Origin of the sequence: Paenibacillus allorhizosphaerae (genome assembly GCF_042659105.1) — a bacterium.
In the GTDB taxonomy this organism is placed as follows: Bacteria; Bacillota; Bacilli; order Paenibacillales; family NBRC-103111; genus Paenibacillus_G; species Paenibacillus_G allorhizosphaerae.
The window spans coordinates 57,672-115,342 of the sequence record NZ_JBHSRV010000009.1 but is presented as its reverse complement, the minus strand read 5'-3'; the positions used below and the strand labels follow the sequence as shown (position 1 = coordinate 115,342).

Annotated in this window: 46 protein-coding genes, 2 pseudogenes and 3 riboswitches (2 of these 51 cut by a window edge); of the genes and pseudogenes, 31 read left to right on the top strand and 17 right to left on the bottom strand. The window is 53.1% G+C overall.

The features are described from left to right. Positions 1-507, top strand: the final stretch of a protein-coding gene (locus ACFQI7_RS26815; protein WP_218100723.1) for an ABC transporter substrate-binding protein. 798 nt of this gene lie to the left of the window's left edge; the window shows 507 of its 1,305 coding nt (coding positions 799-1,305); its start codon lies off the left edge, out of view; it ends in the stop codon at positions 505-507. Positions 508-601: 94 nt separating this feature from the next. On the opposite strand, the gene ACFQI7_RS26810 is transcribed toward ACFQI7_RS26815, so the two are convergent. After that, positions 602-1,582 carry a phosphotransferase gene (locus ACFQI7_RS26810; RefSeq protein ID WP_218100724.1) on the bottom strand — a complete coding sequence of 327 codons (981 nt, stop codon included), beginning with the start codon at positions 1,580-1,582 and terminating at the stop codon, positions 602-604. 310 nt (positions 1,583-1,892) lie between these two features. Between ACFQI7_RS26810 and ACFQI7_RS26805 the strand changes: the two genes are divergently transcribed. Beyond that, on the top strand, positions 1,893-4,856 hold the full coding sequence (locus tag ACFQI7_RS26805) for a fibronectin type III domain-containing protein (RefSeq protein ID WP_218100725.1): 2,964 nt from the start codon (positions 1,893-1,895) through the stop codon (positions 4,854-4,856). A gap of 250 nt (positions 4,857-5,106) precedes the next feature. Here the strand turns inward: ACFQI7_RS26805 and ACFQI7_RS26800 are convergent, their stop codons facing one another. After that, a complete protein-coding gene (locus tag ACFQI7_RS26800; RefSeq protein ID WP_218100726.1) occupies positions 5,107-6,450 on the bottom strand; it encodes an FAD-dependent oxidoreductase in 1,344 nt (447 codons plus the stop codon). A 121-nt stretch (positions 6,451-6,571) separates the two neighbouring features. Between ACFQI7_RS26800 and ACFQI7_RS26795 the strand changes: the two genes are divergently transcribed. From ACFQI7_RS26795 to ACFQI7_RS26775, 5 genes are all read left to right on the top strand, one after another. Next, the gene (locus ACFQI7_RS26795; RefSeq protein ID WP_218100727.1) at positions 6,572-7,603 is read left to right on the top strand and encodes a LacI family DNA-binding transcriptional regulator; all 1,032 of its coding nucleotides are present in this window, start codon (positions 6,572-6,574) and stop codon (positions 7,601-7,603) included. A 200-nt stretch (positions 7,604-7,803) separates the two neighbouring features. Then, positions 7,804-9,960 carry a hypothetical protein gene (locus ACFQI7_RS26790; RefSeq protein ID WP_218100728.1) on the top strand — a complete coding sequence of 719 codons (2,157 nt, stop codon included), beginning with the start codon at positions 7,804-7,806 and terminating at the stop codon, positions 9,958-9,960. Positions 9,961-10,283: 323 nt separating this feature from the next. Further along, a complete protein-coding gene (locus tag ACFQI7_RS26785; RefSeq protein WP_218100729.1) occupies positions 10,284-11,441 on the top strand; it encodes an alginate lyase family protein in 1,158 nt (385 codons plus the stop codon). Positions 11,442-11,813: 372 nt separating this feature from the next. Beyond that, complete coding sequence (locus ACFQI7_RS26780; RefSeq protein WP_218100730.1) at positions 11,814-13,127, top strand: ABC transporter substrate-binding protein; 1,314 nt, start codon at positions 11,814-11,816, stop codon at positions 13,125-13,127. Positions 13,128-13,228: 101 nt separating this feature from the next. Next, complete coding sequence (locus tag ACFQI7_RS26775) at positions 13,229-14,065, top strand: AraC family transcriptional regulator (protein WP_218100731.1); 837 nt, start codon at positions 13,229-13,231, stop codon at positions 14,063-14,065. 111 nt (positions 14,066-14,176) lie between these two features. Here the strand turns inward: ACFQI7_RS26775 and ACFQI7_RS26770 are convergent, their stop codons facing one another. Next, positions 14,177-14,632 carry a hypothetical protein gene (locus ACFQI7_RS26770; protein WP_218100732.1) on the bottom strand — a complete coding sequence of 152 codons (456 nt, stop codon included), beginning with the start codon at positions 14,630-14,632 and terminating at the stop codon, positions 14,177-14,179. 103 nt (positions 14,633-14,735) lie between these two features. After that, positions 14,736-14,932, bottom strand: a riboswitch (cyclic di-AMP (ydaO/yuaA leader). Positions 14,933-15,272: 340 nt separating this feature from the next. Next, positions 15,273-15,471, top strand: a riboswitch (cyclic di-AMP (ydaO/yuaA leader). Between the two features lie 176 nt (positions 15,472-15,647). Further along, positions 15,648-15,910: riboswitch (cyclic di-AMP (ydaO/yuaA leader) on the top strand. A 124-nt stretch (positions 15,911-16,034) separates the two neighbouring features. Between ACFQI7_RS26770 and ACFQI7_RS26765 the strand changes: the two genes are divergently transcribed. The 6 genes from ACFQI7_RS26765 to ACFQI7_RS26740 all read left to right on the top strand — a co-directional run bounded on the left by ACFQI7_RS26765 (position 16,035) and on the right by ACFQI7_RS26740 (position 23,473). Beyond that, a complete protein-coding gene (locus ACFQI7_RS26765) occupies positions 16,035-16,445 on the top strand; it encodes a hypothetical protein (RefSeq protein ID WP_218100733.1) in 411 nt (136 codons plus the stop codon). A 139-nt stretch (positions 16,446-16,584) separates the two neighbouring features. Then, entirely contained in the window at positions 16,585-16,662 is a 78-nt protein-coding gene (locus tag ACFQI7_RS26760) for a potassium-transporting ATPase subunit F (RefSeq protein ID WP_218100820.1), read from the top strand. A gap of 14 nt (positions 16,663-16,676) precedes the next feature. Beyond that, entirely contained in the window at positions 16,677-18,356 is a 1,680-nt protein-coding gene (gene kdpA / locus ACFQI7_RS26755; RefSeq protein WP_329958255.1) for a potassium-transporting ATPase subunit KdpA, read from the top strand. A 16-nt stretch (positions 18,357-18,372) separates the two neighbouring features. Beyond that, positions 18,373-20,403 (top strand): potassium-transporting ATPase subunit KdpB, encoded by a 2,031-nt coding sequence (gene kdpB, locus ACFQI7_RS26750; RefSeq protein ID WP_218100734.1) that lies wholly within the window; start codon positions 18,373-18,375, stop codon positions 20,401-20,403. A gap of 35 nt (positions 20,404-20,438) precedes the next feature. After that, entirely contained in the window at positions 20,439-21,038 is a 600-nt protein-coding gene (kdpC, locus tag ACFQI7_RS26745) for a potassium-transporting ATPase subunit KdpC (protein WP_218100735.1), read from the top strand. 86 nt (positions 21,039-21,124) lie between these two features. Then, positions 21,125-23,473 (top strand): universal stress protein, encoded by a 2,349-nt coding sequence (locus ACFQI7_RS26740; protein WP_218100736.1) that lies wholly within the window; start codon positions 21,125-21,127, stop codon positions 23,471-23,473. A gap of 20 nt (positions 23,474-23,493) precedes the next feature. Here ACFQI7_RS26740 and corA read toward each other — a convergent pair whose 3' ends face one another. After that, a complete protein-coding gene (corA, locus tag ACFQI7_RS26735; protein WP_218100737.1) occupies positions 23,494-24,444 on the bottom strand; it encodes a magnesium/cobalt transporter CorA in 951 nt (316 codons plus the stop codon). 835 nt (positions 24,445-25,279) lie between these two features. Here corA and ACFQI7_RS26730 point away from each other — a divergent pair. From ACFQI7_RS26730 to ACFQI7_RS26705, 6 genes are all read left to right on the top strand, one after another. Then, entirely contained in the window at positions 25,280-25,450 is a 171-nt protein-coding gene (locus ACFQI7_RS26730) for a hypothetical protein (protein WP_218100738.1), read from the top strand. Between the two features lie 189 nt (positions 25,451-25,639). Then, complete coding sequence (locus tag ACFQI7_RS26725; RefSeq protein WP_218100739.1) at positions 25,640-27,922, top strand: helix-turn-helix domain-containing protein; 2,283 nt, start codon at positions 25,640-25,642, stop codon at positions 27,920-27,922. Positions 27,923-28,063: 141 nt separating this feature from the next. Continuing rightward, complete coding sequence (locus ACFQI7_RS26720) at positions 28,064-29,605, top strand: extracellular solute-binding protein (RefSeq protein ID WP_218100740.1); 1,542 nt, start codon at positions 28,064-28,066, stop codon at positions 29,603-29,605. 33 nt (positions 29,606-29,638) lie between these two features. Then, a complete protein-coding gene (locus tag ACFQI7_RS26715) occupies positions 29,639-30,952 on the top strand; it encodes an ABC transporter substrate-binding protein (protein ID WP_218100741.1) in 1,314 nt (437 codons plus the stop codon). A 58-nt stretch (positions 30,953-31,010) separates the two neighbouring features. Then, entirely contained in the window at positions 31,011-32,372 is a 1,362-nt protein-coding gene (locus tag ACFQI7_RS26710) for a sulfatase-like hydrolase/transferase (protein ID WP_218100742.1), read from the top strand. Between the two features lie 152 nt (positions 32,373-32,524). Continuing rightward, positions 32,525-33,895: an MATE family efflux transporter gene (locus ACFQI7_RS26705; protein WP_218100743.1), complete on the top strand. Its 1,371-nt coding sequence runs from the start codon at positions 32,525-32,527 to the stop codon at positions 33,893-33,895. Positions 33,896-33,909: 14 nt separating this feature from the next. Here ACFQI7_RS26705 and ACFQI7_RS26700 read toward each other — a convergent pair whose 3' ends face one another. After that, positions 33,910-34,737 (bottom strand): MBL fold metallo-hydrolase, encoded by an 828-nt coding sequence (locus ACFQI7_RS26700; RefSeq protein ID WP_218100744.1) that lies wholly within the window; start codon positions 34,735-34,737, stop codon positions 33,910-33,912. Between the two features lie 142 nt (positions 34,738-34,879). On the opposite strand from ACFQI7_RS26700, the gene ACFQI7_RS26695 reads away from it, so the two are divergent. The 5 genes from ACFQI7_RS26695 to yunB all read left to right on the top strand — a co-directional run bounded on the left by ACFQI7_RS26695 (position 34,880) and on the right by yunB (position 39,419). Beyond that, positions 34,880-36,022, top strand: a complete 1,143-nt coding sequence (locus tag ACFQI7_RS26695; protein WP_218100745.1) for a glycerate kinase — start codon at positions 34,880-34,882, stop codon at positions 36,020-36,022. A gap of 65 nt (positions 36,023-36,087) precedes the next feature. Next, the gene (locus ACFQI7_RS26690; RefSeq protein ID WP_218100746.1) at positions 36,088-36,852 is read left to right on the top strand and encodes a hypothetical protein; all 765 of its coding nucleotides are present in this window, start codon (positions 36,088-36,090) and stop codon (positions 36,850-36,852) included. 15 nt (positions 36,853-36,867) lie between these two features. Further along, on the top strand, positions 36,868-37,332 hold the full coding sequence (locus ACFQI7_RS26685) for a hypothetical protein (RefSeq protein WP_218100747.1): 465 nt from the start codon (positions 36,868-36,870) through the stop codon (positions 37,330-37,332). Between the two features lie 85 nt (positions 37,333-37,417). After that, positions 37,418-38,434 carry a Gfo/Idh/MocA family protein gene (locus ACFQI7_RS26680; RefSeq protein ID WP_218100748.1) on the top strand — a complete coding sequence of 339 codons (1,017 nt, stop codon included), beginning with the start codon at positions 37,418-37,420 and terminating at the stop codon, positions 38,432-38,434. Positions 38,435-38,675: 241 nt separating this feature from the next. Next, positions 38,676-39,419 (top strand): sporulation protein YunB, encoded by a 744-nt coding sequence (gene yunB, locus ACFQI7_RS26675; protein WP_218100749.1) that lies wholly within the window; start codon positions 38,676-38,678, stop codon positions 39,417-39,419. A 130-nt stretch (positions 39,420-39,549) separates the two neighbouring features. Here the strand turns inward: yunB and ACFQI7_RS26670 are convergent, their stop codons facing one another. Next, positions 39,550-40,626 carry a M23 family metallopeptidase gene (locus ACFQI7_RS26670; RefSeq protein WP_230415253.1) on the bottom strand — a complete coding sequence of 359 codons (1,077 nt, stop codon included), beginning with the start codon at positions 40,624-40,626 and terminating at the stop codon, positions 39,550-39,552. Positions 40,627-40,744: 118 nt separating this feature from the next. Here ACFQI7_RS26670 and larC (ACFQI7_RS26665) point away from each other — a divergent pair, with 118 nt between their 5' ends. Next, a complete protein-coding gene (gene larC / locus ACFQI7_RS26665) occupies positions 40,745-41,227 on the top strand; it encodes a nickel insertion protein (RefSeq protein WP_218100750.1) in 483 nt (160 codons plus the stop codon). 54 nt (positions 41,228-41,281) lie between these two features. Here larC (ACFQI7_RS26665) and larC (ACFQI7_RS26660) read toward each other — a convergent pair whose 3' ends face one another. Together larC (ACFQI7_RS26660) and larB are read right to left on the bottom strand one after the other, a co-directional pair. After that, the gene (gene larC / locus ACFQI7_RS26660; protein WP_218100751.1) at positions 41,282-42,439 is read right to left on the bottom strand and encodes a nickel pincer cofactor biosynthesis protein LarC; all 1,158 of its coding nucleotides are present in this window, start codon (positions 42,437-42,439) and stop codon (positions 41,282-41,284) included. A 34-nt stretch (positions 42,440-42,473) separates the two neighbouring features. Continuing rightward, the gene (gene larB / locus ACFQI7_RS26655) at positions 42,474-43,319 is read right to left on the bottom strand and encodes a nickel pincer cofactor biosynthesis protein LarB (RefSeq protein WP_218100752.1); all 846 of its coding nucleotides are present in this window, start codon (positions 43,317-43,319) and stop codon (positions 42,474-42,476) included. Positions 43,320-43,557: 238 nt separating this feature from the next. On the opposite strand from larB, the pseudogene lipA reads away from it, so the two are divergent. Next, positions 43,558-44,436, top strand: a pseudogene (gene lipA / locus ACFQI7_RS26650) (lipoyl synthase); the annotation flags it as partial. A gap of 19 nt (positions 44,437-44,455) precedes the next feature. After that, entirely contained in the window at positions 44,456-45,073 is a 618-nt protein-coding gene (locus tag ACFQI7_RS26645) for a YutD family protein (protein ID WP_230415256.1), read from the top strand. 129 nt (positions 45,074-45,202) lie between these two features. On the opposite strand, the gene ACFQI7_RS26640 is transcribed toward ACFQI7_RS26645, so the two are convergent. The 3 genes from ACFQI7_RS26640 to ylbJ all read right to left on the bottom strand — a co-directional run bounded on the left by ACFQI7_RS26640 (position 45,203) and on the right by ylbJ (position 50,057). Further along, a complete protein-coding gene (locus ACFQI7_RS26640; protein WP_218100755.1) occupies positions 45,203-46,021 on the bottom strand; it encodes an NAD kinase in 819 nt (272 codons plus the stop codon). Between the two features lie 153 nt (positions 46,022-46,174). Then, positions 46,175-48,727, bottom strand: a complete 2,553-nt coding sequence (gene glgP / locus ACFQI7_RS26635) for an alpha-glucan family phosphorylase (protein WP_218100756.1) — start codon at positions 48,725-48,727, stop codon at positions 46,175-46,177. Positions 48,728-48,818: 91 nt separating this feature from the next. Next, positions 48,819-50,057, bottom strand: a complete 1,239-nt coding sequence (gene ylbJ / locus ACFQI7_RS26630; RefSeq protein WP_218100757.1) for a sporulation integral membrane protein YlbJ — start codon at positions 50,055-50,057, stop codon at positions 48,819-48,821. Positions 50,058-50,588: 531 nt separating this feature from the next. On the opposite strand from ylbJ, the gene ACFQI7_RS26625 reads away from it, so the two are divergent. Both ACFQI7_RS26625 and ACFQI7_RS26620 read left to right on the top strand, forming a co-directional pair. Then, positions 50,589-50,978, top strand: a complete 390-nt coding sequence (locus tag ACFQI7_RS26625) for a globin domain-containing protein (RefSeq protein WP_218100758.1) — start codon at positions 50,589-50,591, stop codon at positions 50,976-50,978. Between the two features lie 25 nt (positions 50,979-51,003). Continuing rightward, the gene (locus ACFQI7_RS26620) at positions 51,004-51,711 is read left to right on the top strand and encodes a DUF2225 domain-containing protein (RefSeq protein ID WP_218100759.1); all 708 of its coding nucleotides are present in this window, start codon (positions 51,004-51,006) and stop codon (positions 51,709-51,711) included. A gap of 282 nt (positions 51,712-51,993) precedes the next feature. On the opposite strand, the gene ACFQI7_RS26615 is transcribed toward ACFQI7_RS26620, so the two are convergent. From ACFQI7_RS26615 to ACFQI7_RS26590, 6 genes and pseudogenes are all read right to left on the bottom strand, one after another. Continuing rightward, entirely contained in the window at positions 51,994-52,236 is a 243-nt protein-coding gene (locus ACFQI7_RS26615) for a hypothetical protein (RefSeq protein WP_230415258.1), read from the bottom strand. Continuing rightward, positions 52,237-52,293 (bottom strand): annotated as a pseudogene (locus tag ACFQI7_RS26610) (hypothetical protein); the annotation flags it as partial. Positions 52,294-52,316: 23 nt separating this feature from the next. Next, a complete protein-coding gene (locus ACFQI7_RS26605; RefSeq protein ID WP_218100761.1) occupies positions 52,317-53,171 on the bottom strand; it encodes an RCC1 domain-containing protein in 855 nt (284 codons plus the stop codon). 165 nt (positions 53,172-53,336) lie between these two features. Next, positions 53,337-54,428 (bottom strand): GGDEF domain-containing protein, encoded by a 1,092-nt coding sequence (locus tag ACFQI7_RS26600; protein WP_218100762.1) that lies wholly within the window; start codon positions 54,426-54,428, stop codon positions 53,337-53,339. A gap of 30 nt (positions 54,429-54,458) precedes the next feature. After that, positions 54,459-54,698 (bottom strand): hypothetical protein, encoded by a 240-nt coding sequence (locus ACFQI7_RS26595; protein ID WP_218100763.1) that lies wholly within the window; start codon positions 54,696-54,698, stop codon positions 54,459-54,461. A 5-nt stretch (positions 54,699-54,703) separates the two neighbouring features. Then, complete coding sequence (locus ACFQI7_RS26590; protein WP_218100764.1) at positions 54,704-54,904, bottom strand: YycC family protein; 201 nt, start codon at positions 54,902-54,904, stop codon at positions 54,704-54,706. 160 nt (positions 54,905-55,064) lie between these two features. Between ACFQI7_RS26590 and ACFQI7_RS26585 the strand changes: the two genes are divergently transcribed. Together ACFQI7_RS26585 and ACFQI7_RS26580 are read left to right on the top strand one after the other, a co-directional pair. Further along, entirely contained in the window at positions 55,065-56,855 is a 1,791-nt protein-coding gene (locus ACFQI7_RS26585) for a M3 family oligoendopeptidase (RefSeq protein WP_218100765.1), read from the top strand. 336 nt (positions 56,856-57,191) lie between these two features. Continuing rightward, positions 57,192-57,671, top strand: partial view of an HAD-IIA family hydrolase gene (locus tag ACFQI7_RS26580; RefSeq protein ID WP_218100766.1) — the 5' portion only. The gene runs 294 nt beyond the window's last position; the window shows 480 of its 774 coding nt (coding positions 1-480); its start codon is at positions 57,192-57,194; its stop codon lies off the right edge, out of view.

Sequence of the window (57,671 nt, the reverse complement as noted above, 5' to 3'; positions counted from 1 at the left end):
GAAGGAAAGCTGGCGATGGAACCGACCGTCAATATATTGTACGAAGCGAGATTCAAGGATTACCCGGACTTGAAGTGGGATTGGGTGACATATCCGGTGTGGCCGGAAGCGCCCGGAATCGGGATGAGAATTGACGCCCATGTCCTTGCTTTAACGAGCACGAGCAAGCACAAGGACGATGCGTTTCTCGTCATGTCCGCACTCGTGTCCGACGAAGTGCAGATGGATTTTTCCCGCCAGGGGCGGTTCAGTGTTCTGAAGGATCAGAAAATCCGCGATAGCTACGGAGCGGATATCGACTATCTGAAAGGTAAAAACATTCAGGCGCTTTATAAAACGAAGCCGGCCAAATCATTCGTGCCGACGAAATACGATACGATGGCCATGACGGCCATCAACGGGGCGAAGGACGACATCATCAAGAAAGGCAAGGATATTAATACCGCGCTGAGGGATGCGGAGGAAAAGCTGAACAAGCAAATTCAGGAGAAGGAAGTCGGCAACTGACTTATATTGCAAACCGTGGATGTTCCGCTATTCTCAGCATCGCAGCAGGATAAGGCCATTCGAAATTTCCGGATGGCCTTATCGTATCGGGCTTTTATGATATACCGCCAAATCGTTCCTCCAGGTTGTCCCAATGGTCTGCGATCCAGATCATTTCCTCTATAAAACGGCTCATCGGTTTGTTGGCGGCGTAGATGGCATGTACCCATTTGCACTCCTTGTACCACGTCAGCCGGATCGAACGAACGAGCTGCTCCTCCGATAAACGGCAATACCCGCGATATCCGTTCACGTATGCCTCGACGGTTTCCATTCGCATCGACTTTGAAGCCAGCGAGCAGGAGAGCAGCGCCCGGGAAATATCGAAATCGGGGTATACGTATTGCACCCGGTCAAAATCCAAAATATCAGCCAGACGGTCTTTGTGAAACAGCAGGTTGTCAACGTGCATATCCCAGTGAGCCCAGCCGTGGGTCGCGGACTTCAAATCGTCCAGATCCAGCCGATTCAGGATGTTTCTCTGCTTTTCGATTGCCTGCGCGTACGTTTCATGTCCAGCCGCGAGCGTCTCTCCCCGATTTTTGTCCAGCCGCTTAAGCAAGCTCTCTTTGGACGGCAGCTCCCAGTGCAGCGAATCGCGCGGTGGAATATTGCTCTTCATCCATTGATGCATCCGCCCGGTAGCTTCGCCAAGGCTGAACATTTGCTCGGCCGTCGCTTCCCCTGCCGCGATATGATGTCCCTCGCTGACGCCCGAAATCATATATTGCTCGCCGGATGCGGTTGTGTGAATCGTCTCGCCTTCGAAAGCATACACCGGCTGGCATGCAATCCCGTCTCGGTGCATGTGCTCCTGGTATTTGAGCGCTTCACACACGCTGTCTAATCCACGTCTGTACCTGATCTTGCAATACTTTTTGACAAAACGGGGACCTTGATCCGTATTCATGATCCAGCTCACGTTGCCGTAGCCCTTCTCGTTCCGACGGACGGACCCGACTTTCCATTGAAACTTCATACGCAAATCATCGATAATTTCGTCTTGAATGAAGTCGGCTGAAATGGCATTTTCCATGGGAGGGTGCCTCCAAACATATGTTTGGATACATTATATCAAACGGAATTCTATATGGAAAGCGTTCCCTGTATTCCCATTAAGGCTTAGCGGTCAAACATTTTTTTTAAACCAATTTTGTACTGGATGCGTGCAAGGGCGTATAGTACGATCAACTCGAAATTCGCTTCAGCTGTCCCGGCATACGTGCTAAGGCCCAAAACAAAAAGCAAAGCGAGGTGACAAGAGCTAGCGTCCGCAGACGGGCAACCGGAAGCAAACATGGTATCGGCAAATGTGGAAAGTCTATTTTTACATGGGAGGTTCCAGGATGAAAGCGAAGGATGGTGTTCACGGCATACCGCGGCTCGTGAAACTGCTTCCTCTTCTTCTCGTCGGACTTTGCTTCTTTATGCTGCAGACTGGAAAAATAGTCGCGAATGGAGAGAAATTCATGATCGCAGACGAGCTTGAAGATGACTCGAACCTATTTTACAAAACGAATATCAGCTTCACGAACAGCCAGCCGGAAAGGCACGACGGCGATAACTCGAGGTGGTACAAGTCGTCGTCGGGCGAGGCATACTTCATTTATAAGGCGCCTAACGAGATTACCCAGTCGATGACCGGCTTTCGCATGGAAACGTGGTACCAGTACAACAATGCGAGTCAAATCCCGGGCGACATGCAATTTGCAACTTCACCGGACAACGTAACGTACGCGCCTCTCTCCGCATACACCAAGACGATCGATACGAGCATAACGCCGGTTAGCGGCTGGAGACGGTATTTTTGGGAAGTATCCTCGCTTCCTGCGAATACCAAATATATAAAAATTACGTTCGGCGATACTTCGAATCATCCAAGTTCTTGGGCCATTCAAGTCGGCCGGACGACGTTAGAACTGGAGGTCACCGTTTTGCAAACGCTTCAACAGAAAATCATCGAGGCCGAGACGATAAAAAACAACACGGTCGCGGGCAATGAGCCGGGTATGGTGCCGCAGCCTTTTGTGGACGATTTGGCGGCGGCGATCGGCGCGGCGCGTACGACGGCCGACAACGCGAACAGCACGACGAGCGAGCTGGAGACGGCATATATGCATCTGGCGCAGTCGCTGGACGCGCTCGAAGCTGCGCGGATATATGCTTTGAATTGGCCTGCGAATGCAGCCATTACTGCAGCCGATACAGGGCTGAACCATATAGCAGTGACGTGGCCGCATGTCGCGGAATCTGGCCGAACGCAAAACGTCACATACCATGTGTACCAAAATGGAGCCGAAGCTGCGTCGGTCACGTCAAACACGTATACGTTCCACGCCTTGAAGCCGCAAATGCCTTACCAATTCAGCGTCGTAGCCCGGTCGGGCCCGTATGAATCCCGGTTGCTCGGCCCGGTTACGCTGTCCACTGCACAAGTCCCGGCGGTTCCGGCCCACGGCTTCAGCGGGATGGATCCGGACGATTTTGCCGATGAGGACTATATTTCGCCGGAGGTGTGGGTGGACGATCCGCGCGGCATCCCTTATTACTTTTATCACTTTCATACGGTGGCGAACGCCGTGCGCCTCGATCCGCCGAACCGCGGATTTATCGATATCGTCGTACACCGCAGCCCGGAAAAAAACAAACCGTACAATGCGCGCGTGCAGGAAAACCATCTGTGGCTCACCTATTTTTATACGCGCCAAGCTCCGTGGAACATATATTACGGCATGCCTGAGGTGAGAATGCGGCTGGAGGCTGTTCTGGAGCATCTGTTAAGCTTGCAAAACGCCGATGGCGCTTTTTCGGTCGATACGTGGGAGGAACGAAATCTCCCCGGCACTTCGTTCGCGGCGCAATACATGGGGCAAACGATCCGTTTGCTGAACGAAGCCAAGGCGGCCAACCCCGATTTTCCGGCGATCGATGCGGCATTGTATGGCCGATTGGTCGAATCGTACCGTAAAGCGCTGGTCCTTGTGCTGAACGACAACGGCTTCTGGAATCACGGCAAGCAGTACACGAACCAATACACGCTTGTATGGTCCACCGCCGCCGCTTACTTGAAATATTACCCTGACGTGGCCATCGAGCAGAAGATGCGGCAAAGGTTTACCGCCGCCGCAAACGAGTTCATCAGCCCGGCCGGATTTTATTACGAAGCGAACGCGCTGGATATGGCTTACAATCTCGGGGTTCACATGCAAAATATGATTTCGGACTATTATTATTTTAAAGATACGGATCTGGAGCAAGAAATGATCGAGACGGAAAGCAAATTTATCGAATGGCTAAGGTACAACTTGGTGCTGGAGCCGGACGGCTCGCATTTTACGTCCAACTCCGCGCCGACGTCCAGAACGAGCTCGATTCATATCAAGAGAAAAGATATCCCTCTTGCCGAGAAGGTGCCGATGGCCCGGGCATTTGTCAAGACGCAGGAGGAAGTGGCGGCGGAAATCGCACGGGCGAAACAAGACCTTGCCGATGGAACGATGGCGAATATCCCCCCGCTCCAGCTGACGGGAGAAAATTCGTACAATCCGTTCGCGCTTTACAACCGGATTATGTACCGGTATTATCCGACCGAAGCCGAGCGTGCGGCGGCGATAAGCAATCTTCCGTATATCGCCAGCGACCGGTTCAACCACCAGCGCGTTGACAGTACCAGCCGCAGCGGGCTGGAGTTCACATACGTACGGCGGCCGTTTTATTATGCGGCGTTCAATGCGGGAAAGCGAACGGCGAACACGCAGGCGTTCGGTTTGGGGCTCATATGGCACCCCGAGGGCGGGATCATGCTGTCGAGCCAGTCGGAAAGCGCGACGGCAACGGCAACGAGAGGTTTATCCTGGGGGACGAAAAGCACCTCGGCCGTTCGCGTCTATGAAAGCGGCGGCGTAAACCCGACCTACACCGTAGCCGGACAGCCGCTTCAACCGGTGGTGGGACACGGCGATATCGCTCAGGGGGAAGTACAAATGTGGTACAATCTCGGCACGGAGGGCACGAAGACGGTCACCTTTGCCGAGAACGGCTTGTCGGTTGCCGTCAGCCATCCTTCCGAATTTACTGAATATATCCCGCTCGTGATCGGAGCGGAGGATACGGTTACGGTGAATGACGGCGTCGTAACCATCGTCAGAGGCGAGGCGGTGATGGAGATTGCATTCGACGGCGGAGCGGCCGCGGTCACGGCCAATGTGACGCCGAAAAACTTTTATATTTTCGATTACCGGATGCACCTGCTGACGCTGAAAACAAGCGGCGCGTTAAATTACACGATCACGATGTCTACGGTGCAATAATCGGGCTCGCGAAAGTGGACTGGCGCCCAAAAAACACGGGCAAGTTGCATCCGCCGTAGAGCGTAGCGGAACAACTTGCCCTTTGTTTGCCGTGCAGGCGGGTGCTGGATTATAGACGGCGCGTAGCTGCCCTATTGGGGGCAGCTACGCTTGCGTATGAGCCTAACGCCGGGTTCCAACAGCCGGCTCCAACGCGCTCGAATCCCGGACGCGGCGTTTCGGCGTCGCATGGCGGCTGCCCGCTGCCTGTTCACTTCAGCAGCGCGCCGGCTTGCGTCAGCTCGGCCTGCAGCTCGCTTACGTCAATATCCGCCGGCGATACGCCATGCTTGATGGCGATGCCCGCTGCGGTGCCGGCAGCCTGGCCCGTAGCCATGCAGCTTGGCGTAAGCCGGGTTGTGGCCAGCGCCTCGTGCGTCGTCGAGATGCAGCGGCCGCCGGCCAGCAAATTCGTAATCCGTTTCGGCAGCAAGCAGCGATACGGGATGTCGTATGCGCCGTCGCCCTGCACCCAGGCGGCGGTTACGCCTTTCCCCGACGGGTCGTGGATGTCGATCGGGTATCCGCTCCGCGCGATCACGTCGGAGAATCGGCGGCCCTGCACGACATCGTCAACCTGCAGCGCGTACGCGCCGTCGATTCTCCGCGTCTCGCGAATGCCGATCTGCGCCCCGACGGAAGAGATCGAAGCTTTTTCAAAGCCGGGCAGACGGTCGCGCATAAATTTGGCTACCATCATCACTTGTCTCCGTCCGGCATCCTCCGCCTCGGTCAAATGTTCGACGTCCGTGCCGTCGAGCCCTTGTACCCGCGTCGTATTGACGAGCACCTCGTCATCGGCCGGCCCCGTGAAAAACAATACCTGATCCCGGTTGATCGGCAAGTCCGCTTCCTTCCAGTGCTTGTAAAAGCCGAGAACGCCGGACAAGGGCAGCCGTTCCAGCTCGTCGAAAGGTGTCTTTTTATAAAATTCGTCGGGATGGGCGAGCATGTATTGCTTCACCCGCTCCAGGTCCACGCCACGCATGCGGAACTTCATCGTCATCGGCTGCGTCCGCTTGTCGCCGTCCCTTCCTTGCAGACAAGGTGCTCCAGACAAGTATGCCAGGTCCGCATCGCCGGTCGTATCGATGAACAGGCGCCCTTTGACTTCGATTTTGCCGGACTTCGTCGTCAGCCGGACCGATTCGATCGCGTCGCCTTGCAGGCGCGTCTCGTCGACAAAGCTGTGGGCAAGCAGGCGGACGCCGGCCTCCTTCAGCATATCCAGGGCGACGATTTTATACATCTCGGGGTGGTACGGCGTGATCGTATGAACGAACCCGACCGTATCCCGTACGTGACCGGGCGAAGCGTCCGCCTGCATAAGCCGGTCGATGATTTCTTGGGCAATGCCTGCAATAACTTGCTTGCCGTCTGTGGTATGAAAGGTCATCCACGGATATACCAGTGCCGCCGTCGACATGCCGCCGAGAAAACCGTATCGCTCGACGAGCACGGTCTTCGCTCCGCTGCGCCCTGCCGCAATCGCCGCATTAATGCCCGCCGGACCGCCGCCGCATACGACGATGTCCGCTTCAATGATTTTGTTCATGGTCAACTCTCCCGTTTAAACTGATTTTGGTGTAATATCCTCATTATAGCGATCCTGATTTTGTTCCTTTAGTTTAAAATTAGTTTAAAATTGTAGAGAAATTGCTCGAGGAGGGCGCAAAATGCGACGGAGTAGGGTAACGCTCTACGATCTGGCAGAAGAGCTGAAGTTGACGATACAAACCGTTTCGAAGGCGCTGCGCGGTTTGCCGGGCATGTCGGAGCAAACCCGCAGCGAAATCATCAAGCTGGCCAAGCAAAGGGGCTACTTGACGAAAGACCAGAAGCTGGCGTTCCGCTATGAAAAGATCGCGCCGTATCCGGTCACGCAGAGGCGTTTTTTGCTGGTCCAAAACGAATATTCGCTCAATTTCAATCGGCTGCTGCTGGAAGGGCTTCATGAACGGTTCATGGAGTTCGGTCACCAAGTACAGTCGCTTCTGCTGCCGCCCGGACTCAAGCTCGCGGAGTTTGGCGACTGGGCGGAAGCGAGCGGGTTCGATTACGCCGAAGGCTTATTTATAGCGCCGAGAATGGGGTACGATGCCGTGGAGCGCAAATTGCTGGAGCTGCCGATCCCTCGTATTTTGCTGAATTACCCTCCCCCGGAGGCAAAGGTGGATAGTGTCATCTGGGACGTGCACGAAGCGATGCATCAAGCGGTGAGGCATCTGCTCAGGCTCGGGCATACGCGGATTATGTATGTAGGTGATGCGAGCGGACAAAGGGGATTCGCCTTGCGCTGGCAAGCATTCGCGGAAGCGATGGCGGCGGGGGGTGCGTCCGTCGATGCACAGCGGCACTGCACCGTGCGTGACATCGGCGAACGGTGGCTGGACGAGTTCGTACGCTTGTATGACCGCTATAAGCCGACCGCGATCATATGCGGACTGGATGAAGAAACGGAGGCGGTATACGGCAAACTGCGGGAGATAGCCGTCGACATCCCAAATGACTGTTCATTGGTCGCTTTTATGAACGAGTCGTCGGACAACCGGCCTGCTTGCTCGCGCCCGCAGCTGCTGATCCGGGAGACCGGCTACCGGGCGGCCGACCGCATGCTTTGGCGGATCGCCAACCCGCACATGCCTTACGAGCATATTCGGCTAAGAGGCGACTTTGTTCCCGGCGAGACGACGGCGGCAACGCCATGACCGATTATGCATGCCATGATCGGTCATGGCCCGATTCGTCCGCCAGGCTGAAGGAAGCCCGGTATGAAGATCCCACAAACGTCCATATTTATTCATTTCTTGTCTATGTACATGCAGCGGCATAATGGATACATTTGTTTTGAAAGGGCTTTCAACCGTTGGGCGATTTCCCGTCTACTCCAACACGAAGGAGGATTAAGATGCGCAACGCAGCAAAAAGTACCGTTGTGAGAGTAATGCTCGCTTTCCTGATGCTCGGATCGGCGATCGGCCATGGGCCCGCTCCGGTTCATGCGGATGAAGGGAGCGAGCAACTCGTTTACGAAGACCATTTCGATGCGTATGCGAGCCGCAGCGAAATGCCGACCTCGTCCACGCTGCCGGTATGGTGGCAGTTCAGCGCCCCGGCGACTACGAGCGTGACCATCGAGACGCATCCGTCAAGCTCGGGCAACAAGTACCTTCGCATTACCGACTCGGGGACGAGCTCCGCTTATGCGAAAGTGAATTTCCCCAAACTGAAAAGCGGGTTTGCTTATCTCGAATTCGACATGATGACGGAAGCGGACGCGGATCCGAACTACAAGCACGATTATTTCGGCGCGACACTACTCAGCGAGCAGAACGAGAACATTGCCCAGGTTCAAAATAGTACGGCTGCGAACGGCTATGTGTACAAGATGCTTCAGAAAAACGCAGCGGGTCAAAACATTTCCACCAACATGATGCCGGCTAACTCCTACGTGGATGGCAGCTGGTACAAAGTCAAGCTGGAGGTTGATTTCACCCAGAAGAAAGTGAAGGGCTATACGTATGACCCAACCGGCACGACGCTGCTCGGAACGGTCGATTACGAAGGCTTCCAGGTAGCGGAAGCGGGCACTGTCGCTTCGCTCCGTTTTATCTCGATATCCGCCGGGCGGGGGGCCATCGGCATCGATCACGTGAAAGTGACGGCAATTCCCGACGAGCATGACTCGGGTACCCCTTCGGATCAGAACGTGACCGTCGACGTTTATTCCGTTCTGAACAACGTGTACCATTCGCCTCTCGGCGTCGTTTCCAACCATCTGTTCGACTCCGACATTCATCATCCGAACAGGCAAAAGACGCTCGCCGAGTCGCTGCAAGCGCTCGGAGCGGGAACGGTTCGATTCGGTGAAGGCGAGGCGGGGGATCGATACTTATGGACGGGAGCCCCTTATCCGACAACAGCAAACAGCGTGCTTCAGCCGCAGCTTTCGTATTATTACTCTACCGGCCATCCCTTGAGCGGCCCCGAGCAAGCGCTAATCAACCCGGACGGAACATATAAGGAAACGCAGGATTTCAATGAGTTTATGGGTGTTGTGAACGAAACCGGCACGGAGCCGTTCGTCATTGTCGGACTCGACGCGATGAAAGCGACCGATGCGGACTGGTGGAAGACGAAGGAGCAGCTGAAGGAGGCGGCCGTCGAATGGGTGCGGTATGCCAATGTCATAAACGGCTGGAATGTGAAATATTGGGAAATCGGCAACGAACCGTTCTACACGTCGCAATCCGGCTACATTTGGAGCCCTCAGGAGTACGCAGCCGTATTCAACGAATTTGCCGCAGCGATGAAGGCGGTCGACCCTGCCATTCATGTAGGCGTTCCCGTGTACGACTCGTTTGCGTGGAACAGCACGGTCATGCCTGCTGTTTCGGCGAACGCCGATTTCGTCATTGTACATTTGTACGGAAGCGCGAATGTAAGCCCGCTGAATACGATCGTGAACCATATCAATACGTACTTCAAGCCGGAAGACAGAAACCGGATTCGGATCGCGATAACCGAGACGAGCACTTATTCTTCCGGTGCCCAGATGCCGAACAATATGAGCCGCGCCGCGCTGTTCGCCACGAAGATCGGGAAACTTTTACAGTACGACAAAGTCGATTATGTCCATTTCTGGGTTACCCGCAAAGGGCTCAACAACAATCCGCGGGATGAACGATCGGCCATCGACGAAGATGGCAACCTGCTCCCGATGGGACAAGCGATTCAAGTATGGAACAAGTTTTTGCAGGATCAGATTGTGTCGGCGGCCGGGGCCACCGACATTTCCGCCTTCGCCAGCTATTCGCCTACCACAGGGAAGCTATCCGTTTATTTCATCAACTCGAACGCCGATCCGGTGCCGGTTCATCTGAACGTGCAGAACTACCTGGCCGGCGCCGACAACGAAACATGGGTGCTGAAAGGAACGGGAGCGACCGATACGAAACCCGTTCTGGCGCAGACGAATCCGGTCCAGTACGAAGCGGGAGCGGCCAGCTTGACGCTTGACCCTTATTCGGTCACCGTCATTGCTTTGAAGCCTGCGGCGGAGTAAGCCCGCAACGGCTCTCGTGATGCAAAGGAACGCCTTCATAACCACGAGCAAGTGGGATGAAGGCGTCTTTTGCACGTTGTTCCGAAGTTATCTTTATTCAGACCATTTGTCCATAAACCTCCCCTTATTCTCCATTTACCATGCACCAAATTGCAGTACAATTAGGAAAACAAGGGCTTTCATGGAACCCTGGTTGAAGGAGTTTTTTCACAATGTTCATGAGAACATGCGCTAGGCCTGTTTTGATCGCGATAGCCATATGTATGACGACAGGCTGCGGCGGGGAACTGAAACCACCACGCAAACAGGAGGAAACAACGGCAATGACACAAGCGACGGTACCTACGTTAATCCATCTCGACTATAAAGAAATTTCCAGCATTCGCGATAAGGTGAAAGCGAATGATTCGAGCGTGTTTCCGGCTTATTCCGCATTGCTTAACGAGGCAACCTCGTATCTCAAAAAGCCTGCACGCTCTGTAATGGGGAAAGCCCATATCCCTCCGTCCGGGGATAAACACGATTTTTTCGCGATCGGCAAGTATGCTTGGCCCAATCCGGAAACGCCGGGCGGGATGCCTTTCATCCGGCGGGACGGGTACACGAATCCGGAAGCATCCAGCGACAAGTATGACTTGGGTCCGTATTTCAATATGCGCATCCGGGTGAACACGCTCGCGATGGCTTATTTTTATTCCGGCTCGGAAGCGTACGCCGCAAAAGCGGCCGAATTGCTGCGCGTATGGTTTTTGAATCCCGAAACCCGGATGAATCCCAACTTCAACTACGCTTCCTCGCTGCCTGGGGTTAACGATGGGATGGCTATCGGCATTATTGAAGGCGTGCAATTGATCGGGCTGCTGGACTCCGTCAATTTGTTGACGTCATCGACAAGCTGGACCGCCGCCGATAACGAGGCGCTAAAGAGATGGTTTACCGCTTACACCGACTGGCTGCTCGAGAGCCCCGCAGGAAAGGAAGAGTATCGCGCTACCGATAATCACGGCTCTTGGTATGCGGCACAAGTGGCGGCTTTCTCCCTATACGGCGGAAATCTGGAGCGGGCCAGACAAATGATGGACCGCGCCAAATGGCAAGTCGACGTGCAATTCACGCCGGATGGAGGACTTCACCGCGAGCTGAAGCGGAACCGGGCCCTCTTTTATTCCCTTTACGGATTAAGCGCCTTTGTTGCGCTCGCCCGATGCGGCGAAGTGCTTGGCGACGATCTGTGGTGGTATCAGACCAAGGACGGTCGAGGCATTGAACGGGGTTTCAACTTCCTGGCCCCTTACTTGGCGGAAGAGATACCTTGGGCTTGGCAAAACATAGACAAAGAGATCAACGGCTTGGCCGTTCAACTGACTCGAAGAGCGGAGAAGGTGTACGCCTCTCCCAGGCTGGCCGCAGTTTCCAGGCATTTGACGACCTTGCGGCCTCGAACCGATTGGTCATTCTGGTTGATGACCACCCCCAGTTAAGGAAGTGTGGGTTCTATGAAAACAATCGGCAGTCTGATGCACACAGGCTGCCCTTCTTTCGTCCGGCATACCGGCTTCGCGGAAGCGGTATCGCCGGTTTTTTTCGTTTCACCAAGTAAACGGGCCGGGAGCAGACTAGGAGTTTATATGACCTTTCTCAGGGTAACCGCTCGCGCAACGTTTATGCCGTTTTACGATTAACTAATTATCCATATACGTTAACTGGTAATCCATTTACTTCCGTAATAGACAATTTATAATTAGCTGTAGAATAACTAATCGTTAAGGTCTTTGATGCAGCAACCATATTAAGGTGGCAGGAGCAGACACGGAAAACGTTTTGAAAACGCTTATAAAAAAGGGTGGGTACGCATGAACAAAAAACGGATCGTTATTTTCGCCGCAGGTTCATTGATGCTTACGGCATGTGCGAATGGCGGGACGCAAGCCGGCGGTCCAGGAACCGCAGAAGCGGATGTCGCCAAGGTGGCTAACATGTCGGCGGAAGTAAGCTTCTATATGTGGTCGATGTCGCAAAGCGAATTCGATTACATCGCGGAACAAGCGAAAAAGAAATTTCCCAACTATACGTTGAAAGCGGTTCCGAGCACCGGCTCCGGAGGCCCGACAATCGATGCGCTGGTTACAGCGGGCAGCATGCCGGATTTGTTCGTGGGGCGCGGCGTAGCGACTCCCGATTTGCAGAAGAGCGGCCTGTTGTACGATATTAGCGACTTGATGAAAAAGTATAAATTCGATACTTCGCGGTTTGACTCGCTTGCGTTTGAACAAATGAAGCAGGAGACGGCAGGCATTATTGCTGGCATCCCGCTCAGCGGCACGAACGGTGGGCTCCTGCACTATAATAAAGATTTGTTCGACAAGTTCGGCGTTCCTTATCCGAAGGACGGCATGACCTGGGACGACGTGTACGAGATTGCCAAAATTATGACAAGAGCCGAGGGCGGCATTCAGTATCGCGGATTTTCAGACCGCTGGATGGAAACCTTTTTCACGCAAAATCCGTTTGGCGAACCGATGTTGAGCTTGACGGAAGACAAAGCGGCGGTCGACACGGACAAGTGGAGAAAAATTGGGGAGAACTGGAAGCGCTTTTATACGATGCCCGGATTGAAATTCGATTCGACGACGATCAACAAAGACTTGGATTGGAAAGAGTTTATTAAAGGGAATTCCGCCATGACGACATTCGTCTCCAGAAATTTCATGGATTGGAACTTTGCGTGGGACATCGTCAGCATGCCTACGTACAAGGAATTGCCGGGCATCGCGCGGTTGGCCGATTTCCGCAGCGTGTACATCACGAGCAGCAGCAAAAACAAGGATGCCGCCTTCCAGGTGGCTGCATGGCTAGCCTCCGACGAGATGCAGTCCAAGCTAACGGCCGATATGGGATTATATCCGGTGCTGAAAAACGAAGAAATCAAAAACAAGTATATGCTGAACGACCCGCTCTACAAGGGGAAAAATATAAAGGCGGCATCCTACAATAAAGTCGGACCGGGCATGCCCGGCCGCAAGCCGGGATTAACGAACGTGAAGGCCGAGAACATGTTTATGAAAGAACTGCAGAAGGCCGTTGTGGAAAATAAAGATTTGAATACGGTGCTGCGAAGCGCCGAAGAAGTGATCAATAAAGCGATTGCTTCCGAGAAAGCAAAATGATCCGGCATTTTTGCAAGCTGCCGGGGCGGCGCTTCTCTGCCGAGGGGCAAAGTTCTGTGCTATGATGACGTTATATACATCATGCGTCGTGGGAGATGAGAATGGTGCATGAGCCGTTTTTCGAACGATTTTTTCCGAAAATGGTCGAGGTGCTCCTCCGCGGGGAACCCTTCTGGAAACAAAGGAAGTACAGGTTTGAGCTGAAACAGACGAGTTTGTACAACTTTGTTTACGTGTTTGCGGGAAAGGGCACGTATGAATTGAATGGCACCGTATGGGAACTAAATCCGGGCACGGTTCTTCATATGGCTCCGGATGAACACATGATATTGTCAAGTTCGCAAGCGGAACCTCTGACGTATTATAGCGTGCATTTCCTGTATTTCCCGATGGAATGGGAAGGGAACCAAGCCAGACTGGGACAGAAAGGCGCCCCTCTGCCGTTCGAGCGTGTTTTTTCCGTTCATGCGGACGCCGCGGAGCTGGAACGACGGCTCAAACAGTTGCATGAGTTGTGGAATGACAAAAACGCGGGGACCGAATGGACCGTCAGGCTTCTGTTCTTGACGCTGATGAAGTGGCTTAGTGAGGCGCTGACCCACAAGCTGCGGGATGAAGATGAAACGGCCCGGCTTATATCCGATTCCATGAAATACATTCAGGACCATTACCAGCAGTCGCTGGAACGCGATAAATTGGCGCGCATGGCGTCGCTGTCGGCCAGCTACTACTCGATTTTGTTCAAAAGGTACTCGGGTTATACGCCATTTGAATTTATTAACAAAATAAGGCTGGATAAAGCGAAGCAGCTGCTCCGCACCACCAATGAGCCGATTTCGAAAATTGCCAGAGAGGTCGGCTATCAGGATCCGCTTTATTTCACCAGATTATTTGCAAGGGAAGTGGGCATGGCTCCCCGCATGTATCGCAAAGCGTAGCCGCGGCCTTTGACGCCGAGGAATAGCATACCAAAGAAAGCCAAGTTTGGCCCGACAGACCGGCTTGGTTTTTCTTGGTTTCGTCATGATGTTGTCTGCACCGCATTGCATTTAGAAAGAGAAGTACGCCTGCGAACGGTCGATCAACAGGGAACTCCCTAATGATGAAGCGATATCTTTTTGCAGGGTGAAGGGATATCTAAGCTTGAAGGCCAAATCCAGCAGCGCCGATTCGGCGAGATTCGTCCTTGCTTGCCCCCACGCTTTGTCTCTGGTTTGGACGCAGCGAATGGCATCGGCAATGGAAAGACCTTTCAGTTTCGCAAAGACGAATGCCCAGCGGACCAAATCTATGTTTTCCCTCGTGCAGGGTATCACGTATTCTCCCCAACCGCTAACCCCGCCGCTTGATATTTTGAGCAATCCGCAGTTGCATTCGCCGCCGGTCAAAGGGATTTGATTCTGGATCAGGCGGCAGTCGAACCGGAACACCTCCATCGCGCAGATGCGATAGTGTAAAAGCTCATTTTCATTTATTACGGGTGAAGGAACGGTTAAGTTGAACATCGTATCCAATCTCCTTAACTTTAAGGTGGAAAGCGCAAAAAAGCCCGAAGAGCAGAGAAACTCTGCTCCCGGGCTTCTTGCATAGCAATAGAAGGCATGGGTGCGGTTCTCTCTCAATGCGCATACGAGGTTAGCTGTCGGGTTCGGGCTTGAGAGTGCCCTACTCACGTTGCAACCGTTACATCTAGCGAAGCGATGTCGGTTGTCACTATCTGAGATTCACCCCTTGAAGCCTTTGCGTTAGTATAGGCTTCGATTGGGTCCCCCGTTTCCTATAAAGGAACTCTGCGTTTGAATAGGAAAATATGATATTGTTGCAATGAATCATACTCCGAGCCATACGCAAAGTAAAACCCGAATCCGGATGTTATTTTCGGTTTTTTGGCTTCATATGAGGATGGAAACGGATTCATTCAAAGCCTGCATTTAATATCGATATAAATGCTGCTTGATTCTTCGTTTATCGCGGTTTCTCAGAAAAGCGGCGAAAAGCGGAGCATGATATCGAAAATGAAAGATCATATACGGATTGTTCGAGCTCTATCGCCTGCCAGTGCCGGATTTGCAATGCAGCGTTTCTTTACAGCGCGTTGCTTCGAGCGTATGATACGACTCAAGAAACAATCCAAACAAAGTTTCCCATTTTTATTCGCTGAATTTCCTTGATACCAAGGAAAACGGGGGAACCAACAGGTGGTGCAAGAACGGTGTGAGAGCCGGTCGCGCATCGCCAGGGGTGAATCGCGGGGACGGAATGTCATGGAATTCCGTACTCGCGTAGGGCGACTCTCACCGCCCGAATCCGTCAGCTAACCTCGTAAGCGTTAGACGGCAGCCGGCTTGTCTTTCGAATCCGGATCGATTCGACAGAAAAGCGCTGCTTTTGGAGAGAGGATGATGAAGCTTGTGATCGTTTGCCGCGACCACAGGGCTTAATGCCTCTGTGGTTTTTTGCTGCATTTTATTGAAAATTTACCGTTTTATTTGCAGAGACGAATAAATTGAATAGGTCATATGCAACTTTTCGCTGAATCCTTGAATGGAAAAGGAACGGGGGAACCAACGGAGTCGCGCAGCATATCCAAATGTCGGATACGGTCACGGCTTTATGGGGTGAATCTTGCAGTTGACAACCGACATCGTGAATACCGATGTAACGGTTGCAGCATTGTTGACAATTGTCCAGCGACATCTCCGCTGTACAATTGCAACGCAAGTAGGGCGACTCTCACGCCCGAATCCGTCAGCTAACCTCGTAAGCGTATAGAGAGAGGCAACGATTGTCGTGAGCAGGACACGGTATGTTCTTTACTGTGCCTTCAGAAGCCGCGGGAAGAGTTCTTCTCTGATCGCAGGCTTCTTTTTTGTTGCCTTCTCTTTCTTCATTCAAGGAGGAGAACACATGGATAGCCGGCAAAGATTTATTCTGGTATCTGCGCCCAACAAAGCGGGTGAAGCCTTCGTCCGTTTATTAATGACGCATAGACTCCCCTTTGCCGCGATCGCTAATAACAAGCGGGAGCGAGCGCGAATGAAGGAGCTGGGCGTTGAGCGCATTATACTCGTCGACACAACCGAGGAAAGCACCTGGCAGCTGCCCGACTTTCCGATCGGAAAAATATTTTTGTTCGAAAGCAGTTTTACTTTGTGCTGCCGCTACATTCGCATATGCAGTTCTTGGAGCAGCGAACCGACTTATGTAATCACGCATTCGAACCACCCGCGGCTCATTTATAAAGGACTTGGAGCGAGCTTCGTCATTCATACGAACAGCGATGAAGTATCGTTTTTACTCCATGCGCTTGTAGGGTGAACCGAGAACTTGGAAGTGATGGAGGAGTATATATGGCGGATCTCTATATGGTTTTGATTCTCGCAGCGACTTACGTTCTGTTCGCCGGCTTTTTGTCCTGGTGCGGCAAAGTGACTGAGGAAACGGGAGGTGAGCGCAAATGATCGTTGTTTATTTATTTACGGCGTTTATCTTTATTTACCTGGCCTATGCGCTCATTCATCCGGAGAAATTTTAGGGAGGCTGTACACTGTGGGCATTTTGCAAATTGCCGTTGTGATCCTGATTTTGATGCTGATCGTTAAGCCGCTCGGCACTTATTTATACCAGGTGTTTCGGAATGAAGCGAGTGTGACGGACAAATTTTTTTCTATCATTGAGAAACCTGTTTTTGCCCTGATCGGGCTTAAGGATCGAAAGGGCATGACCTGGAAAACGTACGGACTCAGCTTCATTTTAACGAACATCGTGCTGGTGGCCGTCAGTTATTTGATTCTGAGGGTACAAAAGTTTTTGCCGCTGAATCCGAACGGCATCGACAACATGGAGCAGACGCTTTCATTCAATACGGTCATCAGCTTCATGACCAACACGAACCTGCAGCATTACAGCGGCGAATCGGGGCTCTCGTATTTCTCGCAAATGGCCGTCATCATGATGATGATGTTCACTTCTGCGGCGACCGGGTTATGTGTTGCCATCGCTTTTGTTCGAGGGATTACAAATAAGGGTCGGACGATCGGGAACTTCTTTGAAGATTTCGTGAAAGCTCATACGCGCGTGTTTTTCCCGCTGGCGCTCGTGGTGACGCTTCTGCTTGTGGCGCTTCACGTTCCGCAAACGCTGCAGCCTACCTTAACGGTTACGGGTTTGGAGGGACAAGTACAACAAATCGCTATCGGTCCGGTGGCGTCTCTGGAGTCCATCAAGCACTTGGGAACGAACGGCGGCGGATTTTTCGGAGTGAACTCGGCCCATCCGTTCGAGAATCCGAATCCGCTCACGAATGTCATCGAAATATTGTCGATGTGGTCGCTGGCGGCCGCACTCCCGTATACGTACGGCTTGTTCGCGAAAAACCGCAAGCAAGGTTGGGTTATCTTTTCCGCGATGATGATTTTGTTCCTGCTGTTCTTGTCCTTGGTTTACGTATCCGAGACCAGAGGTAACCCGGTGATGAACCGTTTGGGCATTGATGCATCACAGGGCAGCATGGAAGGGAAAGAGGTACGATTCGGCATTCCGCAATCGGTTTTATTTACTACCGTTACGACATCGGCCACGACCGGTTCGGTGAACAATATGCATGATACGCTCACGCCGCTCGGAGGCATTACGCCGCTCGCTTTAATGATGCTGAACTGTGTGTTCGGAGGAAAGGGCGTCGGTCTGGTGAACATGCTGATGTACGCGATTCTGGCTGTTTTCCTCGCCGGTTTAATGGTAGGAAGGACGCCGGAGTTTCTGGGGCGAAAGATCGAAGCCCGCGAGATGAAATTAATCGCGATAGCGATATTGACGCATCCGTTTATCATACTTGCTCCAACGGCGATCGCGCTCGCAACGGAGCTCGGCAAAGCGGCGATTACGAACCCGACATTCCATGGAATCTCACAAGTACTGTATGAGTACACATCGTCCGCGGCCAATAACGGTTCGGGGTTCGAGGGACTCGGAGACAATACGCCGTTCTGGAATATAACCACAGGGCTCGTGATGCTGTTCGGCCGATATATTTCGATGGTCGCGCTTCTTGCCGTGGCCGGCTCGCTGCTGCGCAAGCAATGGGTTCCGGAAACGATCGGTACGTTCCGTACGGATAACGGTTTGTTCGTCGGCATCCTTATAGGTACGGTACTGATTATCGGTGCATTGACGTTCTTGCCGGCGATTGTGCTTGGTCCGATTGCCGAGCATTTGACGATCCGTTAAAGAGGTGACGACAAACATGAGTAATAATAAAAAAACATTATTAACCGGGGACATCGTAAGAAATGCATTAAAGGATAGCTTTGTCAAGCTGAGCCCGGTCACCATGATGAAAAATCCGGTTATGTTCGTCGTTGAAGTCGGGACGCTCATCGTATTGCTGATGATCGTTTTTCCAGGCTATTTCGGCACAGAAGAAAGCATCGGGTTTAATATTACCGTATTCCTGATTCTGTTATTCACCGTGCTGTTCGCCAATTTCGCCGAAGCGTTGGCGGAGGGCAGGGGCAAGGCGCAGGCCGATTCTCTGAAAAAAACGAAGAAGGAGACTACGGCAAACAAAGTCGTAAACGGCGGCGTGAAGCAAGTACCGTCGACCGAATTGCGCAAAGGCGATCTCGTCATCGTGTCGCAAGGCGAGATGATCCCGGGAGACGGCGAGGTGGTCGAGGGATTAGCGTCCGTAGACGAGTCCGCGATTACGGGGGAATCCGCTCCGGTCATCAAGGAAGCCGGCGGCGACTTCAGCTCGGTTACGGGCGGCACCCGCGTCGTAAGCGACAAAATCACGATCAGAATTACAAGCGATCCGGGCGAATCGTTCATCGACCGAATGATCTCGCTCGTCGAGGGAGCGTCCAGACAAAAGACGCCCAATGAAATCGCTCTGAACACGCTGCTTACGAGCTTGACGCTTATCTTTTTGATCGTGGTTGTCACGCTTGCCCCGATCGCAAAATATTTGGGCATCGAGCTTTCGATTCCGGTGCTCATCTCGCTGCTCGTCTGCTTGATCCCGACGACGATCGGCGGCTTGCTGTCGGCGATCGGGATTGCCGGGATGGACCGGGTCACGCAGTTCAACGTGCTCGCCATGTCCGGCAAAGCGGTGGAAGCCGCGGGTGATATCAACACGATGATTTTGGATAAAACGGGTACGATCACCTTCGGCAACCGGATGGCCAGCGAGTTCATTCCCGTTGGCCCGGAGAGCGTTAGCTCGGTGGCCGAATGGTCGGCGATCGGCTCCGTCAAAGACGAGACGCCGGAAGGCCGTTCGGTGCTTGAACTCATGAAAAAGCAGGGGCTGCCTTATGACCCATCCGTCTCCGAAGGCGGCGAGTTCATTGAATTTAAGGCTGAAACCCGCATGAGCGGCATCGATCTGAAGGACGGCCGCAAAGTGCGCAAGGGCGCGGTCGATGCGGTGAGAAAATGGGTGGAAGCCCAAGGGGGTACCATCCCGTCCGATTTGAACGCGAAGGGCGATGCGGTTGCCAAGGAAGGCGGTACGCCTCTCGCCGTTGCGGTGGATAGAAAGATCTTCGGAATCATTTATTTGAAAGATACGGTCAAGCCGGGGATGAAAGAGCGCTTCGACCAGCTCCGCAAAATGGGCATCAAAACGATTATGTGTACCGGCGACAACCCGCTGACGGCCGCTACGATCGCTCGTGAAGCGGGTGTGGACGATTTTATAGCCGAGAGCAAGCCGGAGGATAAAATCGCGGTTATCCGCAAAGAGCAGGCGGAAGGCAAACTCGTTGCGATGACCGGAGACGGCACGAACGATGCACCGGCACTGGCCCAAGCGGACGTAGGGCTTGCGATGAACAGCGGGACGGTGGCGGCGAAGGAAGCGGCCAACATGGTCGATCTGGATTCCGACCCGTCGAAAATCATTGAAGTCGTGGCGATCGGCAAGCAGCTGCTGATGACGCGCGGTTCGCTGACGACATTCAGTATCGCGAACGATGTAGCCAAATATTTTGCGATCATTCCGGCCATGTTTACGCTGGCTATTCCACAGATGGAAGCTCTGAACATCATGCGGCTCGGTTCGCCGATGTCGGCCATTTTGTCGGCGCTCATTTTTAACGCGATCATTATTCCGCTGCTCATTCCGCTGGCGATGAGGGGTGTTGCCTATAAACCGATGAGCTCCACCCGATTGCTGCAGCGCAACATTTTCATCTACGGACTCGGCGGCGTTGTCGTTCCGTTCATCGGGATCAAGCTGATCGACCTGTTTGTTCACTTATGGATTTAATATAGAACGACAGAGAAGAAAGGATATGAAAAAGGATGAATAAAACGGCGAAGATGGAAACGGCACGGTTATCCCTCGGCATCGTGATACGGATCAGTTTGGTGTTTATCGTGCTATGCGGTATTGTATATCCACTCGTTTGTACAGGGCTTGCGCAGGTGCTGTTCCCGGGCCGGGCGAACGGCAGCCTCATTCAGAACAGTAAAGGGGAAGTCGTCGGCTCGGAGCTGATCGGACAAAAATTTACGGACCCGAAGTACTTTCAAGGCAGAGTATCGAGTATTGATTACAAAGCGGAAGCGTCCGGGACCAACAACTATGCGCCGTCCAATCCGGACATGCTGAAGCGAACGCAGGAGTCGATCGAGGAATGGAAAAAGAACAATCCGGATGTGCCGGTCAGCCGACTTCCGATTGATTTGATCACGAACTCGGGCTCGGGCCTCGACCCGCACATCACTCCGGCATCCGCCAAAGCGCAGGTACCGCGGATTAGCAAGCTGACTGGAATCTCTTCAAGCCAGTTGGAACAGCTGATCAATGCGAATACGGAAGGGCGCGATCTCGGTCTGTTCGGCGAACCGCGGGTCAATGTGCTGAAGCTGAATCTGGCGTTAGACGGGCTAAAAAAATAAACTTATAAAATGGCTTATCGGAAAAAGTCGGGATGAAGCGCAGGCTTCTCCAGACTTTTTCTGTGTTCCGAGAAAGGAGGGCTCGGGTGGAAACGTTCAAAAGAAAAACGCCCGAGGAGCTGCTGCTGTCGATTTCCAAGCTGCATCGCGGACGGCTGAAGGTGTACATCGGCGCCGTCAGCGGGTCGGGGAAAACGTATCATATGCTGCGGGAAGGGCAGTCTCTGAAAACACAAGGGATCGATGTCGTCATTTGCGCCGTCTCCACGATGCAGCGGCCCGAAACCGTGGGGCAAATCGGGGATTTGGAGCGCGTGCCGAGCATTCATTGGATGAAAGGAGCGATCGAGAAAAAAGACTTGAATCTGGAAGCCCTCATCGATCGCAATCCGGAAGTCGTGTTAGTCGACGGCTTGGCGCATCGCAACCGCGAAGGGGCCCGGTTTGCCACGCGGGCGGAGGATATCCGCTATCTTCTCGGGTGCGGAATCAGCGTCATTACGACAGTGAACGTCTACGAGTTGGAAGGCGTCACGGAGCTCGCCAAAAAATTAACCGGGGTCGAGGTTCACGAAACGGTGCCAGCGGAGACGTTGGAAATGGCCGATGAGGTGGTGCTGATCGACGCAACACCGGAAGCGCTGCTGAGCCGTGCGGCGGAAGGGCACCTGAAGCTGGGGCAAGGAAGCTTGTTTAAACCCGGCCATTTGGCCGTTCTCCGGGAACTGTCTCTGCGTTTGATGGCGGAGGGAGTAAACGAATCGCTGGAAAAATACAGGGAAGGGCTGGGGATGATCGGTCCTTCCGGCGCCGCCGAGCGCATCCTCGTTTCCACGCAGTACCATTGGAACGGCTCCATCTATGTCCGCAGAGGCCAACAAATCGCCAAACGGTTGAATGGCGAATTAATCGTGGTTGCCTTTGTTCAAGAGAAAAAACAGCTTACGAAGGAAGCGGCCGCTTTTCGCGGCTCGATCATCAAATTGGTGGAAAAAGTGGGAGGCGGGTTCGAAGAGCTGCCGCTCCAATCCCGTAGGTCGCTGCCTGGCGTTTTGGTAACGTATGCCTTGGAGCATGGCGTTACCCGGATCGTGATGGGCCATTCCAAGCAAACGAAGTGGCAGGAATTTTGGCAGGGCTCTATCGTCCATGACATGCTCCGGCTGACGAAAAATATCGACGTCTTCATCGTTGCCGACCGGGCGGCGCATGAAGGAGAAAGAATACTGCCGGCCAAGCTGGAGAAGCCGGAGGAAGAAGCCGAGTTGTTTCGCCGTCTCAGCTCGCAGGAGGTGGAGAGCAAAATTCGGCGAATCAAACGAGGCCATTTCAAAGTGTATATCGGCGCTGCGCCCGGCGTCGGAAAAACGTACACGATGCTGCGCGAAGGCAACGATTTGTTGAAAAAGGGGATAAACGTCCGCGTGGGCTTACTCGAAACCCATGGACGGCAGGAAACGCTTGCTCAAATCGGGCATTTGGAGACCGTTCCGCGCAAAGTCATCGAATATCGCGGCAGCCGCCTAGAAGAGATGGATACGCATGAAATCATTCGCCTTAATCCGGAGGTCGTTCTAGTAGACGAACTGGCCCATACGAATGTGCCGGGCAGCAAAAATAAAAAAAGGTACGAGGACATACTGGATATTTTGTCGGCCGGTATTTCCGTCATTACGACGGTCAACGTGCAGCATTTGGAAAGCTTGAACGACGCAGTGGAGCAAATCACCGGCATCCGTGTCCGGGAGACGGTACCGGACCATATTTTGAGATTGGCGGACGAGGTGCAGTTGATCGACGTTGCGCCAGAATCGCTCCAGCAGCGGATGAGAGAAGGCCGAATTTATTCCATGGACAAAGTGGATCAGGCGCTGAATCATTTTTTTAAGACGGGCAATTTGATCGCTTTGCGTGAGCTGGCGCTCCGCGAAATTGCGGACGACGTCGATGAACGGCTGGAATCATGGCAGCGAAGCAGTTCCTTGCGCGGTCCGTGTAGGAGGCAGGAGGTCATTCACGTATGTATCGATACGACGCCCCAAGCGGAACGACTGATTCGCCGAGGCTTCCGGATTGCCTACAGACTCAAAGCAAGGTGGTACGTAACCTACGTACGGATGGAGCGGCAAGAGTTAGGCGAGGAGGCGCGGCGGCGGCTGGAGTCGCTGCAACAATTGACGGAGCGGCTAGGCGGGACGTTCGAAACGATCGCGGCCGCCGGCCGCAAGCAGCTTTCGGCTGTCATTGTATCCCAGGCGAACCACTACAAAGCGACGCAGATGATCATCGGCCAATCAAAGCAAGCGTGGTGGAAGGAGCTTTACCGAGGCTCGATTGTGAAGCGGGTTCTACGGGCTGCAAGACATATGGATGTGCTCGTCGTTGCCGAGTACGGCCCTTTGAACGCAGCCGAACAACCGCTTGAAGGAAAGTAGGCGGAGGGCGTTTTTTCCGATTACCGGAACCAGCCCTTTTTGCTGAACCACGCAAACATGCCGAATCCGATGCCGAACATGAAAGCGAGAACGATAAAATAGCCCCAATGCCATTTCAACTCCGGCATATACTCGAAATTCATCCCGTAAATTCCGGCGATGAACGTAAGCGGCATGAAGATCGTCGTAATGACGGTCAACGTCTTCATGATCGTATTCATCCGATTCGAATTCAAAGAAATGTAGCTGTCGCGTATATCGGCCGTTACGTCTCTGTTCGATTCGATCATCTCCGATAATTTCAACAAGTGGTCGTAAATATCTTTGAAGTAAAACAGCTGCGCTTTCAGCCCTTCGATGCGATCCGAGTTGACGATCCGGTACAGCAGATCGCGCATCGGTATAATCGTTCGTCTCAGCTTGAGCAGTTTGGTTCGAATATTAAAAATCTGGTTCATCAATACGTCGATGCTTTCTTGATTGCTGTTGTTTTCAATATCGCTCAGCTGGTCTTCCAATTGATAGACGCTCGGAAAATATTGGTCGACCAACTTATCCATAACCAAATAAGCCGCATACAAATGGCCTTTGTCGGCGCCTTGTTTTTGCTCGGCAATCCGGCTCCACGCATCTTCGATCTCATCGAGGTGGGTAAAATGAAACGTGACGACAAAGTTCGTCCCCAAAAATAAATCGACTTCCTCGGCGGCCAGCGTTGCCGAATTGAGCGCGTGCAGCACAAAGAAGTGCACATCTTCGTAATGATCCAGCTTCGGCCGCTGCAGCAAATGAAAGCAATCTTCCACGGCCAGCGGATGAAAGTGAAAGAACTGTTCCAGCAGAAGCGCTTCCGTTTCCGTCGGTTTATGAAAATCGACCCAGTACCACTGAATGTCGGGCTCCGAAAGCTGCTCCAAAGGTATGTCCTTAATTACTTCCTGATTTTTCGTAACGGCTAAGGCACGAATCATAAGCGGGCTCCTTGCATGTCCATTGTATTGGGATCATTTTACCACAAATATAATCGTCTCACATTTATTGGAACAGATGCGGCAAGGTCTGGCAGATCATTTTGAATAAGTGTAAGAAATACGGAGAATTAGTCAGGATTGTAGAGATTAATATAGATTGGGCCGGAAAAGGCAGGTCGCAATATCGGAAAATGCCGTATTTGGGACGCGGCTCGTATTTACATCGACAACCGACAGGCGTATGATACAACTCATGTAATGTTTCATATTTGATGTTCTAGTCGCTGAATATTCTTCGTATCGCGAAGGACAACGGGGGAACCGTGGAAGTTGATGCACAAACGGTGTGAGAGCCGTTTACGCATGCATTTGGGGTGAATCTCAGAAGTTACAACTGACATCGCAGTTACCGGTGGTAATAGTTGCAACGTAGTTGACAACTGACACCGCGAACTAGGCGTAACAGTTGCAACGTAGTTGACAACTGACACCATGAACTAGGCGTAACAGTTGCAACGTAGTTGACAACTGACACCATGAACTAGGTGTAACAGTTGCAACGTAGTTGACAACTGACACCATGAACTAGGTGTAACAGTTGCAACGTGAGTAGGGCGACTCTCACCGTCCGAACCCGACAGCTAACCTCGTAAGCGTCGAACGACAGCCTTATGCCGAAGGACCGTTCCGGTTCGTTACGGCAAGGATGTCATGAGAGAGGATGATGAAGCTTGTGACGAACTGACGTCCACAGGGTTTATACCTCTGTGGCTTTTTTTGTTGTCTTTTTTCCTAACACCGGCGGATGCCGGACGATTTGAGGAGGACCGCTTTCATGGTTTTCAGCTTTGTTTTTATTTGCTTGTTTATCGTCATTTTAGTTATTTCCCAAATTTTTGACAGCAAACCGTTTACGAGCCGTAATCGATGGAGAAACCGGCTTATGATTTCCGCTTCCTGTTCTTTGCTTTTCTCCAGCGTCATTACTTGGTTCGTGATCAATTAGGGCATAACTTTTAAACTATAAACGATCAATGTAAAATATGGGGTTTCTCATCTGCCGAGGCGTTGAGAACCCCTTTTTTCTATACTCGGAGCAGCGTTATCCTTTTACAAAAAGTTATATTTACAAAGCGGAGTGAATGCGTTACCATTTTTTTTAACGAACGACTGGATGGTGGGGAGTGTGGGGGCGTTGAAAGCAAAAAAGAAACGGGCTTTGTTGAATATATCGATGTTCAACAAATTGTTTATCTCCTACCTTGTCGCCATTTTAATCCCGACGATTATTATCAGCTCGTACAACTTTTATACGTTTTCGACAGAGCTCAAGGAAAGCTACCGCAGCGCCCAGAAGGAAAGCCTGCAGTATATGTCCAAGCAAATGGAAGTGCTGGTCGACAGTATTCATGCGCTATCTCTCCAGCTTTCATTGTCCAGCGACATCAACACGATGATTACTCAGCCCGAGCTCAATCTATATGAAGCGAATTTGGTCAACAAGCATCTCCGAAACCAGATGACGACGAGCGACATGTTTTACTCCATGTATTTGTACATGAAGGTCAGCGATACGGTATTGACCACGAATGAAGGCCTCTTCAAACGCGCCGACTTTTACGACAAGGCGCTGCTTGACCGGCTGACGGCCAGCGACGGCCGATTGTCGGGCGATAAACTTCGCATATTGCAGGATTCCTCTGGCGTTAGTCCGGCGCAAGTATTTACTTTTACGCGCGGCGTTCCTCCCTTAAATTCTTACCCCTTGGGCCAATTGGTTATCAATGTGAAAAAGGATGCAATGATCCAATCGCTGTACACGGAGCAGTCGGCTGGCGGACATATTATGATTCTGGACTCCGGAGGACATGTCGTTTACGACAATTTGGACGAAGGAGCCGTTCCGGGGACGGACGGGCCCGGCCTGGCTTCCAAGGAATACAGGGAGCAGAGCATAACGGAAATCGGCGGCAAGACGTACTTTACTTATGGTACGAAGCTGGATGGCATCAACTGGACGCTCGTTCGTTTCGATCCGTACGAAATCTACGCGCAGAAGCTCGGCAGCAAACTGCTCGGCATCGTAACGATCGATTTGACCATCCTGATGACCGGCCTCCTTATTTCTTATTTGCTTTCTTCGCACATGTACGAACCGTGGCGAAAAATTATGGCCGGCTTGTCCGGCTATTTTAAACAACCGTCAAAACTGCCGAACAACGAATCGGTCTGGGTAACGGAAGCGATTGCCAGCCTGATCGACGAAAATACGGCGTTTCAGGATACGATCAAGCGAAGCGAGCCTGTCATGAAGGATCGCTTCATTTACGATATTTTGAACAGAAACTATTCGCAGTCGCTAAATATTACGGAAAAGCTGAAAGATATGGGCATCACGTTCGATTTGCCGTGCTATTTGGTGATGATTGCTTCGTTCGATCCGCATGAATGCGCGGACGAGGCGATCTACGATCGCAAGCTGCTCATGTTCAGCTACATCAAGAGTAAATTCGAGCAGCAGTTTCGCGTGGCCGGAACCGTGCTCGAGCAATCCGATCTAGGCTTTATTCTCAATGTAGAGCAGCGCGAGCTGACCGACAGCCTGAAGAGCAAGCTGAGCGAGTGCTGCCGCGAAGTGCACGGATGGGTACAGCAGGAGCTCCGAATGACGCTTCAATTCACCTTCGGCAATATGTACGTTTCGATCTCGGAGGTTCATGAATCGTATGAGCAGGCTAGACGCGTGTTTACATATAAGCCTGTCATTCATAAAGAGGATATCGCGTTTTATGCCGACTTGAAGAGGGATGCCAGGTTCGAGTATCCGATGTCGATTCAAAAACAGCTGCTGTACAGCATTGCATCCAGACAGCGGGAAGCGGCGGTTGCCTGTATTGCGGAATTGTTCGAACACTATATTTATAGCGACAAATACCAGCTGGAATCGCTGCATGAAATGATTATCCTGCTAACCAGCGCCGTCAAAAACAAGCTGCTTGAAGAAGGGCTGGAGATGGAGGCGGTGCAGGATCAGGTTCGCGTTTCGCAAATATTCGCATGCTCCAATAACGACCAGCTGCACGATATGATGCTCCGCTACATTCAGAGGCTGTTTGATGCGCTCGATGCGATGCAGGATAACAAATCGAACCATCATTACATATCGAAAGCGATGGATTACATCGAGCAAAACTATATGAGAAGCATCTCCATTTCCGATATCGCCGGGCACCTTGGCCTCAGCAGCAGTTATTTGAGCCGTTTTTTTAAAGCTGAGACCGGCAAATCACCGCTTGAGCATTTAACGGAATTTCGGATCGCCAAAAGCAAGGAACTGCTGATGTCGAACGAGTATACGCTTCAGCAAATTAGCGAGCAGATCGGCTATCCCGATGTGAACAGCTTTATTCGATATTTCAAGAAATATGAGGGCACTACGCCGGGAAAATACCGCAGTATGGTCATCCCGACGATTTGACTTGGATCTTCACTATTTGATGTACGCCGGCTGACTTCACATTTTCCGGGTTTTCATCAAATAGTGGGGATTTCTTTTTATCCGGTTCGTTTCTAAGATGGGAGCATGACGATCATGGTCCCGAGGAGGGAGGAAAGCGCAATGAAGTCGGGAACGGTCATCATGCGTTTGGCTGTAGCGGGGGCGCTCGCGTTTCTGGCCGGCTGCGGGGGCACTTCGGAGGCGCAAACGGAATCAATCATCAGGGCGGAGGAAACGGACAACCATACGGCGACGTACAGCATCTTTCAAAAATTCAGCGCACCCGAATATCCTGCGGATGGCGGTCTGGCCAAGAAGCTCATACTGGACGCAATGCAAAAGGAAGGCTTGAAGGGGATCGATTACAAGATTGAATTTGCACCCGGCCAAGACTATATGACCAAGCTTAACTTAAAGGCGACGGCGGGGGAATTGCCGGATTTGTTTCAAGTCGATTATCCGACCTTCATGCGGCTCGTAAACGAGGGGAAGCTGCTGCCGCTTAACGACTGGCTTGCGAAATCTCCGCATGTGAGCGGGATGATCCGGGACGACAAATTCGATTACGTTACGGTAAACGGCTATATTTACGCGATTCCGACGGGAAACCGGCCGGAACCGTACAATTCGGAAAGCCGGGCCGGCTTTATTGTCCGCCAAGACTGGCTGGACCGGCTGGGGCTGAAGGCGCCGCGCAACCTGGACGAAATGCACGAGGTGTTGAGAGCGTTTACTTACGGCGATCCGGACGGGAACGGCATCAACGATACGTATGGATATGGGGCTGCGAAAGATCATCAGTTTGCCGGTATTTTCGGCGCTTTCGGCATCCATCCCGATTTTTGGCATGAACGCGGCGGCATGATTAAGAAAGGGTATGTACTGCCGGAAGCTAAGGAAGCGCTAGCCGTGCTGCAGTCGTGGTATAAGGAAGGTCTGATCGATCCGCATTTTCTCGTAACGGAAACGAAACGGCGGAACGAAAACATCATCCGTTCCCAATACGGCATGTTTCAAAACGCGCCGCTCGAAGTCGATCCGAACAGCTCGACCATCGCCGCGCTGCACAAAGCGAATCCCGGAGCCAAGCTGCGCTTTTTTACGAACGTCAAGGGCCCCGATGGCAAGAGCGGCTTCCCCGAGAGTTCTCCGTTCGGGAGCTTGCGCGCCGTATCCGCGAATGTGAAGCAGCCCGAAAAGCTGTTCCGGATGCTGGACTGGATGCAAAACGAGAACGGGGGCTTTAACCTGATCCACTACGGAGTGGAAGGCGAAGATTACAGCTATGAGCAAGCGGCCAACCGGATCGTGCTCCACTCAGAATATGCTCAGCTTTACCGTAGAGGATTTTCGAACCCGATCCGTTTTCTGAACGATATCGACGTGCGCTGGGCGAGCGATGAGGTAAAGCAAGATCTGGTGGAAGCGGCACGGCATACGATCTCCAACGCATTGTGGAAAAAAGTGCCCGCCGAGCTGGATTATGCCGACCTGGATGAGGACCTGTGGGGACAGTATTTCTCTAAAATTGTGACCGGACAATATTCCGTTGACCGTTGGGATGAATTTGTGAAGCTGTATTATCAGCAGGGCGGCGACATCATTGAGCAGCAGGCGAACGAGGAATGGAAAAAGATGAAAGCAACTGCCGGCAAAAAATAAATGCGAATTGTGCGAATGGAGGAGGGATCGACTATGCTCATGAGAAGAAAGGCCGTCTTATTTTCGCTCGGCTGTCTGCTCATTTCCGGTTGTTCGTCAGGCGGGAATACGGGAGCGCCACAGGGAGAGCAGCAGCCCGGGAAGCCGGCTGAGAACGCGAAGCAGATTACGCTTCAGGTGTTTCAAGCGGGGGGAAGCATCTCCGATACGGAATTCAAAGAACTGATAGCGGACCCGGTAAAGAAAAAGTTTCCCCACATTACCATGGAGCTGATCCGGGAGGGACAGGCCAAACGGGATCAGCTCATAACGGCCGGCGAATTTCCGGACATGATCTTCACCTCATCCATCACGGTAGGCGGATTTCTTGAACTGAACCTGATGAAGGATCTTCAAGAGATGATCAATAAATCGAAGCTGGATATGAATCAATACGAGAAAAGGGCAATTGACCAAATTAAAAGTTTGTCTGATAATGGACAAATGTACGCCCTTCCATTTTCTATCAATTACGGTGCATTGTTCTACAACAAAGACATTTTCGACCGTGCCGGCATCCCTTATCCGGCCGAAGGACTTGCCTGGGAGGACATTCTTGAGCTTGCCAGAAAAGTGGCCGAGAAGGAACCGTCCGTTCGCGCGCTGGGTACTTCGGGCATTACGAGAGACGCGATTTCCCTGCGAATGCCGCTGGTCGACCCCAAGACGGAAAAGCCGGTAATCGCAACCGACGATTGGAAATGGCTGATGCAGTATCATCAAACGCTGAACAAGCTGCCGGATAACAAACAGGCGAAGGGCGGCAGGGACGGGTTCGTAAAGGACCGGACCATGGCAATGTATACTTCGTACGGAGCCCGGATCGGCGAGCTGGAAGAGCTGGAACTGAGCGGGCAAAGCTTCAAATGGGATATGGCGACGTTCCCGGTACGCAAGGACGCCAAAGTGCAAGGGATGGAGACCGAATCGCATATTCTTTCGATTTCTTCCACGGCGAAGCATCCGGAGGATGCGTTCAACGTCATTACGTTCCTGACCACCAACGACGAAGTACAGACGCAGGTAGCCCGAAAGGCCAGGGTTTCGTCGCTAAAAGCCGAGAAATACAAGTCGTTGTTCGGTCAAGATCTCAAGAGCTTGCAGGGGAAAAACGTGCAGGCGATCTTCAAAAACAAGTATGCGCCGAACGCCCAGCAGACGAAATACGACGCCGCTGCGGAGAAAGCGGTGAACAACGCTTTGTCGAAGGTCAATGCGGGGAAAGCGGACGTGAACACGGCGCTCAGGGAAGCGGAAGAGGAAGCGAGCAAGGGCATTGCGGAATTAAAGCTGGCTGACAAAAAATAAAGCGGCGTGCACCATCCCGACCGAATGATGGCGCGCTCAAACCGGGAGGACTGGAACGGTGAATCCAGAAACGAAACGACCGAATGTTATCGTATTTTTTACGGATCAGCAGCGCTGGGATACGACGGGAGTCCACGGCAATCCGCTGCAGTTGACGCCGAATTTCGACCGGATGGCGCTGCAGGGAACGCATCTGTACCATTCCTTCACCTGCCAGCCGGTGTGCGGGCCGGCGCGCTCGTGCCTGCAAACCGGACTTTACGCGACAACGTCCGGCTGTTGGCGCAACGGCATTCCGCTCGGGCAGCAGAAGACGCTGGCCCATTACTTCAAGGAAAGCGGGTATTCGACAGGCTATATCGGCAAATGGCATTTGGCTTCCGACGAGCCCGTGCCGGAGGAGCAGCGCGGCGGCTACGAATATTGGCTTGCGGCCAATCTGCTCGAATTTTCGTCCGACGCGTACGATACGGTGCTGTACGATAATGACGGCCGGGAAGTGAAGCTGCCCGGCTACCGGGTGGACGCGCAGACGGATGCCGCGATCCGCTACATCGATCAGCACCAGCAAGACCCGTTCTTCTTGTTCCTGTCGTATATCGAGCCGCATCATCAAAACCACCGCGACGATTACCCGGGACCGGACGGTTACGAGGAAATGTATACCGGACGATGGTCGCCGCCGGATTTGACGGCGCTTGTCGGCACCGCCCCTCAGCATTTGGGCGGCTATTACGGGATGGTGAAGCGGCTCGACGAAGCGCTCGGCCGATTGTTCGACGCGCTGAAGAGCTTGAACTTGCTGGATAACACCATCGTGCTGTTCACGTCGGATCACGCTTGCCATTTCAAAACGCGCAACAACGAGTACAAGCGCTCCTGCCATGACAGCTCGATTCGCGTGCCGACGGCGGTTCGCGGACCCGGTTTCGATTGGCGGGGGCGGATCAACGAGCTTGTTAGCCTGATTGACATTCCGCCGACGCTGCTGGACGCCGCCGGCATTCCGGTTCCGCCGGAAATGCAGGGACGATCGATCGTCCCTTTGGTGCAGGGGAATCGGGCGGATTGGCCGGAGGAAGTATTCGTTCAGATCAGCGAAACGCAGGTGGGACGCGCGATCCGCACTTCCCGGTGGAAGTACAGCGTCTCGGCGCCGGATAAGAAGGGCGGAAAAGATGCCGGTTCCGATCGTTACGTAGAAGAGTTTCTGTACGATCTGAAGGCCGACCCGTACGAATTGAACAACTTGGCCGGCATCGAGTCGTTCCGGGGCGTTGCGGACGAATTGAAGCACCGTCTCATTCGGCGCATGACGGAAGCCGGGGAAGCCGCGCCTGTCATCGAAGCCGCTTCCGCGCGGAAGAGCGGACAGCGCCGGGCGGAAATTGCGGAGCTGCGCAAGAAGCTGTCGGAATAAAGTCGATATCCTCAAGTAAATAGATGGAAAACAATCCCGATGTTCTTACGCATCGGGATTATTTCTGTTAATATGTAATAACGTTTATCATTTAGCCCGTGAACGATTCCGGATATACTATGAACGAATTCAAACAAAGGAACTGCAAGGTAATGATCCAGACTCACTCTTTACTGCAAAAAACACGTCAATTTATTGTCATTTTGCTGCCAATTATGATTACGCAGCTGACGATGTTCGCTATGACCTTCTTTGACACCTTCATGTCCGGCCATGCCGGAGCGGTCGACCTGGCCGGGGTTGCCATCGGCTCCAGCATATGGGTACCCGTACAAACCGGATTGAACGGCATTATGTTTGCGATCACGCCGATCGTTGCGCAGCTGGTCGGCGCAGGACGCAACGAGAAAGTGCCGTTTACCGTCATCCAGGGCATCTATTTGGCTGCGGCGCTCGCGCTTGCCGTCATTGCCTGCGGCGCATTCGCGCTAAATCCGATGCTGCAGGCGATGAACTTGGAACCGGCGGTTCGCAGCACGGCTCGCGGATTTTTGATCGCGATTTCTGCCGGAACGATACCGCTCTTTATTTACACCGTGCTTCGCAGCTTCATGGATGCGCTCGGGCAAACCCGGATGACGATGGCGATTACGCTGTTGTCGCTGCCCATCAACGTTTTGCTGAATTATTTGTTCATCTTCGGCAACATGGGCTTTCCCCGACTCGGGGGCATCGGGGCCGGCGTCGCTTCGGCGATCACGTATTGGTGCATTTGCGCCATCGCTTTTTTCGTCATGATCCGCAAACAGCCGTTTGCCTCATACCGGATTACAAACAAATGGTTCGGCTTATCGTTTAAAGCTTGGAAGGAACAGCTGCAGATCGGCGTACCGATCGGGTTTGCGATTTTTTTCGAGACGAGCATCTTTGCCGCCGTGACGCTGCTGATGAGCGAATATGACACCATTACTATTGCCGCGCATCAGGCCGCGCTCAACTTCGCTTCGTTTCTGTACATGATCCCGCTCAGCATCTCGATGGCGCTGACGATACTGGTCAGCTTCGAAGCGGGAGCGGCGAGGTACCGGGACGCGCGGCAGTACGGCTATTTGGGCATCGGTTTCGCCATCGGGTTGTCTTTGCTGTGCGCTTTATTGCTGCTCGTATTGAACGAGCAAATTGCCTCGATTTACACGAAAGAAGCGGCGGTGGCCGTTTTGGCGCAGCAGTTTTTGATGTACGCCATTTTCTTTCAGCTGTCCGATGCCATCGCGGCCCCGATTCAAGGCGCGCTGCGCGGGTACAAGGATGTCAATATTACGTTGATCGTCGCGCTCATTTCCTATTGGGTGCTGGGACTGCCGATCGGATACGTGCTCGCTCATTACACTTCCATGGGAGCATTCGGCTACTGGGTCGGACTTATTGCCGGTCTAGCTTCCGGAGCGGTCGGCTTATTCATGCGGCTTTTGCACGTGCAGCGCGTACGCAGCCGAGCCGTGCGCCAGCCCGGCCATCCTTGAGTAGCCGAGGTCGTTCAGTGAACGTAGCGGCCCTGCTGCGGCACGGCGATCCGCTTAAAGTCGTTCGCAAGTAGGCGCAGTCCCTCAGCCAGTACATCGCCGGATACCGGTCGCCCATGACCGGTAACGGCAACGGCCGGCTTCAAAGCTTCCAGTTTCTTCACCGATTCCTCGGCCAATCCCCAGTCCGTCGTAAAATATTTCGGCGGGCCGCTGAATTCCGTCTCCTGCATAATTACTTTATAGAGCGACTCCTGCTTGACCGTGACGAACGCGTCGCCCGCAATAAGGGCGCGATCGCGATCCCGGAACAACGATACGTGACCCGGGGTATGACCCGGTGTATGAACCCAGCGCCAACCGGGCATGGACGGGACGCTGCCGTCCGCGGGGAGCGACCTGATGTGACCGGAGAGGTCAATTCCGTCGTTCGGGAACAGCGGGGACATTTCCGTGACAAGACCGCCGTCCACGGTTGGATCGGCCGGAGGGTAATCTGCACGTCCGGTCAAATAGGGGAGTTCAAGCTCGTGCGCATACACCGGAACATTCCAGTACTGGACCAGATCGACAATGGCGCCGACATGATCGAAGTGGCCGTGCGTGAGAACAATCGCCTGCGGTTTCGAGCCGTGGAAGCGTTCTTCCGCCACGCGAAGCATGGTATCCGCCGACCTTGGCATTCCGGCATCAACCAACACCCAATCGCCTTCCGGATCCCCCGCAAAACAGACATTCACGATTTGAATCGGAAGACAGTACAGATCGGAGGCTGTTTCCAAACCGTCTCCGCTAGTGATCGTCGTCACGGGCAGGATCATATCCTCATACGTATTTTCCATGGCCAACTCCTCCCAGGGCATCGAGCCCTTCTGAAATCACAAGACCCGGATAGTTTTCCAATCGCAGGCAAACCCTATGTATTCCAATCCCAATTTATTATATGATGAAACAGTAAAATATTGGGTTGGGGGAGTGGCCGCAATGAAATTTGTAATCGCGCCGGACTCGTATAAAGGAAGCTTGACCGCTTCCAAAGTCGGCGAAACGATGGCGAGAGCGCTGCTGGAGGAAATGCCGCAAGCGGATGTGCGCATCATTCCGATGGCGGACGGAGGGGAAGGGACCGTCGACGCGCTCGTACAAGCGGCTGGCGGGCAAACCGTCCCGGTTCAAGCTACAGGGGCATTGGGGGAGCCGGTCGATACGTACGTTGGCGTCATCGGCGGACATTCGGAAGCTTCGGTCATCATTGAGGTGGCTAATATTTTCGGATTGCCGATGGTGGATGCGCAGCAGAGAAATCCGATGAATACGACTTCCCGCGGACTGGGCGATGCGATACGGTTCATGCTCGACCAGGGCTTGCGGCGTTTTGTCATCGGCCTTGGCGGCAGTGCGACGAATGACGGCGGGCTTGGCATGCTCAGCGCGCTTGGCTTGCGATTTACATGCCGCAGCGGGCGAACGGCGACGGGCTTCGGACGCGAGTTGGCCGAGCTTACCGGGGTGGATTGGAGCGGACTGGACCCGCGGCTCAAGGAGTGCCGGCTGACGATCGCTTGCGATGTGACGAACCCGCTGCTTGGGCCGCAGGGCGCGTCCTACGTATTCGGCCCGCAAAAAGGGGCTACGCCGGAGCAGGTGGCGTCACTCGATCAAGCGCTAGCTGCCTACGCGGATTTGGTGGAAGCCACCGCCGGCCCCGGCCTGAGAGATCGAGCCGGTGCGGGTGCGGCGGGCGGCCTCGGCTTCGCCTTGATCGCCTTGGGAGCCGCGATCGTGCCCGGTGCACAGGTGGTCGAGGAGATGACCTCGCTGCAGCGGTATATCGCCGAGGCCGACTGGGTGATCACAGGAGAGGGGCGCAGCGACGGGCAAACGTTGTTCGGCAAGCTTCCGCTCCATGTGGCGCAGACGGCGAAGGCGGCGGGGAAGCAAGCCATCTTGATTTCCGGGAGCCTTGGGGATGAGAGCGAGCGGCTCAATGACCATTTTGCGGGCTGCTTCTCGATTGTGCGCGGGCCTGCATCGCTGCGCGATTGCTTGGAGCACGCCGAGTTCAATCTGTACGAATGCACCCGCAATGTCGCGCGACTGTTGAAAGCATCGCAAAAATCGGTATAAAAATTTGACAAAAATGTTAACATATTGGTGTAAGGGAATTCCAAGTCGCAGATGAGGGATCATCTATGAATCAATCCACACCGGCCCGACGGGTCCGAGCGTATTTGTCGACGTTCAATACGACGCAAATCCACCTGCGGAATCCGTGGGTCGTTGCGTTTTTCGCCTTTTCTTTCCCTGGCTTCGGCAACCTGCTGCAGCACCGATATGCAAAAGCATTTATATTGATATCCTGGGAAGTGTTTATCAATCATCACGCCAGAGTGAATTCATGCATTTTGTACTCGCTGCTTGGTCATTTTGACAAAGCCAAAGAGGTAGTCGACGAGCGTTGGCTCATTATTTATGTCGGCATCTATATGTATTCGATCTGGGACAGTTACCGCTCCTCCGTCGATTTGAACAAGCAGTATTTGCTCGCGGAACGGGAGAATGCGCCGATGTCTCCGATTACGATATCGGCTTGGGACATTAACTATTTGGATAAACGGGAGCCGATTGCGGCTGTTGCATGGTCTTTGCTGGTACCGGGTTTAGGCCACTTGTATCTCCAAAAGGTGCTCGCCGGTTTTTTTCTGTTCGGCTGGACGATTGTCATTATGTACTTTTCGCACATTCCGGTAGGGATCCAAATGACGATGATGGGCGATTTTGCCGGGGCGAAAGAAGCCATGGACATGCAGTGGGTGCTGTATTTGCCGTCGATTTTTTGCTTCGTAGGTTATGACGCTTATGTATCGGCCGTGGAATACAACAAGCTGTTCGAAATGGAGCAAATCAATTATTTGAAGAGCAACTACCAGTCTAAGCAATTCGAAATGCCAATATAGTATGGAGTGAACCCGGTGTATATCGTTTCGACCTTCGAGCAGTCTATTTATTTGGAACTGGTCATTACCGCGATCGAGCAAAAAGGGATTTCGAACAAAAACATAATGGCCGTTCCGCTGGAGAAACGAAAAAAACCGCGTGCGATGTACGATTCGCTTCATCGGGCGGACGGCGTCAGCATGATCGACCTTGCGGCGATTCTCGGCACTTGCTTCATGCTGCTCGGCACGGTCTATGGATTTGAACTGGCTTGGGGGCCGATCATTTGGGGGATTATCGGGGCCGTGACGGGGATATTGGTCGGATACACGTCCAAATGGATTTGGCTGAAACGAAAAAACTTCCAATCGAAGCCGATTTCGGCGGAAACCGTGCTCATTATTCATTGCAATGAGACAGAAGGGGATATGCTGGAGCAGCTGCTTTGGGAGCACCTGGCCCTTGGCGTGTCGAGAATTGACGGCAGCCCGTCCTCGTAAGCGATCGATTGTGTCGGTGCTGTGCGGATTTTGTGCTTGACGACCGGCGCAAAAAGCGAGTTTCCTTGGGAGGGAGAATGATAAAATGAAAACGCATAACATTGTCATAGCCGGCTGCGGTGGAATGGCCAGAACATGGGTAGACTATGCCGTCAAGCGAGACAACGCCGAAATCGTCGGATTGGTCGACATTCGGGAGGAAAGCGCGAAGGTGATGGCGGAGCGGTTTGGTCTGAATGTGCCGCTGTTTACGGATTTGGGGCAGGCGTTATCGCAGACCGGAGCGAATCTCGTATTCGATGTTACGATTCCGGAAAGCCACAAGCAGGTCGTGACTACGGCGCTGTCTCGCGGGTGTGACGTGTTCGGCGAGAAGCCAATGGCCGCAAGCATGGAAGAAGCGCGGGAACTGGTGACGCTCGCGCAGCAGTCCGGGCGGCAGTTCGCCGTTATGCAGAACCGGAGGTATCTTCCGAAAATACGCGCGCTGCGCAGCGTTGTTGCGGAAGGAATCATCGGAACGGTTGGAACGGTTCACGCCGATTTTTTCATCGGGGCGCATTTCGGCGGATTTCGCGATTTGATGGACAGTCCGCTCATTCTCGATATGGCGATCCATACGTTCGATCAGGCGCGGTTTATTATCGGGGCAGACCCGGTATCGGTATACTGTCATGAATTTAACCCGCCGGGTTCCTGGTACAAGGGCAATGCCTCGGCGATCTGCATCTTCGAGATGAGCGACGGCTCGGTCTTTTGCTACCGGGGCTCCTGGTGCTCCGAAGGGTTCCATACGCCTTGGGAAGCGGACTGGAGAGTGATTGGGAGCAAGGGCACGGCGGTATGGGCCGGCGGAGCCGACCCGATCTGCGAAGTCGTCGACGAGACGAAGGAGCCGGCTTTTCATAGGCAGTTGAAACAAGTCGAGGTTCCCGCGACATGGCAAGGACGGGAAGGGCATAACGGCTGCTTGGACGAGATGTTCGCCGCGCGGGAACAGGGCCGGGATGCCGAGACGGTATGCTCGGATAACATCCACAGCATGGCGATGGTATTCGGGGCTATCGAAAGCGCCAAGAAAGGAATCAAGATCATGCTATAAGTGTAAGTCAAAGAGGCTGTCCCTCAGCGCGCCGTGAAAAAGGCGGAGGGACAGCTTTTTCGTTCGTATGTACGCGCAGGCGTTAACGGTTCGAAGCAGAATCGATTGGCTCTTGCTTTTCTCACACGACACCGCTGGTTGGACAGCGATGCTTCCCGTTCCTTAAATGGTGATGATGTTCGGCCAAGCCGCATATGCTGTAAGGAAAGCAGGTCCGAACGGGACGGAGGGGAGGGGCTTGGTGCTTAAACGGAGGTGGAAAAGCAGCCCGACAAGCAAAAGCAAGCTGAAGCGTACCATTCTGATCGCTCTGATCATTGTACTTCTGTTTATTTTGCAATCGTACATGTATATTGATCGAAATTTGAAGACGCCGCTGACCCAATTGGCCAAAGTCCGAATGAAACAGATTGCAACGGAATCGATCAATGCGGCGGTGTCCGATCGCATTGCGCAAAATACAAATTTGGAGAAGCTGATCGATTGGCGTACCGACCGCAATGGCAAGGTGAACGGTTTCACGCTCAATCCTGCGGAACATATGAAAATTTCAGGGGACACGGTTCAAATTGTAAAAAAACAGCTGGACCGTTTGCAATCGATACCGGAGCGTATTCCTCTCGGGCAGGCGATGAACAGTCCGTTGCTGGCTTCTTTCGGTCCGGATATTCCGATCCGGCTCGTTCCGGCCGGTTCCGTCAAAGTCGATTTGAATACCCGATACCAAAATGCCGGAATCAATATGGTCGTTGTCGAAGTATACGTCCGCGTGAGCGTGGAAATATCCGTCATTATCCCGTTCAATACCGATCCCGAACTCGTGGAAACGGAGCTGCCGATTTCGTATTCGCTCGTCGTCGGGGATGTGCCGACGTATTATTTTGACGGCAAAGGCAATCCGGTCGGGCCGAATACGCCTCCGCCGAACATCGCTCTGCCCAAGATGGATGCGGCTCCGCCGGCGGCAAACGCGCAAAAACCATAAGGCGTTAATGGAAGACCATCGAGCTATAGTGTGGGTGGGCCGCCGCCTTACTCGCAGTGAGCCACCGGTAACGGCTAGTCCGGACCGCACCCGTAAATGTAACCAGAGCGGGCCGGTTTCGTGCAGCGGGCTACTTGCGGCGGCGCATCCGTTCCTCCCGTTCCCATTTGCGCAAATGCGGGTAAGGATCGAACGACCAGTCGGTCAAACCGTTGTCGCGGTATAATCCATAGTGCAAATGGGGCGGGAATTTGCCGGACGTTCCCGGTTTTCCGTAGCCCGAGCTGCCGACCCAGCCGATCACTTGGCCGGGCTCTACGATTTCGCCCTGTCTTACTTCTTTCTTATTAAAGCCGGAAAGATGCGCGTAATAATGATACACGTTATTCAAATCGCGAATGCCGATACGCCATCCTCCATAAGGGTTCCAACCCATGACTTCGACAACGCCGTACGTGGCGCTGCGCACGGGAACCCCATAGCCGGCGAACAGATCCGTTCCTTCGTGAATCCGGTAGCCGCCCCAGCCTCGGCTTGCTCCCCAAGTGCTGCGATAGGAATAATCGGCGCCGACCGGCATGACAAAACAATGTTGATGCAAATCGAGCGTATCGTACTTTGCGTATATTTTGGCAAACTGTTCAATGCGTTCCACGCTGCGGGTATTTTGATAGTAATCCCACAGTCCGATCCGCAGATCATCCTGAGCGCTGCCTTTGTTCAGCAAAAACATAGCCATCGTAAACAGCCGGTCGAGCGGATTCGTCCGATCTGCTGCGCCATCTCCCGAACCGTCGCGGCCGATACCGCCGAACAGCGCAATGCTTTGCGCATTCGTATCGTCATGATCGGGATTCAGCATGCCGCCCCACTGCAGCTCATTGAAATAAATAGCAACGACGCCGTCTGGTGCCCGTCTTTTTTTGGCCAAGTTCATCGTCCGCTCATACTGGTCTACTGCCGCCAGATAATACCAAGGAATTCCGGTCAGCGCGCTGACTTTGTCGAACAAATCTTTTCGTTCGGCAAATACCGCCTTCATCCCGTTTGCCGCATTATTTTGCTTAGCGGACGGTTTTTTGTCGTTTGCGGACTTTTCCGCGGGTGCAGCAGGAGCAGCCTCCGCCGGAGAAGGAATACAAACGCTGCAGACGAGCATTGTGCTGCACAGCAAAGTGACGAGCTTTCGGATGCGCAATACTTTCATGGGATGCTCCTCCTCGCTTGAATATCCCAACCAGATTGTAAACTACGCTTAGGATGCGCTGCCGTTTTCCTTTTTATCCCGCGTTGTTTTTGTTATGATGCAGGAGGAGGGATGAGCAATGACGTTTGATCACCGCGACGAGCATGTAGACGAAGGAATGCTCCTGCTACAAGCCAATATTGACGATATGAACCCTGAGTTTTGCTCCTATGTCGGCGACTTGCTGTTTGCTGAAGGCGCTAATGACGTATATTGGATACCGATCATTATGAAAAAAGGACGGCCCGGTGTCATGTTGAACGTTCTCGTACATGAAGCGGAGGTCCACCGGATGGAAGATGTGATTTTCAGGGAAACGACGACGCTCGGGCTTCGCTATTTGCGAGCCTCCGTGCACCGCTTGGGAAGGGAATTTCATGCGGTGGAAACGCCGTGGGGGACCATACATATCAAAGCGGGATTTTATCAGGGGAAGCTGGTGCAGTTCGCGCCGGAGTTTAAGGAATGCGAGACGGCAGCCAAGGCGCACGGCGTTCCGCTCAAACAAGTGTACGATGAAGTACGGCGAAGATTTCTACATAATCGTGAGCAACGGATCTAAAAAAGCGGTTCGCTTCCGATAGGGAAGGAACCGCTGTTTCGTCTGTTTCGCCGTTTATTGCCGCAGGGTGGGCGACGGGGTGGCATCCGCATCTTCATCGCTGGGCTTATGACGATGAACCGCAGCGGATTGCCTGAGGGGGCGGGTGTGAAGCGACTGGCGGCCGCTGTCATGCGGATGGTCATGACCATGGCTATGATCGTCATGTTCATGATGATGATCGTGATGGTGATGATGGTCATGCTCGTGCTGCTCATGGTCGTGGCTATGGCTCTCATGTCCGTGGTGATGATGATGTTGTCCATGGTCGTCATGCCCATGATGATGGTCATCACTGTGTCCATGAGCCGGATCGTGATGATGGTGATGCGCGTGCCCCGTCGGATGAGCGTGCTCATGATGATGATGGTGCTCGGACTCGTGATGGTGATCGTGATCCTGCTGCAGCTGTCCATGGCTAAGTTGGTATTTGCTCAAAAAAGGATCAAGCTGACCGACTACTGCTCGGAGTACGTTCGGCTGATTCGGCAGATCCCGGGTTCCGGCACCGTAGCCGATCGATTCGACGATCATCGGCGGTAGCCCTTTGGCAAATTCGTCTGCAAGGCCGCTGACGATCCCGGCTCCGGTTGGCGTCGTCATTTCCATCGCATACGGGGTTGTGGCGATCGGAAGTCCTTTCATCATTTCCAGCGTTGCCGGCGCAGGAACCGGGTATATGCCGTGGTCGCAGCGTACCGTTCCCGAACCGAGCGGGACCGGCGAGCAGATGATTTTCTCGATCTGGAGCGAATCGATCGCGAGCGCTACACCGATGACATCGACGATGGAATCGATCGCACCCACCTCGTGGAAATGCACCGACTCGATCGGAATATTATGTATTTTCGCTTCGGCTACGGCAATTTTCTCGAAAATAGCCAAGCTCAGCTTCACAACTCGCTCGTTAAAGCCGGATTGGTTAATGATCTCGACAATCTCCGAATAGTGACGGTGGTGTTCAGGCGGCCTGTTCGGGTCGAGCAATACATCCACCTTCAAGGAAGAGATGCCGCGTTTGTTCACGCGTTTCCATTCGAGCGCGAACGGCTCGATATGGATTTTTCGAAGCTCCTCATCGATGTAGTCGCGGTCGGCCCCGGCGTCGATTAGCGCCGCAAGCGTCATATCCCCGCTAATTCCGGAAAAGCAGTCCAGATATAATATTTTCATCGTCATCCCTCTTTGCCCGCATGCAACCTGCGAATTATTTGGAATTTTTATAAATGAGAGCCGCATTATATCCGGCGCCGAAGCCGTTGTCTATATTGACGACGGAGATACCCGGAGCGCATGAATTCAGCATCGCGAGGAGCGCGGCTAGTCCGTGGAAGCTGGCGCCGTAGCCGATGCTGGTCGGCACGGCGATCGTTGGGACGGACACAAGCCCGCCCAGTACGCTGGCGAGCGCGCCTTCCATGCCGGCTACGACGACGATCGCTTTGGCGCCGCGTATGACGGGCAGCCGCCGGAACAGCCGGTGAATGCCGGCCACGCCGACATCGTAAATCCGCTCCGTCCGGACGCCCATGCATTCCGCCGTAACGGCCGCTTCTTCGGCAACGGGCAGATCCGATGTGCCGGCGCAGACGACGGCAATGTAGCCGTCGTCTGCCATGACCGCATCTTCGCGCGTCCAGGTCAGCGCCCGGGCATCGGCGTGATGTACCGCGCCCGGAACACGCTCCAGCACGTACGCGGCTTTGTCGGGACTGACCCGGGTGGCGAGCACGCGGTCCGAATGCGCCATAAGCCGCTCGAAGATGGAGGCGATCTGTTCGGCGGTCTTGCCTTCCCCGAAGATCACTTCGGGAAAGCCGGTGCGCTTCGCCCGGTGCAGATCGAGCTGCGCATAGCCCAGCGTGTCGTCGATTCCTTGAATTTCAGCTTCGGACGAGGTCGAAGCCTTGCTTTCTCCATTTGTATGTACTTCGCCCGCGCTGCGATCCGGCGGACGCGGAACCGAAGACGCTTGCTCCTCGAGCAGCCTTTTGGCTTCTGCAATATCCAAATCTCCGGATCGAACCAGCTTTAAAATGTTATCGATATTCATATAAAAGCGTATCCTCCGGTTTCTGTTTTTATCATGCAATGGCGCTGAAACGAATGGTGTCGTACAGCAGTTGTATTATCTTGTATTGAGCGCCGCCGACAATCCATTGATAGTGTACCACATTTCAATTCGAAAGTGGATTGTTCCTTTATTCGTGATATAATAGCCTAAAGCGGCTTAAGCGCATGCTTGCCGCGGCATATACGGATAGACAGAAAGCAGCGGAAAGCAGGGACAAACGATGGCTACTCGTCAAATCGAACGTAAACCGGACTGGCTGAAAATCAAGCTGACGACGGGCGACAACTATAAAGAACTGAAAAATATGATGCGCGGCAAAACGCTCCACACCGTATGCGAGGAAGCGAAGTGCCCGAATATACATGAATGCTGGGCGAATCGAACGGCAACCTTTATGATTTTGGGCGATATTTGCACACGGGCCTGCCGTTTTTGCGCGGTAAATACCGGACTGCCTACGGAGCTGGATCTGCAGGAGCCGGAGCGCGTTGCGGAAGCGGCAGAGCAAATGGGATTGCGTCATGCGGTGATTACTTCTGTGGCGCGGGACGACTTGCAGGACGGCGGGGCGTCCATATTCGCCGAGACGATTCGCGCGGTGCGCCGGCGCAACCCGCTCACAAGTGTAGAGGTGCTTATCCCCGATTTTCAAGGCAGCGAGGAGTCGCTTCGCATCGTGATGGAGGCAAAGCCCGATATTTTGAATCACAATGTAGAGACGGTGGAGCGATTGTCCGACAAAGTTCGCGCCAAAGCCAAATACCGCCGTTCTCTGGAGCTGCTTGAGCGCGCCAAACGGATGGCTCCTTCGATTCCTACCAAGTCCAGCATTATGCTCGGCGTAGGCGAAACTTGGGATGAAATCGTACAAACGATGCACGATTTGCGAGCGGTTGATTGCAATATCATGACCATCGGTCAATATTTGCAGCCGAGTCTGAACCATTTGTTCGTCGAAAAATATTATACGCCGGAGCAGTTTGCGGAACTGAAGGCGGAAGGTATGAAACTCGGATTCCGGCATGTCGAGTCCGGACCGCTTGTACGCAGCTCCTATCACGCGCATGAGCAGGTGCAATCGGCTCAGCAATCTTAACAGGAAGGAGGCAAGTGCGTTGATTCATATTGCGGGCAGAACGTATGAGGTCGTTACGGACCATAAGAGCGGCTGGAAGCCGGAGGCGTTCCGCGATCGTTACAGCGAGGTGCTGGAACGGTACGATTACATCGTGGGTGACTGGGGCTACAACCAGCTTCGGCTGCGCGGCTTTTATAAGGATAACCACCCGAAGGCGACCAAAGATACGGCGATCTCCACATTGCAGGACTACTTGAACGAATACTGCAATTTCGGCTGTGCCTATTTTATTATCGAGAAGGTGCCGGGCAGGCAAGGGGGGGATCCCCAAGGGCAAATCAATGAAGGCGAAGAAGATTTGTTCCTGGATACCGAACTGCCCCCTGAACAGCCGGCAAACCAGCAAACCGCTTCTTACGGCCAGGGCAAGACGCATAAGCAAGGGACAGCCGATTCCGCTCCAAGTGAGAAGGACAAACGGGGATCGAATCACGGACAGGGACAAGCCCCGGGACCACGGGGGCATGGACCGCGGCATCGCCAGCCTCAAGGTCAATCCCATCGAAGCGGAGCGCCCGGCAAGTCGCACAGACCGCATTCCAACCAAAATGCGCCTAAACCGAAGCCATCCTCTCCCTCCGGTACGGAAACGTAACGCCTTACATTGCTGCGGGGAGAATGGCCGTCGAGAATTGGAGCCGTTGTGGTAACGTACGGAGGCTATAACATACGAAAAGAAAAGAACCTGGCCGCGCGGCCAGGTTTTTCATTGTTGAAACGTTGGTTACATCAAATTGCTCTCGTATCCGATAAACGCTTCGCGTACGCGACTCCAGAACGGGAACGGGCGGAAGCGGGCGAACTTTACTTTTTTGCCGGCAGCCACCATGCTCCGGATGGAGATGATGTCATTGCGCTGAAGATACACGTGGTCAAGGGACAGCACAATGTTCTGATTCGCGCGCGGATAAATGTCGCAATGATGATGCTTCGGCAGCAAAATTGGGGAGCCGAGCGTACGGAATACGCGGTTGTTGATCGATGCAATCTCCGCAATCTGGATGGCGTCGAGCGACGGGTGCACGATTGCGCCACCTAAGCTTTTATTATATGCGGTACTCCCCGATGGGGTGGAGATACAGATGCCGTCGCCGCGAAACGTCTCAAGCAGCTCATCATTGATATGAAGCTGCGCAACGAGCGTAGCGTCGACGCCTTTGAGCGTGAACTCATTGAGCGCAAGCTGCGTTTCGATCCCTTGCGGGGTAGTAATTTGGATTTCGACAAGCGGATATTTAACGACGCGCAGGTCGTTCTGCTTGGCGCTTTCTCCCATCAGCTGAGCTAACAGTTCCACTTCGTCCGGCTTCCAATCGGCAAAAAAACCGAGCCGTCCCGTGTGAATGCCGACAAATGCAATATGATCAAGTTGATCCTTGTACCGATGAAAAGCTTGCAGCAGCGTTCCGTCGCCCCCGATGGAAAGCACGATATCCGGGGAAACCTCATCGTGGGTAAGTCCACGCTGCCGGATTAATTCGTGAAACGTATGCATCAATTGAATGGAAATCTCATCGCCGCGGTGAACTACATTATATTTCAACGGTCGTCCTCCTAAATAAGCCAATCTGACAAAATTCGCTACTTTTATAATAAATTATTCATAGCAATAAAACAATGGCGCAGCCGCTTGCGATGCGTTTACATAAAAGAAAAAGGTCACGGCCTGAAAATCAAGCCATGACCTGTGCCTTGCTTAAAACGTAGTGACTAGCGGCAGTTCGAACCTGCGGGCGAAGTTCGGGCTAATCGGATGAACGCGAACGCTAAAATGCGGGCCGTGCTTCAAATGCGCAGGAATGGATGCGCGGTAGATCACGGTACTGTCGTCGAGCTGTCGCGACGGTTCCATCTCAATGACCCGCTGCTGCCATCTGCCCGAGTGTTCCTCATAGTAGACGATCTCGACCGCCGTGTCCTTATACCAGACGGGACCGAACTTAACGGTAACGGACACCTCTTTCAGCGGGTCCGCCGCCTGCGAAGCGACTCTCGCTTTGCCGCTCCCGTCGTTCACTTCGATAATGCGCACCTGGTGCCAATGCTGCAATATAAACTGCTTGTAATCGGCGACTTTGATCGCTTCCTCATAATCGTTGGCGATAAAGTGCCGCGTTCTTGCAAGCGAAGGGGCGTACGTTTCATTCGTATAATCCATCACCATGCGGTCCGTGTTGTATACGGGGGCAAGCGTACGAATCGAACGCTTCATCCGGTTCACCCATTGTGTCGGAAGAGCACCTTGGTTGTAATAAAGCGGAATGATTTCATTTTCAAGCAGACGATAGATGGACTCCGTATTCTCCCTTTCCTGCGTAGCCCAATCCGCTTCGTTGTTCATCTCGATGCTCCAGCCGTTGCTGCCGTCGTATCCTTCCTCCCACCAACCGTCCAACACGCTGAAATTGATGACGCCGTTCAACGCCGCTTTTTGTCCGCTAGTTCCGCTCGCTTCGTGAGGCCGGCGCGGGTTGTTCAACCATACGTCGACCCCTTGCACCAAATATCTTGCGAGGTTCATGTCGTAGTTTTCGAGCAGGACGATTTTGCCACTGAACCGCTCCATTTGCGACACCCGGTACACCTCCCGGATCAATTCTTGCCCCGGTCGATCGGCGGGGTGGGCTTTGCCGGCGAACATAAATTGCACGGGCCGATCGGGGTCGTTCACTAACCGATCCAGCCGGTTCAAATCGCTGAACACCAAGTTCGCTCGCTTGTACGTGGCGAACCGGCGGGCAAAGCCGATCGTCAGCGCATCTTTGGACAAATACTGCCGCACTTCCTCGATCACTTCGGCCGGCATACTGTTGCGGCGGCGCTGCTCGCGGAGATTGGCTCTGGCGTATCCGATCAGCTTTTCCTTAAGCTGCTTATGAACGGCCCAGAGCGACTCGGCAGGGATAAGATCGATGCCGCCCCACTGGTCTTTGTTCGTCTGGCTTGTCGTCCATGTTCCGGGCAGGAACCGGCTGTACAGCTCTTTCAGTTCCGGCGCCAGCCAGGTACTTAAGTGAACGCCGTTCGTAATATGGCCGATCGGTACTTCCTCCGCACCGATATTACCGTGGAATCCCCGGAACATCTCGCGCGATACTTGGCCGTGGAGCTTGCTGACCCCGCCGCGGATCGCCGACGTATTCAGGGCGAGATACGTCATGTTGAACAAGTTTTTGCCCGCATCGAGACCGAGCTGCGTCAGTACATCGCGATACTGGCCGTAAGCCGTGAACAGGTCGTGTAAATAATACTCGAACATCGGCAGCGGAAAAGCGTCATGGCCGGCGGGAACCGGCGTATGTGTCGTAAACACCGTGCTGGCGCGGATCACTTCCAGCGCCGCGTGAAACGAGAGCCCCTTGTCCAGCTGCTCGCGCAGCCGTTCAAAGGATAGGAATGCGGCGTGGCCTTCATTAATATGGAAGACGCCTGTCGGGACGCCGAGCGCTCGAAGCGCTTTGACGCCGCCGATCCCCAGCAGAACTTCCTGTGCGATCCGAATGTCTTGATTGCCGCCGTATAACTGAGCGGTCAACTCCCGATCCCAGGGGCTGTTTTCTTCAAGATCGGCATCGAGCAGGTAGACGGATACGCGTCCGACTTGCACGTGCCACACTTTTAACCGGACGGTACGGTCAGCGAGCGCGACGGTGACGACGAGCTCCTGCGGCAATTCCGATGGCGCAGCATCCGCATACGCGGGAGCAATCGGCAATTTGGCAAAATCGTAAGTGACGGTTTCCGCCAGTTGATTGCCGTCCGTATCGATTTTTTGGTTGAAGTACCCCTTTTTATATAAAAGCCCGATCCCGACGAGCGGTACTCCGAGGTCGCTGGCCGACTTGCAGTGATCTCCGGCCAGTACGCCAAGTCCCCCCGAATAAATGGGAAGCGACTCATGGAATCCGAATTCCGCCGAGAAATACGCGATCGCCTGCTGCTTGTGCTGGGGATACGTTTCCTCGAACCAGGACGGAGCCTGTAAGTATTCGTCCCATTGCCGTATTACGGCATCGTATTGTTGAACAAAAGACTCGTCTGCAGCGATCTGTTGCAGCTTGCTTGCATCAATTTCCGCGAGAAGCCGCACGGGGTTGTGCACATATTGGTCCCACAACAGCGGATCGATTCGAGCAAACAATGATTTTGCCTGGTCGCTCCAACTGAACCACAGATTGTAGGCGAGCTCTCCCAAACGCCCAATGGAAGGCGGCAACTCACGGAGCTTCGGATTATATACTTTATACATCGTTTCACCTCTGACCTGAAAATTGCGTAGCCACCGCTGCATGTTTCCTGCATTGGCAGGAACTTTCCTATATTATGCTCCTCCTAGTATCTTATGTTCGCAACCGGTTCATACATCTTTTGCCTATCCAGAACAACAGCGACATCATCAACATCGTTCCTATGAGTGCGGCGAATGTAACGGCGGCGGTCGGGAGGGCATGCACGATCATAGTCGTCAACGGACGCGTTACGTCTGGTTGTGGCATAAACGCCCCCAGCGCCTCCTGATAAGCATCGAGCGGCTTCCACAAGACGATAACGAACACCACCGCCAGCAGCCCATGAATAAAGCGCGCGAAAGCAAAAGGCAAATAACGCAAGTTCGTGTGGTGAAGCAGGCTGACAATTTGCGCATGAACGGAAAGGCCAGCCCATGACAGCACCCAGGCGGCGATGGCCGCTTTATAGACGAGCGGAATGCTTTCCGCGTTGCCGGCAGCTTTGGTCCCAAGCGTGACTTCAAAAAAGCCGTTAACGACCGCTTTGGACAGTACAACCGGAACGCCGAACAGGCTCAACACGGAATCGACTCCGGCGTAAACGTATGCCATGATGCCGGCCGATGACAATACTTCCATGACAACGGAAAAGAAAACGACCAGCCCGCCAAGCAGCATGACCAGTTGGACCGCGGAGCCGAGCGCTTTTTGCAACATCACGCCGAGAGGCCGCCCGTCGGCGAGTCGCGCCGCATGCATTTCCTCGAATGCCCGGCGCCAAATCGGACCGCTGCTTACGCCCTCTGCGGGCTTCTGCACGTTATTACCCACCACCGGCTTGCCATGAAACCGCATCAGCAAGCCCACCAGCATCGCCGAGCCGTAATGCGCCGCGGCAAGCAGTCCGGCAATGGCCGGATTATGGAAAAATCCGACCGAAACGGCCCCGATCAAGAAGATCGGATCGGAGGACGTAGTGAAGGATACGAGCCGTTCTCCCTCTTCCCGGTTCACTAGCCCTTTTTCCCACAACTGAGACGTGAGCCGCGCGCCGATAGGATACCCGGAAGCGAATCCCATAGCCATAACAAAGCCGCCGATGCCCGGAATACGGAACAGCGGCCGCATCAGCGGGTCGAGCAGCGTTCCGAAAAAGTGCACCAGTCCGACGCCCAGCATCATCTCGGATATGACGAAAAAAGGGAAGAGAGACGGAAACAGCACGTCCCACCAGATAGATATTCCTTTGAGCGATGCTTGCAGCGCTTCGGCAGGAAAAGCAAGCATGAGAAGCGCCAAACTAAAGATGATCAGCGCTGCACCGTAAAGCATGAAGTTTGATCTTCGCATCGAAGCAACCGACTTCCTTTCCGAAAAAAAGCTTGTCATTCTGATATATGTCTCGAGCCAAGGAGACATGCCCTTAACGCTTTATTAAAATTTGAATAACTGCATTTGCGCTCAGAAAAATTGCTGAAAAGCCAAGACGTCCTATGGTACAATAGTACCAAGGTTGATAACGGGCGCTTGTACAGCATTGCATAACGGTTGAAATGTAGTTGACAACTGACGCTGCTGAGCTAGCGTAACAGTTGCAACGCAGTTGACAACTAACGCTGCAGGGCTGGCGTAACAGTTGCAACGTATATGAGAATGGGGGAGTGATCCTTTATGGTAGGTGTTATTGCTGGAATTCTCGTATGCGCTTTTGTCTACGTTATTAAGGAGACTCTGATGAATTCCGGAGAAGAGGATTTGTAACGCTGCCAATGGCGGTTTATGAACGAGTCCGATATCGGTTCTTATACATTACAATCACGCACACGATGCAGTGGCGCATAGTAGGGGCGGCATCGTCTTTTTCGTTAGGAGATGAATCTTATGTCCACGTCGGATGAATCACGTGAACTGACCTTTTATGAAGCGATGGGTGGGGCGAAAGGCATTCGAACGCTAGTGGAGGCCTTTTACCCGAAAGTACAGCAGCACCCTTTACTAGGCCCGTTATTTCCGGACAATATTGTGCCGGTCATGGAGAAACAAATTTTATTTTTAACCCAATTTTTCGGAGGACCGCCGCTTTACTCGGATCAGTACGGCCACCCGATGATGCGGGCGCGCCATATGGCATTCCCGGTAACTGCAGAACGGGCTGAAGCATGGCTCGGCTGCATGCGTCGTGCGCTGGAAGAAACGGATATGGCGCCTGAACTGCAGATGGCGGTGTTGGAAAGGCTAAAAGGGCCGGCATACCATTTTATTAACAGCTAACGTGCAGAAGGAAGTGTCCCCTCGGATGGTCGAACCGTTATTTCAAGTGAAAGTCACTTGCCCGCACTGCGAATCGGAATATAAGACGTCTCGCGTCCGGCCGAGCTTCAAAAAGGCCAGTGGTACCGATACGGATTTTTATGTACGCTATAAAGAAATCAATCCCGACTATTACGTCGTGCGCGTCTGTCCCTCCTGCGGATTTTCCTGTACGGAAAATTCGACGGATCGATTACATTCCGTACAAAAACAGGCGTTCAGCGAAAAAGTAGGAGACCAGTGGACGAATAAAGATTACGGCGGAGAACGCAATTGGGAGGATGCGCTGTACACGTACAAACTGGCATTGTTGTGCGCGCAGACAATCAAGGAGAAAAACCGGATCACGGCGGGGCTGCTGCACCACATCGCATGGCTGTACAGAGATCGTGGCGACCTCGATCAGGAGAAACGGTTTCTGTCGTATGCAATGGATGAGTATACGCGCGTGTTCGAGACCGAGGGGAACGAGCTGAACAATGCCCGCTTGATGTATTTGATAGGCGAGTTAAATCGCAGGCTCAAAAACTACAACCAGGCCGTGCGCTGGTTCGCCCGCGTCATTAACGACCGCCGCATTATGGACGCCGCCATGATTCGCGCCTGCCGCGAGCAGTGGGCCGTCACCCGGGAAGATATGAGGGCGGAGCAGTTCGAGCTGGATGAAGAAGCAAAGCTGCTGAAGGAAATATAGGCGTGTTCGGCAAGTGGCCTTGTGTAACAAAAGAGAAAGGGAAAGCATCGTTAGGCGCATCAGAGCGCCTGTGGTGCTTTCCCTTTATTTTATCGGAGCGTTACTCCGTATCGGGTCTGAGTTCAACGAGGGTCGGGTTGGGCTGGAGATTTTGGTGATCTCCTACCAACACATTATCATCTTTCTTGAACGCGAAGTTTACCCTCCCAAGGGTAAAGGAACACCAAGGTTCATTCCGTGTCGGGTTCGAGTCGACCTTGGGGTACTGACTTTTTTTTCTGGCTATGGCTTCAGTTCCACTTGAACCGGACGATCTTGTAAAGCCCAGTCATCTCCGTACGGAATACCGAAAAGACCATGCTGGTCCCTGCCCCACATCCATAATGAACCGTCCTTCTTGATCGCGGCATTTGTTTTTTCACCTGAGAATACTGCAGCTACGTCAGTTAACCCTTCTACTTGATGAAGCGGGGTGAAATTATCGGAAGAGGATGGACCTGTTGTTGTATTTGGAAAATGTCCCATCGCCCAAACGGTTCCATCCTTTTTTAGAGCAAGAATATGGGAAAAACCAAAGGAGATATCAGTGATATCGGAGAGCCCTTTCAGTTGAAATGGGATCTCAAATTTAAAAGGATTCTCAGGCTGTGGCTTTGTCCAATCACTGTATCCCCAGGCCCACACCGTCCCGTCTTTTTTAGAGCAATACCTCTCGGAGTGTCCCCGTCAACTTTGATGATGTCTTCCAAGCCTTGAATTTGGACTGGAGGAGTCGTTGCCATTTGCTCCGGCATACTAGGGCATGACTGGGAGAAGCACTGAGACCAGACGGTTCCGTCTTCTTTAAGGATCAAGGTGAAGGAGAGATCTTTAACTTGATCCACTCCCTCAACGAGGAGTGGCTGCTCTTCAAACAAAGGGGGGAGTTCAATTCTTTGAGTCCCCTCCGAAACCGAACGGTATACTATTTTCAATATCCACAGTTTTCCGTCACGATCAAGGGCCAAAATTCCACCCTGAATGCTGGTGACTTTGACGATATTTTTCAAGTAGGGCAATTGGACTCCAAGCTTGGTGGTGTACAGTCCCCACTTGTCTTTATCCTGTTCGGAAGATGGATTGGTGCGCATCGTCCAGACCGTTCCGTCGTCTTTTACCGCATAGGAATAGTACGCATTAAGAGTTGCGATACGGTCCATATGTTCCGCTTTCACCAAATGGGAGCGGAAGGGAAGCAGATTCATTCGGTAAGCGCGGGATGAAATCGAGGTGACCCAAACGTTGCCTTGATCGTCCAATACCATGGGCATATATCCGTGTTGGACAATCTGTTTTGCCTTCACCGAATTCGCAGCCTCCGCTGGCGTGGACGGGAACCCTGCGTTAAATAAAAGTACCATAATGGCGAGCGCGATCATCGCCCATGTTCTTGCTCGTTTTGCCGGCAGCGGCAGCTTCATACTCATTAACCTCCTACATTGTTAATATCGTTTGGAAAAGCGATCCAAATAGTAAACATCGCAGGGGGCTATAATCTAACGCATGGATATAGAAAAAAATGGATATATGGTTCTGGACCACTAAAAACAAATAAACGCTTAAGACCTTGGCCGTGATCCACAAGGTTAAGCGTTTTTCTGCCGTTCGGACATATGGGGAGAGTAAAAGGTATAGCGGTTTTTGCCGGACAGCTTCGAGTGATACAGCGCGCGGTCGGCTTCGTCGATCAGCTTCTGCAGCTCATCCTGCGGGGTTTGGGAAACCGAGATGCCGACCGAGATGGTCGTCTGGATGATGTCGTCTCCGTAGAACTCGTAAGCCTCGATGGTCCGGCATAGATGGTCCGCATAGCGGGCGAGCACGGCTTCGTCGGCTAGGTGACTCAGCACGATGAACTCTTCGCCGCCGTATCGCGCGACATAATCTTGCTCATGAATTACCGAGCGAAGAATTTGGCCGGTATCCCGAAGCAGCTGGTCGCCGTGCAAATGACCGAACGAATCGTTGTACCGTTTGAAATTGTCGATGTCGATCATCAGGATGGCGATCAGCCGGCCTTTCATCGTTCGGCCTGCGATATCGAGAAAGCCGCGCAAGTTCGGCAGCCGGGTAAGCCCGTCCTGCTTGGCTTCCAGCTCCAGCTTCCGCTGCACCATCCAGATCCGGTTGTCTTCATTATACATGTAGATCAGCACGGTGATGGCAACGCCCGACAGGAACAACATGAACAGATGCGCTCCCCAAAAATAAAATCCGGGAACGTAAAAAAACTGCCCGTGAACGATTAGCCGGCACACGGCCAGTATCGCGCATATGCTCCAACCGTCCGTGAAGCGTATGACGCTGTAACCGGTATCATACTCCTTGCGGTGAAACAAGGAGGAGATGACAGCGGGGAGGAGCAAGTCCTCTCCGATATGAAGCAGAAGGTCCGGCGGCTGGAGGCATGTCATAAAGACCGCTGGAAGCAGTGTCGACGGCAGTGCCGAGGTCCAACCGAAGCGCAGACCGGCCATGATCAGTGGTGCGTATCGAAGGTCGCTCAGCAACGAATCATCCGGAAACGGAAGAAGCATCAAGATGATGCTTGCCATTCCGGTCAATACCGGAGCCATCAGCGCCTCGAATCTCTCGAAGAAAGGCAGATTGCGCAGCTTGAGCGCCATATAGCTTAACGCGATCAAGGTGCACGCATTGGTCAGCGGGATGTAATACATTATCATTTCTCCTGAGAAGCGGGAAGGTTCCTAGCGGTATTGACGCAGCGGACGGCCCGCGAGCAGATAGTCTTGGTCGGCGCCGACCAAGGTCAGTTTATTATGGCAGCAGGGGAATATAAGCAGTTTCTTCACGCCTTCCTTCAGAAACTCAAGCTCTCGGGGCTTAAAAGGAAGAAGAACATTCGGAGCCTTACAAAAGGGGCAATACTGCACGTAAATATCGGACCCGATCCGTTCATAAGGCCAAGTATTTTCGAAAGGTATCATGCCGGTTACTCCTGCTTTGGATTCGCCTGTCCGGTGCCTGCTTGTCCCTTGTCCGGGCCGCCGGCTTCCGTATCTTTTTTAGCCGCCAGTTCGGCAAGCTTTTGCAATAAAATATGCTGCGGCATATGCATTAAATGTTCGAGCGGAACGTTAAGCTCCTTGGCCAGCTTCTGCGCGGTTTCGGGAGAAATTTGCAATGGTTTCATGTTTGTTTCACTCCATAAAAATAGGTCTATAGTCTCCATTTAAACATATACACACCCTACAATTCAACCAAAAAATGGGGAGAGGGCATTTTGGCTTTGCGCCGAAATATGGTTTAATGAAGAAGTAACGATTCTATTTTTCGGAAGGTGCGGTGTTATTATGCAAACCTCATTGCCACAAACATGGAATTTGGAACGTTTTTTCCCTGGCGGGAGCGAATCTAGCGCATTTGCCGACTTCCTGGAAGAGCTTAATGCAAATATTGCTTCATTAAATGGGATACTGAGCAAGCTTTCCGTACCCGAGTCGGCGGAGGCTGCAGCCGATCTGCTGCCTGCCATCGATTTGTTGCAAAAAGCATCGCTGCAAATTCGGGAAGCCGATTCGTTTACGGCATGCCTTGCTGCGGAAAACCAAAACGATAAGAAAGCGGTCATCTTGGGCGGGCTGGTCAAAAGCATCGGAGCCGATTATGCTTCCGCGCTCACTAGGTTCGACGATTTCCTGACGCGTATCGGCGATGAAGCCTGGAGCGCGCTGCTGGCGCGGCCGGAGCTGAAAGAGATTACATACCCGCTGGAGGAACGGCGCGCGCTTGCCGCGGAGAAGCTGTCTCCCGAGCAGGAGGCATTGGTGAACGACCTCGCCGTAGACGGTTACCACGGCTGGGGAGAGCTGTACAACACGGCGGTAAGCAAATTCCGCCTATCCTTTGAGGAAAACGGCGCCGTGGCTGAGCTTTCCGCAGGACAGGCGGCTAACAAGATGCACAGCCCCGACCGAGCGGTGCGCGAGCGGCTGTTCCGCGGGTGGGAGGAGCAGTGGGCGGATTTGGCCGACTACTGCGCGGATGCGCTGAATCATCTCGGAGGTTTTCGCCTGAAGCTTTATGAGCGCCGCGGGTGGCATTCCATTCATAAGGAGCCGCTCGATGTGAACCGGATGTCCAAGGAGACGCTGGACGCCATGTGGGGTGTCATCGACCGCAACAAGGATGTCTTCGTCCAGTACTTGGAACGAAAAGCGAAGCTGCTCGGCGTGGAGAAGCTAAGCTGGCACGATGTGGAGGCGCCTGTCGGCGGAGGCGGCAAAACGTTTACGTATGACGAAGGCGCCAAGCTGATCGTAGATCAGTTCCGCCGGTTCAGCCCGAAGCTCGCCGACTTCTCGGTGCAAGCGTTCGAAAACCGCTGGATTGAGGCGGAGGATCGCCCGGGGAAACGTCCGGGAGGCTTCTGCACTTCATTCCCGCTTGCGCAGGAGACGCGCATCTTTATGACATATGGAGGGACGGCTTCCAACGTATCGACGCTTGCGCATGAACTCGGGCACGGCTATCATCAGCACGTGATGAACGACTTGCCGGCGCTAGCGCAGGAATACGCCATGAACGTCGCGGAGACGGCTTCGACCTTCGCGGAGATGGTTGTGTCGGACGCAGCGGTCAAGGGGGCGTCCTCGGAAGACGAGCGCCTTACGCTGCTGGAGGACAAAATTCAACGTTCCGTCGCTTTTTATATGAACATTCATGCCCGGTTTATTTTTGAAACGGCCTTCTATGAAGAGCGACACCGCGGAATCGTCAGCACGGAGCGTTTGAACGAGCTGATGGTTTCAGCGCAGAAGACGGCGTATAGGGATGCGCTTGGCGAATACCATCCGCATTTTTGGGCGTCGAAGCTTCATTTTTATATTACCGAAGTTCCGTTTTACAATTTCCCTTATACGTTCGGGTATATGTTCAGCACCGGCTTGTATGCCGAAGCGCTGCGGCTCGGGGAGGCATTTGAAGAGCGTTATGTCGCTTTGCTGCGCGATACAGGGCGCATGACCGTCGAAGATTTGGCTGCGAAGCATCTTGGCATCGATTTGCGCAAGTCGGATTTCTGGCAGCAAGCGATGGATCTTTCCATTGCTGATGTACGCGATTTTATGAAATTGACCGAATAACAGCAATATAAAATATATTTTAGTTGACAAAGGATCGCCGAGGCACTATATTAATTACATTCATATGAATATACGGCTTAGGCTTGAGTCCTGGAGAAAACCTTATCCGTAATCATATTCTTCCATTCATATATTGGGAGAATGTGCTTACACAGATAAGGTTTTCTTTTTTTTTGATACAGTTTCCAAGTTTCAGCATGAAAGCGATAATGTTGGAAAGCAGTATCAAGAAAACGATTGATTTGCGCCGCGGCTGCTGCGCGAACGTTGAGGGCTGACATCGTGGAATAACTTCATTAATGAGTTCTTCTTATTTTGATCGAGGGTGAGGAAGACATGGCACAAGGTTATGTATTTGATTTGGATGGCACCGTTTACTTGGGGGATAAAATGATTGAAGGCGCCGCTGAAGCGATTAAAGCTTTGCGGGACCGCGGAGACCGCGTTGTATTTTTATCGAATAAACCGATCGCAACCAGACAATCTTATGTGGAAAAGCTGACGAAGATGGGCATCCCGACGACGCTTGCGGACGTGCTCAACTCCTCGCAAATCGTGGCCCGTTACTTGAAAAACACCCTCAAAGAGGGGGAAAAAGTGTTCGTCATCGGAGAGCAGCCGATTTGCGACGAATTGCAGAGCGAAGGCGTCACTATGACGGATAATAGCGAAGAAGCCGAGTACGTCGTATTGTCCTGGGATCGGCAGTTTACGTACGACAAGCTGAACAGCCTGTACCAGGCCGCTATCAGAGGAGCGAAGATCATCGCTTCCAATCCCGATACGACATGCCCGCTCGACGGCGGACAAATTCCC

Coding starts and splice junctions, on each gene's coding strand:
- kdpC (WP_218100735.1), top strand. CDS start 20,439: ATGAATAAAACGGCGAAGATGGAAACGGCACGGTTATCCCTCGGCATC.
- ACFQI7_RS26780 (WP_218100730.1), top strand. CDS start 11,814: ATGAACAAAAAACGGATCGTTATTTTCGCCGCAGGTTCATTGATGCTT.
- ACFQI7_RS26765 (WP_218100733.1), top strand. CDS start 16,035: ATGGATAGCCGGCAAAGATTTATTCTGGTATCTGCGCCCAACAAAGCG.
- ACFQI7_RS26700 (WP_218100744.1), bottom strand. CDS start 34,737: ATGGAAAATACGTATGAGGATATGATCCTGCCCGTGACGACGATCACT.
- ACFQI7_RS26795 (WP_218100727.1), top strand. CDS start 6,572: ATGCGACGGAGTAGGGTAACGCTCTACGATCTGGCAGAAGAGCTGAAG.
- ACFQI7_RS26670 (WP_230415253.1), bottom strand. CDS start 40,626: ATGAAAGTATTGCGCATCCGAAAGCTCGTCACTTTGCTGTGCAGCACA.
- larC (WP_218100751.1), bottom strand. CDS start 42,439: ATGAAAATATTATATCTGGACTGCTTTTCCGGAATTAGCGGGGATATG.
- ACFQI7_RS26590 (WP_218100764.1), bottom strand. CDS start 54,904: ATGAAACCATTGCAAATTTCTCCCGAAACCGCGCAGAAGCTGGCCAAG.
- ACFQI7_RS26800 (WP_218100726.1), bottom strand. CDS start 6,450: ATGAACAAAATCATTGAAGCGGACATCGTCGTATGCGGCGGCGGTCCG.
- larB (WP_218100752.1), bottom strand. CDS start 43,319: ATGAATATCGATAACATTTTAAAGCTGGTTCGATCCGGAGATTTGGAT.
- ACFQI7_RS26690 (WP_218100746.1), top strand. CDS start 36,088: ATGAATCAATCCACACCGGCCCGACGGGTCCGAGCGTATTTGTCGACG.
- ACFQI7_RS26605 (WP_218100761.1), bottom strand. CDS start 53,171: ATGAAGCTGCCGCTGCCGGCAAAACGAGCAAGAACATGGGCGATGATC.
- ACFQI7_RS26775 (WP_218100731.1), top strand. CDS start 13,229: ATGGTGCATGAGCCGTTTTTCGAACGATTTTTTCCGAAAATGGTCGAG.
- ACFQI7_RS26810 (WP_218100724.1), bottom strand. CDS start 1,582: ATGGAAAATGCCATTTCAGCCGACTTCATTCAAGACGAAATTATCGAT.
- ACFQI7_RS26695 (WP_218100745.1), top strand. CDS start 34,880: ATGAAATTTGTAATCGCGCCGGACTCGTATAAAGGAAGCTTGACCGCT.
- ACFQI7_RS26620 (WP_218100759.1), top strand. CDS start 51,004: ATGGTCGAACCGTTATTTCAAGTGAAAGTCACTTGCCCGCACTGCGAA.
- ylbJ (WP_218100757.1), bottom strand. CDS start 50,057: ATGCGAAGATCAAACTTCATGCTTTACGGTGCAGCGCTGATCATCTTT.
- ACFQI7_RS26715 (WP_218100741.1), top strand. CDS start 29,639: ATGCTCATGAGAAGAAAGGCCGTCTTATTTTCGCTCGGCTGTCTGCTC.
- ACFQI7_RS26705 (WP_218100743.1), top strand. CDS start 32,525: ATGATCCAGACTCACTCTTTACTGCAAAAAACACGTCAATTTATTGTC.
- ACFQI7_RS26770 (WP_218100732.1), bottom strand. CDS start 14,632: ATGTTCAACTTAACCGTTCCTTCACCCGTAATAAATGAAAATGAGCTT.
- glgP (WP_218100756.1), bottom strand. CDS start 48,727: ATGTATAAAGTATATAATCCGAAGCTCCGTGAGTTGCCGCCTTCCATT.
- kdpB (WP_218100734.1), top strand. CDS start 18,373: ATGAGTAATAATAAAAAAACATTATTAACCGGGGACATCGTAAGAAAT.
- ACFQI7_RS26600 (WP_218100762.1), bottom strand. CDS start 54,428: ATGTATTACATCCCGCTGACCAATGCGTGCACCTTGATCGCGTTAAGC.
- ACFQI7_RS26615 (WP_230415258.1), bottom strand. CDS start 52,236: ATGGGACATTTTCCAAATACAACAACAGGTCCATCCTCTTCCGATAAT.
- ACFQI7_RS26585 (WP_218100765.1), top strand. CDS start 55,065: ATGCAAACCTCATTGCCACAAACATGGAATTTGGAACGTTTTTTCCCT.
- corA (WP_218100737.1), bottom strand. CDS start 24,444: ATGATTCGTGCCTTAGCCGTTACGAAAAATCAGGAAGTAATTAAGGAC.
- ACFQI7_RS26720 (WP_218100740.1), top strand. CDS start 28,064: ATGAAGTCGGGAACGGTCATCATGCGTTTGGCTGTAGCGGGGGCGCTC.
- ACFQI7_RS26805 (WP_218100725.1), top strand. CDS start 1,893: ATGAAAGCGAAGGATGGTGTTCACGGCATACCGCGGCTCGTGAAACTG.
- ACFQI7_RS26790 (WP_218100728.1), top strand. CDS start 7,804: ATGCGCAACGCAGCAAAAAGTACCGTTGTGAGAGTAATGCTCGCTTTC.
- ACFQI7_RS26680 (WP_218100748.1), top strand. CDS start 37,418: ATGAAAACGCATAACATTGTCATAGCCGGCTGCGGTGGAATGGCCAGA.
- ACFQI7_RS26730 (WP_218100738.1), top strand. CDS start 25,280: ATGGTTTTCAGCTTTGTTTTTATTTGCTTGTTTATCGTCATTTTAGTT.
- larC (WP_218100750.1), top strand. CDS start 40,745: ATGACGTTTGATCACCGCGACGAGCATGTAGACGAAGGAATGCTCCTG.
- ACFQI7_RS26595 (WP_218100763.1), bottom strand. CDS start 54,698: ATGATACCTTTCGAAAATACTTGGCCTTATGAACGGATCGGGTCCGAT.
- ACFQI7_RS26625 (WP_218100758.1), top strand. CDS start 50,589: ATGTCCACGTCGGATGAATCACGTGAACTGACCTTTTATGAAGCGATG.
- ACFQI7_RS26760 (WP_218100820.1), top strand. CDS start 16,585: ATGATCGTTGTTTATTTATTTACGGCGTTTATCTTTATTTACCTGGCC.
- ACFQI7_RS26785 (WP_218100729.1), top strand. CDS start 10,284: ATGACACAAGCGACGGTACCTACGTTAATCCATCTCGACTATAAAGAA.